We start from the raw sequence: 57,671 nt of genomic DNA, 5'->3' as shown, positions 1-57,671 counted from the left end.
ATGGAGAACTGGACCATTTCGAGGTATTGACTAGCTTATAGAAAGAGAATTAATTTAAAAAATAATTATCATGAACGAGAAAAATTTCGAATACTTAAAAGATCAAATTAAATTCACTGGTTTTGGTGAAGGAATGGAAAATGCATTAAAGGAAAAAATTGAAAAAGGAGAAACGGAGTTCACACTTAATCATAATGTGAAATATGGGAATGACACTGTGTCTGCCATATTGAATTTTAAGAAGTCTGATCAGAGTGAAATGTATTTTTTTAATTCCTTTAAAATTACTCTTGAGAAAGAACAGTCTAAGGAAGCATTGAGTCAAACTTTCTATATCAATAAAGACAATAATATTACCGCTAAGGAAGCTTACAATTTGATGGAAGGCCGTTCGGTAAATAAGGATCTTAAAAATAAAGATGGAGAACTTTACAACGCCTGGATTAAAATGAACTTTAAGGAGGAGGCTGATGACAAGGGTAATTTTAAGCTGAATCATTACCATCAAAATTATGGCTATGACCTTGAAGCGAGTCTAGGAAAACACCCAATTAAAGAACTGGAAAACGAAAAGTACAAGGGCGATCTGTTGAATTCGCTCAAAAAGGGAAACGTGCAGTCTGTTACCTTTGTTATTGATGGCATTGATAAGAAACAATATGTCGAAGCCAATCCCCATTTCAAAACAGTTAATGTTTACGATGCAGGGTTGCAAAGAATCAATAATCGAGAGAGTAAAGACCAAAAAAAAAGTGAATCTGAAAAAGAGTCCAACTCAAAAGGGGAAAAGCAAAAAAATGACATTGATTCGGAACCCTCCCAAGCAGGGGAGAAGACCAAAACCAAAAGAAAAAAACAGTCCAATTCAATATAACTAACTATGGATAATTTAAAACCCTTATCAGATTTTTTTTTAGCCATTGAAAAAGATTTCCGTATTGGTACGACCCATATTGCAATATATGCAGCCTTACTTCAATATAGGGCAGGTAAGGGTTTTATAAATCCCATAAAAGTATTTAAACACGAAGTTACTCCAATTGCTAGGATTTCCTCTGCACATACCTATTACAAATGTGTTCGTGAGTTGAGTGAATATGGATACATTAAGTATGAACCATCGTTAAGAAAAACTCAAGGCAGTAAGATTTATTTTGTTCATACTTAACTAAAATAGGGAGCTCAATTTTTGAAAATATTAATCTTATGAAACAATTTACATTTGAAGATCTTCCCGATATTATTGGAAAATTAGATGCCAAAATCGACAACATTGAGAAGCTGATTAGAGAAAGTCCCCAAAGTAATAGGAATATTGAGAATGATCTTTTAACTATTGAAGAGGCATCTAAACTATTAAAGCTAGCAGTTGCTACAATTTACACCAAAGTATGCAAGAACGAAATTCCTGTTAACAAACAAGGGAAAAGACTCTATTTTTGCAAAACAGAATTGTTAGACTGGGTTAAATCCGGCCGTATTAAAACGATTGTTGAGATACAGTATGATGCTGAGATTAAGCAATTGTCAAAGTAAATCAGTCATGATATAATTAAATTAAAGACATCACTAAAAAGTGATGTCTTTTTTTGTGTATTTATTTAAGACTTATTCTAGCAGTGGTTGCTCTTTTATTCTTGTCAATTATATGCGAATAAATTTGCGTCGTCTTTACGTTTTTATGTCCTAGCATTTTCGATACAGTGAATATATCAGTTCCGGCAGATAATTGTAAAGTTGCATAACTATGACGAAAACAGTGAAAAGTAAAATGTTTAATAATCCCAGCACGTGCTAGCCAGACAGGTAGGACTCTATACATGTCCCATTTTTTCAGACCATGAAAGACTTTTTCATGTGGTTCCCCTCTTTCTCCTAAGGTTTCAAAAGCTTCATCCGATATAGGCATTGTCTGCAGACCTTCAGTTTTCTTCTGTTTAAACCGTACATAATGTCCATCATTTTCAATATGTTCAATTTCAGACCATTCTAATTTCGCTATGTCGGAATATCTATTGCCTGTTAAAAGGGAAAATTTTGAGATTTTATAAATAATTTCATTAGAACAAGGTGTACTAAAAAGCTTTTTTGCCTGCTCAATGGTTAAAAAGTTACGTTGTGATTCTTGCTCTTTTATAGAATCAACACCAGCATTAATGTCAGTCCTCAATTTTCCTTCTTTATAAGCAGCTTTTAGAGTTGCTTTAACTTTATTGTGGTACGACAATGCTGTATTTCTTGACAAAGTATTGCCATTTTTCTTAAGGCTTTTAGCAGTCAATAAATAGTCTTTATAATCTTCGATAAATGTTATTGTGACATCCTTAAAGCAAATATCTTGTCCTTTTAAAAAGGCTTCGAAGTGAATAATGGAATAATTCCAAATTTGGAAACTAATGCCTTCTCTTTTATCTGCCAGTTTTTTAAAATATTTTAAAAATGAACCAAGGCCAATCCTTTGCAATTCCAGTTGTTCTTTTTCAAATGTAGAATATATTTGATCTTTGCTTAACTCATTTTGCCTGCGTATATAAATCATTTCCGCATTATTACGGTTTTGAACGTTTTCATTTTTTTGAAATTGATTTTTAGGTTTTTTATAAAGGTATATTTTCAAAAATTCACGTCTTGTGTATTGATTTGTTTTCTTATTCAATATAGGTGGATAAAAATCCAGATACAGGGATATTTTTCCCGTTGACAATGCTTTCTGTCTTAAGGTTACATTACTCTTTCTCATCTTCTCTTGCATTAAATATAATATCAATATCTTTTTTGGCTACATAGTTAAATTTACCTACAGAATATTTTGCTATTCCATGTCTTTGAATCATCATATACAAAGCTCCAGGAGATATTCCGAATTTTTGTTGTATCTGTGTAATTGTATAACATTTTTCTAGCCCTGGAAATTCCTGAACGGGACGAAGCATTGACTGCTCCAGCGGAAGAGAGAAAAAGTTATCCATATCGCATCTGCGGATTACTGTGCGCGATCCAAATTTGGCTATATCGAGCTCTCCTCTGGAAATAATCCTGTAGATTGTTCTTCTACTTATTCCGAACAAAAGGCTGGCCTGATTTATATTCAAGAAATCTTTTGTTTTTACCGCTTCAAGAAGTGGATGTTGGGCAATTTCAGTCTGTCTGTTACTTTCGTCAATTTTTGACTGTCTTGTCCTTGCTTTGTATGCTCTGCTACTGCATTTTAGCGAACAGTACTGTGTTTTTGTGGTGCGGGCTGTAAATTCATTTTTACAGAATTCACAAATGCGGGCAATCCTAATGTTTGTACTCATAGAAATGTGACTTTAAGTGTCCCACTGTGACTATGTGTGTCTACATGTGCCATAATTTGGCCAAAAAAAATATTTTTTGTACCTCAAAATGTTGAGGTACAATAGAGGTACAAATTTAAGCAAAACATTACATAATATCCAAGATAAAAAGGAAGTAAAAAACGAGTTAAAATATTGTTTATCAATACTTTAACTCGTTTGTTTGTTCTTGTTTTGTGATGTTTTGTTTTGCTATTTTCCGATGCAAAAATTTGCAAATATATTCCCCAACAACTCATCATTTGTAACCTGTCCAGTAATCATACCGAACTGGTACAAAGCTTCTTTAATATCAAGTGCCATAAGGTCACTGGAAAGATTTGTCTCAAGTCCGAATTTTACTTTCTGAATTTCGTCCAATGCTTTGAGTAGTGAATCGTAATGTCTGGTATTGGTGACGATGGTTTCGTTATTACGTAAAGCGCCTGTGTTTACAAAAGAAAGAAGTTGATTCTTGAGTTCATCAACGCCTAGTTTTTCTTTAGCAGAAATCAGTAAAATTTCAGGAATTTCGGCTTTGATATTTTTGCTTTCAACATCAGTTAGTTTATCCGCTTTATTACCGATAATAACTAATGGTTTCAACGGAAACTGATTCTTTATTTTTTCTAATTCTACTTTTAATTTTAGTCCAGAAACTTTGAACTCAGAGCTGTCAAAAAGGAAAACTACAACCTGAGCTTGCTCGATTTTTTCGAACGTTTTTTTAATCCCAATGCTTTCAACCACATCAGCAGTTTCGCGTATTCCAGCTGTATCGATGAATCTAAAACCAATACCGCCTATCACCAATTCGTCTTCGATCGTATCGCGGGTAGTTCCAGCAATTTCCGAAACAATGGCGCGTTCTTCGTTTAATAAAGCATTTAACAGAGTCGATTTTCCAACATTCGGTTCACCAACAATAGCCACAGGAATTCCGTTTTTGATTACGTTACCAACGGCAAACGAATCGATTAATCGTTTAAGGACAAATTCAATTCGGTTTAATAATTCGTGAAATTGGGTTCTGTCTGCAAATTCTACATCTTCTTCGGCAAAGTCCAATTCGAGTTCAATGAGCGAAGCAAAATTCAATAATTCCTCACGCAGTTTAGCAATTTCGTTAGAGAAACCACCACGCATTTGCTGCATTGCAATTTGGTGCGAAGCTTCATTGTCTGACGAAATCAAATCGGCTACGGCTTCGGCTTGTGATAAATCTAGTTTTCCGTTAAGGAAAGCTCTAAGGGTAAATTCACCAGCATCCGCCATTCGGCATCCTTTTCGCAATAATAACTGAATAATTTGCTGCTGAATATAGGTAGAACCGTGACATGAAATCTCAATAGTATTTTCGCCTGTATAAGAATTTGGGCCTTTAAAAATTGAAACTAAAACTTCATCAAGCGTTTTTGAATCATCAACAATATGACCCAAATGTAGTGTATGGGTTTTTTGCTTTGTTAAATCTTTGTTTTTTATGGATCGAAAAACCGAGTGTCCTATAGTAATGGCATCTTCGCCAGAAATTCGAATTACGGCAATGGCTCCTGCTCCAGAAGGAGTGGCTAGAGCAACTATAGAATCGTTTTGGATCATAACAAAAAATTTATGCAAAAGTAAGCAAATCTTACCACCCTACAAGTCTTCGAAATCAATGCATTTTATGTTATTTTTTTATTAAATAGGAATCAAATTGACAATTATCATACTTTGTTTTTATAAGTTTTGTAACTTTATATAGATTATTGATATTCAGTAAATTACTAAGTGTATGAAAAAAATATTGTTCCCGACAGATTTTTCAGAAGTTTCGAAAAATGCCTTTATTTACGCCTTAAAACTAGCCGATGCCATAAATGCCGAAATTATTACTTTGCATGTTTATGAATTAGATTCACCTGCTTTTTTGGATGTTTCGATCTACTTGCAGGATATTTATGAATATGAAGAGCTAAATGATTTCGAAAATTACAAAGACGAGGTTCCTCTTTTGCGAAATATAGCCGAAGAAAATAATCTGGGACATATAAAGATGAGAAACGTTCTTATACAAGGTTATTTAGTGAAGGAAGTGGTTAAACTTTCCGAAAAGGAAAATATTGACTTTATAGTTATGGGGACCAAAGGCATAACTCATTTGCGAGAAGTGTTTTTAGGGACAATTGCCACAAAAATAATGAATGAGTGCAATACCACAGTTTTGGCCATTCCAGAAAAATGCATTTATTCACCTATTGAAAAAATATTGTTTAATACAAGATTTCATATGGACGACATAGAACCATTAAAAAAAGTGGTGGCTTTGGCCAATGTGTTTCACTCACACGTAGATTGTTTGAACGTAAAGCCACTGCACACAGTCTATACAGACGATTTTGTAGTCGATTTCAAAAACGTTTTCAAAGAGCATAATGTTGCTTTTCATTCCGTTTTGGGTAATGATATTGAAGGCGCAATTTTAAATTTCATAGATCAAAATAAAATAGACATGATTGCCATTCATGAAAGACACAGAGGTTTTTTTGACAAACTTTTTCAGATAAGTCTTTCAAAAAAGTTGACATTTAATATAAGTATTCCAATTTTGTCCGTTCATTAAAATTATCAATTGTAAAATAATTTGGGCGTGCCCCAGTTGAGCAAAGGGGCTTATGTATAGAGCCGCTTATACGCCCCTTTGCTCAACTGGGTCGGGCTATTCGGGCTACTTCGGTAGCTTCCTGCTATCCCTCACGCAAACTGCAAAACGAGAGATAACTACTTAAAAGAAGAGACATGCAGTTAGTTTTGTAAGAGTATTGAATTAGTAAGCAGAATCGTTTATCAAAAAATTAAACCTTAATTCATATAGAAATGAAAAAGATTTTATTCCCCACCGATTTTTCTGAAGTCGCCAATAATGCTTTTATCCATGCATTAGAATTTGCAAAAATTGTAAATGGAGAACTGTTGCTACTGCATACTTTCGAATTGCCCATTGTTGACAATCAATTTATTCCTGATAACTATTATGATATTTTCGATTCTTTGCAATTGGCACAATTTGATATGTTCAAAGAAGAAATTCCTAAACTGAGGGAACTGGCCAAGAAAAAACACCTAGACCATATTAAGCTAAGTCACAAACTCATGGATGGTGATTTGATTTATGCGATAAAAAGAGTCATCAAGGAAGAAAAAATCGATTTTATTGTAATGGGGACTTCTGGTGCGACAGGTTGGGAATCTTTTTTTATAGGTTCTAATACTGGGGCAGTCGTTTCGGCTGTAGAGGTTCCCGTTCTAAGCGTTCCCGCTGAAGCCCAATTTGAAAAAATAAAAACCATTGGTTTCACAACCCGATTTAGGGAAAAAGACAAAGAGCCATTAAAACAAGTCATTAAAATTGCCAAAAAAACATTTGCTGTTGTAAAATGTTTATATGTAAAAACTAGTAAGTCAGATGTTTCAGAGGAAACAATTAATCAATGGAAAACAGAGTTTGAAAATGAACCCGTTAAATTTTCAGTTGTCAATAGTGATCTGGTCAAAGAAAACATCATGGATTTTGTATCCCATAAAAACATCGATATTTTGGCAATGATAACCCACAAACGAAACTTCTTTTCCGAGTTGTTCAGCCCAAGTCTGACCCAAAAATTATCAAATATTTCAATTGTGCCAGTATTAGCAATGCATGAGGAAGAGTAATTCAGAAGGCAGATTTCAGATTTCAGTACTTAGATTGTATTTTTATTGAAATTACCATTGCTATTGCTATTGAAATTGCATTGCCATTGAAATTGATATTCCCTACATTTGTATATCATTAAAACAAACGATGGAAATATACAAAGGCAATAGTCAAAATTATTCTGAGCAGTTAAAGGCAATCAATAAGAGATATAATAGTATTAGTTTTATAAGGCTTATAAGTGTTTTACTTTTTTTAGGAAGCTTATTTTATTACATAAAAACCAGTGAATCAGTCTTTGCCATTTCGGCAGTTGTATTGTTCGCTGGTTTTGTTATTTTAATGCGAATCCACTCGAAACTATCTTTTCAGAAAAAGATAAAAAAGGCTTTGATTGAAATCAACCAAAACGAAATAACCTATTTGGAGCGAAAATCAATTCCTTTTGAAAACGGATTGGAATTCAATGATTTTCATCATCCGTATGCTTATGATTTGGATATTTTTGGAGACCATTCATTATTTCAAAATCTGAATAGAACTGCCACATTTATTGGTAAAAAAACCTTAGCAAAACAGTTGTTAACACTTTTGCCAAATGAAGAAATACTAAAAAATCATCAAGCAGTTCAAGAACTAAAAGAAAAGTTAGATTGGCGTCAGGAGTTTTTGGCTGTTGCCAAAGTTGGACAGGATAATGAAACATTTTATAAAACCTTATTACAATGGAGTGTCTTTAACAGCAAGCCTTTGTCAAAAGCAGCTGTGCTTATTTCCTATTTGTTTCCAGCATTGCTTTTAAGTTCCTTTTTGGGGTATTTAATAACTTCAAGTATTATTTTCCTTTCTTATTTTTCATTTTTGTTTGTTTGTAATTTGACCATTTTAGGGAGTTTTGTAAAACGCATCAAAATGGAAATCGCTCAGGCTGATAATATCAATGTGATTATAAGTCAATACGGTTTATTGGTGCGAAAAATTGAAAATGAAAGCTTCCAATCTGAAAAATTAATCGCTTTACAGCAAAAACTAAACTTTCAAAATCAGAAAGCGAGTGTTCATCTTGAGAAGTTGGCCGAGTTATTTTCAAAGATGGACAGTATTGGAAATTTTGTAACATCTATATTGTTCAATGGTACTTTTCTTTTTAATCTTCACGTCTTGAAATCCATGATAGCATGGAAAAAAGAACATGCTGAAGTTTTAGAAGAATGGTTGGAAGTAATAGGAGAATTTGAAATGCTCAATAGCTTAGCAAATTTTGCCTATAATAACTCCGATTTTGTGTATCCAAAGTTGAATTCCAATTATGAGATTGATTTCTCCAATTTAAGTCATCCTTTATTAAATCCAGCAACTAGAGTAGGGAATGAGGTGAAGTTTCAGCCACAATCGTTTATGATTCTGACTGGTTCGAATATGTCTGGAAAAAGTACTTTCCTGCGTAGTTTGGGAATAAATATGGTACTTGCTGGAATGGGTTCTCCTGTTTGTGCGAGTCAGGCCAATGTGCATCCTTTGCCAGTTTTAGTATCTATGCGACTCTCAGATTCGTTATCCGATAGTGAATCGTATTTCTTTGCAGAAATCAAGCGTTTGAAGCAAATTATGGACGAGCTAGAAGGAAACCCTGCGTTTGTTCTTTTGGACGAAATCTTGCGAGGTACAAACTCGGATGATAAACGAAATGGAACTATCGAAGTAGTCAAAAAAGTAATTGCAAAAAAGGCAATCGGAGCCATCGCCACACACGATATTGAAGTTTGTTTAACTACGAATGAGTTCCCAGATATTCTTACCAATAAATGTTTTGAAGTCGAAATCAGCAATGACGAACTGCATTTTGATTACACCCTTCGCGACGGCATTTGCAAAAATAAAAGCGCCACTTTCTTGATGAAGAAAATGGGGGTGATTTAGAAGTTTCCGTAATTGGTTCTCGCAAAGACGCGAAGACGCAAAGAAAAGATTTTAAACTTTGCGTCTTCGCGTCTTTGCAAGAAAAAGGATTAATAAAGCAATCAGTCAGGTTTAGTTCAAAAAAAAGACCAAAACTCGGTTAAGAATTTTGGTCTTTTCAAATATAAAAATGGTTTTGGTTAGTTTAGTATTTTAAGGTAACTAGCTGTTTAACATTACTGGCATTACAAGCATTGTTACTGTTTCGCCTTCTTCTAGTCCATCTATTGGGGTTAAGATTCCAGCTCTATTAGGTAATGACATTTCAAGCATAATCATGTCTGATTGTAGATTGTTCAGCATTTCTGTCAAGAAACGGGAATTGAAACCGATTTGCATATCGTCTCCTTGGTAGTCACAAGTCAATCTTTCTTCAGCTTTGTTTGAATAGTCGATATCCTCTGCAGAAATGTTCAATTCAGCTCCGGCAACTTTCAAACGAATTTGGTGTGTAGTTTTGTTAGAGAAAATAGCAACACGACGCACAGAACTCAAGAATTGAGAACGATCCATTATTAATTTGTTTGGATTTTCTTTTGGGATAACCGCTTCGTAATTTGGGTACTTTCCGTCGATTAAACGACATAATAAAATGTAGTTGTCGAAAGAGAAAGTAGCATTCGAATCGTTGTATTCTATTTTTACTTCAGCATCTGAGGTGCTTAGGATACTTTTTAGAATAGTCAAAGGTTTTTTTGGCATAATGAACTCTGCAACTTGAGATGCTTTTACATCAGTGCGGGCGTATTTTACCAATTTGTGTGCATCTGTTGCCACAAAAATCAAACCTTCTGGAGAAAATTGGAAGAAAACTCCAGACATTACTGGACGTAAATCGTCGTTTCCTGCTGCGAAGATGGTTTTGCTGACAGCAGTAGCCAAAACATCTGCAGGAACCAAAGTTACTGATGGCTCTTCTAAGTTTACTGATTTTGGAAATTCTTCTCCTGGAGCATACGCCAAAGCATATTTTCCTGAATTGGAACTAATTTCTATAGTGCTGTTTTCTTCAACTGTAAAAGTTAAGGGTTGTTCTGGAAAGGTTTTAAGGATTTCCAATAATAATTTTGCAGGTACTGCAACACTTCCTTTACTTTTTGAGTCGATGGCCAATGTAGCAGACATAGTAGTCTCTAAATCAGAAGCCGAAACAGTTAATTCGTTATTATTTAATTCAAATAAGAAGTTATCCAAGATTGGTAAAGTATTGTTACTGTTGATAACGCTACCTAAAACTTGTAATTGTTTTAATAAGTACGAACTCGATACTATAAATTTCATCTGTATTGTTTTGTTTTTAATGGTGTGCTTTTTCTGAACTAAAATTTAGAATACACTTTACAAATATATTGTAAACTATTCTAGTATTGCAAATTTTTTATTAACATCTATTTGCTGTATTTTCTTTTTCTAAGGAATGTAAATCCGAGGCCAAACACAAGCAAAATTAAGATTGGAAGCCCGATAGTTATGAATTGAGTAAAGGTATAGTTTTCATACACTTTTTCTTTATCCAATAATGGTAAATCAAGATCTTTGCTTCGAATGTTAATAAGTCCGGTATCATCCAATAGATAATTGACACAATTCATCATAAAATCTTTGTTGTCGTATAAATTCCCAGATCGTTGGTCGTAGCCCAATTCTACAGGTTGTCCTGTCTTATCCAATTGATTTTTTATAATGTCACCATCAGAAATCACAATCATTTTGTTCTCTTTTCCACTGGCTTGAAATGATTTTTCTTCAAAAGGCAAAATGCGATTCTCAAACATGGAATGAAAAGCGCCTTCCAACAAAACGGCCATCGGAATATTTCCTTTATTGAGGTAATCAGCTGGGGAAGTTTGTTCGGAAACCATATTCAGGCTGATTTCTACGGGAGTTCCTATTTTTTTGGAATAAGGAGAAGACTGTAATAAAACCGTTTTCTTAATTCCGTTTTTCAAAGTGTCCATTGCATTGGCGAAATCAAATTTGACACCTCCCAGATTTTTTACAATTGGATGTTTGCTGATAGGATATACCTGAGGAGCAAATTTCCAGTTGAAATCCTGATATTGTGTTCCGCTTCCTTGTTCTCCACTGGCAAGTTTTATAGGACTTCCTTGTTCATCTTTGACCAAATCAGGATTGATGCGAACTCCATATTTGAAGAACATATCATTTAGATTTAAGTCTTTTGGAAATGCCAATGTCGATCCCGAAGGATTGTAAAGACTGTCCATTTCGGCATTGACTTGGTCGATTAACCAAAGGGTTTTTCCTCCGTGAATGATGAACTGATCCAAAACCAGTTTTTCTTCATCGGTAAAAGCTTCGGTTGGTTTGGCAATGACAGCCAAATCATAATTTTGCAATGACTTTAAAGCTCCCTCTGGATTTTTTGCAACTGAATCCAAGGTAAAAGGACCGATGAAATAACTTTCACGTACTTGCATCAGGAATTTTGCAATATGTCGTTCCTGAAGTTCTCCATTTCCTTTTATGATGGCAACTTTCTTTTGTTTGTCTTTGGAAATTTTATTGATTCCATCCGAAATCGAATATTCAAGATGTTGAACAGATCCAATTACTTTTTGAGTGGTATTTGTTCCCATGATGTTTTTCAACAGCGGAATATTGACTTCTTTATTATTGTAAACAGCAATTGCCCAAGGAAAAACCATTGATTGGGATTGTTTTCCTTTGTCGTCAACAGTTATATTTATTGGCGTTAAGCCTTTTCTATACAATTCTTTGATATTATCCATACTTTCGTCTTTGTTCTCCAAAGGATCTACAAATTCGATGATAATATTAGAATTATAGGCTTGAAATTCTTCTAACAATTGTTTGGATTCCAATTGCAGTCTTTTGAATTCCGCAGGCAATTCTCCTTGCAAATACACTTTTATAGATAAAGGATTCTTTACGTCTTTCAGAATCTTTAAGGTAGTAGGGGATAGGGTATAGCGATGGTCTTGAGTTAAATCAAAACGATGAAAAAAGAAATTACTAATGATGTTCAAAAGGAATACAACCGCAACAGTAATCAATAAAGATTTGGCGTTTTTTATATTGAATGCTTTCATTACGATTTAATAGATTTTAAATTAAAGACTGTGAAAGAAAGGAAAAGAACAGCAATACTAATAAAATAGATTACATCTCTAGTATCTATAACTCCTCGGCTCATACTCTTGTAATGATCTTGCATTCCGAAATAGGAAATAATAGAAGAAAAACTAGGTAAAATTGTAGCCAATCCTTCAAAACCAAAATAGAAAAAGAAACATAGAAAAACAGCAATGATAAATGATACAATCTGATTTTCTGAAACAGATGAAGTGAAGATTCCAATAGCAGAATAAGCTGCAATTAAGAACATCAATCCGAAATAAGATCCAAGAGTACTTCCTAAATCAAGATTTCCTTCGGGTGAGCCTAAATTCCAAACTACTTTCACATAAATGAAAGTTGGAATAATTGCCATTATGATTAATAGAAAAGCTCCTAAGAATTTTCCGTTTACAATTTCCCAAAGACTAATTGGTTTTGTAAGCAATAATTCAAGTGTTCCTTGTTTTTTTTCATCCGAAAAACTACGCATGGTTACTGCTGGAATCAAGAAAATTAAAATCCATGGAGCCAAGGTGAAAAATGGTGTTAAATCGGCAAAACCTGTATTTAGAATATTATAATCTCCTTCGAAAACCCAAAGGAATAATCCGTTTCCAATTAAGAAAAGGGCAATTACCAAATATCCGATTGGTGAACCAAAAAAGGATTTTATTTCGCGAAATACGATTGACTTCATTTATTTTTTGTTTAATCATTTATTTGCCACAAAGGCGCAAATATACTAAGTTTTTTAATCTGAAATTGCAGTCTGAAAACTGAAATCTACTTACTGTAAACTTACTAATTTATCGACGCTCCAGGCTTCTGGTTTTGCATTGAACAATTGTTTAGTAAATGTCCAAACAGTATTGAAAAGCTCTGAATTTCTATAGTTTTCTAAGTCATCTTCGGTTTCCCAATAACTATAAGTAAAGAAAATGCTTTTGTTGTTTTTATCCTGGTACAGTTCCAAAAAACGATTTCCGGAAGCATTTCGTATTTTATCTTTCATTAATTCGAAGTTTTCAAGAAAAGCAGGAATATTTTCCTCGTGAAAACTCAGTTTTACTATTCGTACAAACATGTTTATATTTTATTTAATGCAAAAAATATGATCTCAATTTTAAAAAACGACATTCTATTTTCTTATTCTAAAGCCTGTAATCCTAACTCTTAAACCTTATCGAAATCACATCCCTATAATTAAGTCCGAGTAATGTACTTGCAGAACCTACAGTTAATGGATTACTTCTAAAAATGGCAATTTCAAGAAAGCCAGCTTCATTGAAAATGGCTAATTTTTTTCCTTCATAATATTTTATGGGATATTTATCCGAACTGGCGATGGCAGAATAATAAGGTAAGATGTTTGTGATGGGATGGTTTCTGAACTCAATTTCATAATCTCGTCCTTTGGCACATTCCAAAAACTGTTTCTTAGAAATATTGGTCACCACATTCCCAAAATGATCAATGTAAACTACATTTCCTTTCAATTGATTTCCGTCATCGGAAAGAGTCACTTGTAAATCGGTTACTTGTTTCAAGCTTTTAATTTCTTTCCCAATTACGTTAAGAACTCCTCCTTTTGCAATATGACAAGCTACTTTGACAAAAACATCCAAATCTGTAGCGTCATTATGAAGCCGATCATGAATGGTTATTGCTACTATTTTTTGAGGAATTATCTTTTGCGAAAGCATACTTAAAATTCCATTATCAGCTGCAATAAAGAAATGATCATTCCATTGCATTGCAATATGTTGATTCTCTTTGTTGGATTCTAAATCGACTCCAATTATATGAACAGTTCCTTTTGGAAAGCTGTCATAGGAGGCCGAAATGATATAACTGGCTTCGACAGTATTGAAGTGATCTATGTAATGAGAAATGTCAATAATTGTAGCGTCAGAATACTCAGATAATATTTTCCCTTTCAAAGCACCAACAAAGTGGTCTTTCAAGCCATAATCGGTAGTAAGGGTAATTATTGACATAAAATTGTTTATAACTATTGGGTTTTGTAGCGTCTGAAACTTATTTTTTCTTAAATTTGAGAAATGCAAAGCTAAAGTATTTTATACTTTATTTGAACAGAATTTAATTAGAATTAAAAACAAAAATTTATGCCTAAGTTTATTGTTATTTTATTTCTTTTCTTTTGTAGCCTGCATTGTTTTAGCCAGAACGATTTGTCAAATACCACAACAGATAAATCGAATTTTTCAGGTAAATCAGGCGAAATTGAAAAAGAAAAAATTGAAGCTGTTATAGCTATGGATATAAATGGAACTGAGATTGAATTACTTTTTAAAGACAATCTTTGTGAAATTTTATGTATTAAAGCTTCCGATTTTTTGAATGAATCTATGTTAAAAAAATTAAAAGCTAACGTATAATTTAGAACTAGAACGACCCAGATTCTAGAAAGATGTTTTTTAGTGTTATTTACCGATTTAGAAATTAAAAACTGTAATATAAATATTGCAGCGTAAATATTGAAATTGATTTAACTCAATTAATTAACTTAAAAACTTCTTATTTTGAACGAAAGAATCATCGAGCTCATCGACATTGCTCCAAAAGATTTTTGGGGCACTCACGACTCACACCTAGAGTCAATTAAGAAATATTATCCAAAACTAAAAATTGTCGCAAGAGGCACTACTCTTAAAGCTTTTGGAGACAAAGATGTTTTAGATGAATTTGAAAAGCGGTTTCAGCGCCTGATGTTGCATTTCACTAGATACAATACTATCGATGATAATGTAATCGAACGAGTGATTCAAAGTGACGATCAGGACGACAGAAAAACTTTTGGTCATGACAAAATTCTAGTTCATGGCGTAGGTGGAAAAATCATTAAACCTATGACACCCAATCAACAGCTGTTGGTGGATACTATGGAAAAAAATGATATGGTTTTTGCCGTTGGACCAGCTGGTACCGGAAAAACCTACACGGGTGTTGCGATGGCTGTAAAAGCGTTAAAAGAAAAACAAGTCAAGCGTATTATTCTAACCCGACCTGCAGTTGAAGCTGGTGAAAATCTAGGTTTTCTTCCCGGTGATATGAAAGAAAAGTTAGATCCTTATATGCAACCTTTATACGATGCACTACGAGATATGTTGCCCAATGAAAAATTGGAAGATTATATCTTAAAAGGAATTATTCAAATCGCACCTTTGGCTTTTATGCGTGGACGAACTTTAGATCATGCATTTGTAATTTTGGATGAAGCACAAAATACAACGCATTCGCAAATGAAAATGTTTCTGACTCGTATGGGAAAAAGTGCCAAGTTTATGATTACTGGTGATCCTGGTCAAGTAGATTTACCTCGAAGAACAATTTCCGGACTTAAAGAAGCTATATTGGTTTTAAAAGATGTAGATGGAATTGGGATTATTTATCTTGATGATAAGGATATTGTACGTCATCGATTGGTGAAAAAAGTGATTGATGCTTACAAACAAATTGAAAACAATGATTATTAAGTTAGACTACTTTTTAGTTTAAAATTTAATGATGAAAAGTAATAATCAAATTAAAAGGAGAAACTCAATTACAGAGTTTCTCCTTTTTCTTTGTGAAATAAAGAAGATTCTTAGTTCTGTGTTTGATTTTTCAATTAAAGTTAGCATATCGATATAATTAAGTTAAAAGCGGTTTATATGTGGGTAACTTTTTGGGTATCTTATTGAAATGCAATAAATTTGGAAAGACTAAAAAATGAAAAAGAAACAAAAAATGTCGAAACAAAAAATTAAAGTAGTAATTAGTGATTTAGACGGAACATTACTAAACTCAGATCATACAATATCAGCCTATACCAAATCTGTTTTTCGAGAACTGCATGAGCAAAATTATTTGATTATTGTGGCAACAGGACGTCATCACATGGATGCTATGGCAATAGTTAGCAGTTTGGAACTCCCTATTTATCTAGTGACTTCAAATGGAGCAAGAATCCATTCACCAAAAAAAGAACTTTTGTATTCTTTTAACTTAGAAGGAGATGCAGTCAAATCGATTTTATCATTGGATATAGATCCAGAGATTACAACGGTTTTATTCAAGGAGACTGTTTGGCAAACCTCAAAAACGAATAAAAAACTAAATGCTTTCCAAAAAGATTTGGCATATCCTCCAGAGGTGGTTGATTTTGCAGCATTGGATGATTATAGCGCTATAAAAATATTTTTTACCCATGATGACCATCAGAAATTAGTGGATTTGAGAGATAAAATTCTTGAAGATCATTCGGATGTGTTTAGTCATGCTTTTAGTTTACCTATTTGTTTAGAGTTTATGGATAAATCGGTGGATAAAAGTGTTGCAATTGCTAAGATTCTTGAAAAAGAAGGTTACTCATTTGAAGAAGCCATTTCTTTTGGTGATGGTTTTAATGATGAGAAAATGTTGGACGCAACAGGAATTGGATTAATAATGGGTAATGCACCAGAAAATTTAAAAAGTAAATTACCTCATTTAGAAGTGATTTCAACCAATAATGAAGATGGAGTAGCCAAGTACTTAACTGAAATTTTGGAAGGATTAAGTGTTTCTTCTAAATAGGCTGAAAGCTTCAATCAGTTCATATACAAATGGGCTTTTGGCTTGTAAATAGAACTTTTGGTTTTGTTTGCGTTCTCTATTAATTAGTTTTAAATTTGCATCCATAAAAATAACAACAACACACTACTAATGAGCAATACAATTACCACAACCAATTTTAATTTTCCGAATCAAAAATCAGTGTATCGCGGAAAAGTAAGGGAAGTTTATAATATCAATGACGATTTACTTGTAATGATAGCTACTGATAGACTATCTGCATTTGATGTAGTTTTACCAAAAGGCATTCCATACAAAGGACAAATTTTGAATCAAATTGCTACAAAATTCATGGAATTGACTCAAGATATTGTACCAAATTGGTTAATTGCCACACCAGATCCTAGTGTTGCTGTTGGTCATTTGTGTGAGCCTTTCAAAGTCGAAATGGTGATTCGTGGATATGTTTCTGGACATGCAGCGCGTGAATATGCTCTTGGGAAAAGACAAATTTGCGGAGTGACAATGGCTGAAGGTTTGAAAGAAAATGACAAATTTCCAGAACCGATTATCACACCAACTACAAAAGCGGATAACGGAGAACACGATGCTGATATTTCTCGCGAAGATATTTTGGCTAAAGGAATTGTTACCGAAGAAGATTATTTGGTTTTAGAAAAATATACACGTGCTTTATTTCAAAGAGGAACTGAAATCGCTGCAAGTCGTGGTTTGATTTTGGTGGATACAAAATACGAATTTGGAAAAACTAAAGATGGTGTTATTGTATTGATTGATGAAATTCACACTCCAGATTCTTCTCGTTATTTCTATTCTGAAGGATACCAAGAAAGACAAGACAAAGGGGAAGAGCAAAAACAATTGTCTAAAGAATTCGTAAGACGTTGGTTGATCCAAAATGGTTTTCAAGGTTTAGAAGGTCAACAAATTCCAAATATGACTGATGAATATATTGAAACTGTTTCGGATAGATATATTGAATTGTATGAAAATATTCTTGGCGAGAAGTTTGTAAAAGCTGATATCTCGAATATTAATGAAAGAATTGAGAAAAACGTTTTGGCTTATTTGGCACAAAGATAATTAAAGTTAAATCGCTAAATAGCGATAAATATAGAACCATAATTCATTGATTTGAATTATGGTTTTTTTATGAATAAAAGTTTTGAGCAAAAAAAAACTCTTCGGGTGGAAGAGTTTGATATGCTTATTTTTTATTGATGTCTTCAAGAACAGCTTTGTTCTCGTAGTTAATCACTTTGATTATGATTTCTTGATTTTTTCTCGTTTTGCCTTCAATAATGTATAGTTTTCCTTTTTTGTAGGGAACATTACTTTGGTCAAAATCGACGTCTCCAAGTTTAAGTGTATTTTTAATATCAGTAGTGTCAATCCATTTTTGAGATAAGATAAGAGATGCTTTATCGGAATAGAAAAAAGGTTTACTACTTAAATCCTTCAAAACTCTGGCATTTGGGAAATAATTACAACGAGTATCTTTTCCGCTGAATATAGCTGCAACTACAAATAAACCCATTATCAAACCTACCAAATAGTAAGCAAAACGTTGTATGAAATTCATGTTTTAATTTTTGCGCAAAGGTATGGGAAAGTTTAGTTAAAAAACAATTAAATTAATATCGTTATCCGGTAAATCAAACCAATCGCCAATGGCTTTGTTGGTAAGTATTCCGTGATATAAATAAATACCGTTTTTTAGACCTGGGTTACAGCGTATAGCACTTTCGATACCGCCATCTTCAGCAATTTGTAATAAATAGGGAGTGATAATGTTACTTATGGAAAGCGAAGCTGTTTTGGAGTAACGAGAAGGAATATTGGGTACACAATAGTGCAAAACATTATTTTTTATAAAAGTTGGTTTTTCATGGGTTGTAACTTCAGATGTCTCGAAACATCCTCCAGTGTCAATACTGATGTCAACAATTACGGCACCTTTCTTCATGTGCTCGACCATGGTTTCGCTTACTACAACTGGGCATCGTTCTGCTCCTCTCATAGCACCAATAGCTACATCACAGCGTCTTAAAGCTTTGAGTAGCGCTTTTTGCTGAATGGTTGAAGTAAAAATACGTTGGTTTAAGTTGTTTTGTAAACGACGAAGTTTAGTTATTGAATTGTCAAAAACTTTCACGCTTGCTCCAAGTCCGATGGCGGTTCTGGCTGCAAATTCTCCAGCAGTTCCGGCTCCAAGAATCACTACCTCGGTTGGGGCAACTCCTGTAATGTTACCAAATAATAATCCTTTTCCGAATTCATTGGTAATCATTAATTCTGCTGCGATTAATATTGAAGCAGTTCCTGCAATTTCGCTCAATGATTTTACGGCAGGGTATGAGCCATCAGTATCTTTTAGGTATTCAAAAGCAAGTGCGGTTATTTTTTTTCGGGATAAAGCCTCGAAGTATGATTTTTTTCTTGTCTTTAATTGAATCGCAGATAAAACAATTGTTTTTGGATTCATCATCTCGATTTCGGCAACTGTTGGTGGCTCTACTTTTAAAAGCATTGGGCAGCCAAAAACTTTTTTGGTGTCTTGAGTAATTTCGGCACCGGCTTCACTATATTCTTTGTCTGTATAACTGGAACTTACACCAGCTCCAGCTTCAATCATTACTCTATGTCCTTGATAGGTAAGAGAATTCACGGCATCAGGTGTAAGGCAAATGCGTCTTTCTTGGTAACTGGTCTCTTTTGGAATTCCTATAAAAAGTTGGCTTTTATGTCTAGCTATTTCTAGTTTTTCTTCTTGAGGCAGTAATTGTTCTTTTGTGAATGGACTTAGAGACATTGATTTCATGTAATTAGTGGTACAATTTACAAAAAAGATTCAAAGTATTATGTTTTACTAGTACCAAATTCAAGGGGTATAGAACTCCTGTGTTTGTCTTGCAACTTATTTTGATTATCTTAAAACAGCAGAATTAAGATAATATTTTCTCCATTTTGATATCGGCTCTTTCATAAACACCTTCTTCGACAGGAATTTCAGTAAAACCAAAACTTTCATATAAATGTATCGCAGGAAGTAATTTTCTATTGGAATACAGAATCAATTTTTGAATTCCGTTCTCTTTTGCCTCATTCAAACAATGTTCCATCAGCTTTTTACCAATGCCTAATCCCTGATTTCCATCAGAAACAGCCATTTTTGTTAATTCAAATGTAGCATCATCTATTTTTAATAAAGAAACCGTCCCAACAATATTATTGTTGTATTGGGCATAAAAAATCATTCCGCCCTTGTCTATTATTTCGCCTTGAGGATCAGATAATACTTTTTCATCTTTAGGTTCGACCTTAAAATATTTATGAAGCCATTCTAAATTTAAGATTTTTATAGGCTCCTTTAATTCAATGGAAAAAGGGATGATTTCGACTTTATTGGTATCTAAACTCATTATTCAATTACTTTAATTCTAATAAACGCTCACCATTTGGCTGTAATTCGATTGTAATTACGGTGTGTTGTAGCGGAATCAAATTCTCAATTTTTTCAGACCATTCAATAAAACACCAATTTCCGGAGTATAAATAATCATCTACACCCATATCCAGCGCTTCCGTTTCTTTGTTTAATCTGTAAAAATCAAAATGATAAACTGTTTGATTATTGTCTGTTTGATATTCATTGACCAAAGAAAACGTAGGGCTGCTGGTTGCATCATTTACGCCCAATGTTTTACAAAGCTGTTTGATTAGTGTTGTTTTACCAACGCCCATATCTCCATTGAAAAGGATTACTTTATTGGGATTTTGATCTAAAATTTGTTGAGCAACCTCTGCAAGTTGTTCTATAGAAAATGTGATTGTCATTCTTTTATTCAGTTATGAATTATAATTTTAAATGCAGTTTTCAATTTTTATTTCAGCATAATAACTGCTAACTAATAACTGAAAACTGCCTTCTTTTTTTATTTCGGATTGAAAACCAGAAAAGGAATAATCATTTCTTCCAATGAGATTCCACCGTGCTGATAGGTGTTTTTGTAATAACTCACATAATGATTGTAGTTGTTTACATAAGCCAAAAACAAATCATTTTTTGCAAAAATATAAGAACTACTCATATTTATGGCAGGCAAACCGATATTTTTAGGTTCTTTTACCGCATAGACATCTTTATATTCGTAAGTTAAACTGCGTCCTGTTTTATAACGTAAATTCAAACTGGTGTTTTTATCACCTACTACTTTCGATGGATTTTTCACATTGATTGTACCGTGATCGGTAGTTAGAATTAATTTAAATCCTAATTTTTGTGCCTGTTGAATAATTTCCAACAATGGAGAGTTTTTAAACCAACTCAAAGTCAAGGAACGATAGGCTTTATCATCAGAAGCCAGTTCTTTTACCACATCCATTTCGGTTTTGGCGTGTGAAAGCATATCAACAAAGTTGTAAACCACAGTTACAAGATCATTGTCTTTTAGTGATTTAAAGCTTTCGGCGAGTTTTTTTCCTCCGGCCAAATTGGTGATTTTGAAATAATCTTCTTTTAAGTCCAGTCGTAGGCGTTTAATTTGAGCAGTTAAAAATTCGGCTTCATATAAGTTTTTACCTCCTTCTTCCGGGTCATTTTTCCAATATTGCGGAAATTGTTTTTCCATTTCAAGTGGCGTCAATCCAGAGAATATGGCGTTTCTGGCATATTGTGTAGCCGTAGGAAGTATAGAGAAATAAGGAACTTCTTTTTCGAGTTTGTAGTAATTGCCCACAACACTTTCAAATGCTTTCCACTGATCGTAACGTAAATTATCGATTACAATAAAAAGAACTGGTTTGTCTTTTTTTAGAATTTCTGGTACGACTAATTCTTTGAATAAATTATGGGATTGAATCGGTTTGTCAGCTTTTGGTGCAAACCAATCTTCATAATTGCGCTCAATGTATTTTCCAAATTGTGAATTGGCTTCAATCTTTTGGGATTCAAGAATTTCAATCATTCCTTGATCATCGATGTTTTCTAGCTCAAGTTCCCAAAAAATAAGTTTTTTGTATAATTCCACCCAGTCTTCATAGGAGTTCACCATTGCCATTTCCATAGTGATTTTTCGAAACTCTTTTTGGTAATCCAAAGTCGTTTTTTGAGAAATCAATCGGGAATGGTCTAAGTTTTTCTTTAAACTCAACAAAATCTGATTTGGATTTACGGGTTTGATAAGATAATCGGCGATTTTGGAACCAATGGCTTCTTCCATTATATATTCCTCTTCACTTTTGGTAATCATTATCATCGGAATGGAAGATTTTTTCTCTTTCATCTCAGATAATGTCTCCAAACCGCTCATTCCGGGCATATTTTCGTCAAGAAAAACAATATCAAAATTGTTTTCGTCAAAAATATCTATGGCATCACGACCATTATTGCAAGTGGTAACGCTGTAATTTTTTTTCTCCAGAAATAATATATGTGGTTTCAGCAAATCGATTTCATCATCGACCCAAAGTATTTTTATGTTCTCCATTTCAATTTATTTTAGTGCAATTTAGTTTTATAGAACTTAAATAATATTAAAAATAGTATAAAATTGATTAAAAATAAATGGAATAAAATTGTTGGTGCAAGAATTTAATGCGCATTCTATGTTTAAACACTATTTTTGCAGGAATAAAAATAGAACTATGTTATTTCTTATTCTGTCTGTTATTTGTAGTGTGACCGTGGGAGTGATTTTCAAAATTGCTCGCAAATATCAAGTATCTGCCACGCAAATTGTGGCTTATAATTATGTATTCGCTTTAGCGTTGTGTTATTTGTTCTTTAGTCTTGATTTAAAGGTTTTGGACGCTTCTTCGCCTTGGGGAGTCTTCATTTCACTGGGTATTTTGTTGCCCGTCGTATTTCTTTTTCTGGCGAATTCCATAAAACATATGGGTATTGTAAAAACGGATGTCGCGCAACGATTATCACTGATTATTTCCATTTTGGGAGCTTGGTTGTTTTTTGGAGAGCAATTCAGTGGACTTAAATTGACTGCTCTTTTGTTTGGATTTCCGGCAATCATCCTTATTTTGGATAAACCCACCGAAAACAAAGAGAATAAATGGATTTATCCAACACTTGTATTGCTTGGTTTTGGAGTCATAGACCTTCTTTTTAAACAAATTGCGCTGACTTCTACACTTCCTTTTACCACTTCTTTATTTGTTCTTTTTTCTATAGCACTTGTTATAATGATACTTTTTATTGCCTATGAAATACTTTTTAGAAAGGCTAAAATGGATTTCAAGAGTATCATTTTTGGAGGTTTGGTTGGGATTTTTAATTTTGGGAATATTCTGTTTTATCTAAAGGCGCATCAGGCATTTGCCCAAAATCCTTCAACTGTTTTTGCAGGTATGAATATGGGAGTTATTATGATTGGCAGTCTTGTGGGGATTTTTATTTTTAAGGAAAAAGTAACCAAATTGAATATAACAGGTCTTTTACTGGCTTTGATTGCCGTTATTTTTATAGTGATTTCCCAGTTGAAATAATCTAAGTTAAGGAACGTAACTAAGTGATTTCATTACTGACTTTTTTTGTTCAATGTAAAGCTAAAATCTTTATTTCCAACCATCGGTTTCTTGTCCTTATCAATAAAAAACAAAACATTGTCATCAACTGCGAATAATAAAATGGGTTCAGCAAGGTTGCTAACTATGATTTTATAAATAATAGCATTGGGATTGGTTTTCGTTCCCTTAATAATTTCCCACTTTCCTGAAATGTCACGAGGTTGATTATTCACAATATTGCGAATAGAGCAAGTTGTAGGTTTGTAAGTCACAGCATCTCTGTTAAGAATCAGTCGCCATTTAATCTTAAAACAAGATGGTGTTACCTTCATTTCGGGATGTTCATTGCCGATTTCCTGGCAAGGCGTTCTTCCGTCATAAACAAGTTGTAAAGATTTGTAATCTGTAATAGTTGAAGTTATTGAGATTTCCTCATTAGGGATAGGTTCTTTTCTGTTTAAAGTGTAGCTCCATCCTCCATTTCCAACCATCATTTGATGTTGAGATGTCAGCAGGTGAAAAATATTTTCATTTAGTTTCGCAATTAGGATTTTTATAGAAAGGTCAGCACTTTTTAAATGATAAACTTCTTTATAATTACTACTTTCCGAAACTGAAAAAGTTCCTTTAATAGTCGTCTTTTTTTCATCTCCCTTGAAGCCTAATGCATTGGGTTGGGATTCTCCATAGTTAATATCCAATATAAAAGAATTGTTTTCATTTAATATTAGGTTCCATCGTATAAAATCAATTTTTGCTTCGGAAGGAATTGCCAGCATAGTCTTGACAAGTTCGTCTCCAGGAGTACTGCCAATTAATACAATTTCAGGTTTTGTATTTGTTGCGGAACAAAAAGCATAAAGACAAATGCAAAACAATAATAGTGTATTTCGAAAAAGCTTAATTAATGTTGCCATGCCTTTTCTGTAATTAAGTTTGTTTGTGAAAATATTAAAGAGGAGCGGAGCTTATCAAATTCGCGTTATATGATTTAAAATCAAAGCAGTAATTTTAATTGCCATCTGTGAGCTGATATCTTTATTTTAATAAAAGTTTATTAATTCGAGAACGGATAGCTCCATTTGTTCTTCCAAAAATTTCACTCAAATCTTTAACTGTTTTGCCTTGACGAAATAGCAAAATTAATTTTTCGTCAGCCTCGGACGACCAAGGCTCGTACGCTTGTGTGTGAGTTTTTTTTATGATGTTTATTTTAGAATAATCAGATTTTTTAAGGCTCCGACTTTTTGACTTACTATTAAAAAGAAAACTAAAAATTCCAAGCTTTATTTTGCCAAAAGATGTAGCATTGCGATTGAAGATTGGTACTGAAAAGCCTGTTCCTCCACTCCATAAGCTAAGGCGTGTACCGCCATCCCCAAAAGTAAAGGGACCTATACGAAATCTCATTCTCATTATTTTAACTTTTTGTTTTAACTTAACACGAACTGATGATTTGAGTGATTATTAATAAATCTTTTTAGATAACTTTCATTTTCATAAGACACTTTATCTTGACAATCCGATAGCGCGGATTTGCAATCCGTGCCCGCTTCAATTGTCTAGTCCAACTTGTTTTTTATCATTTTTTTTTTACCATCACTTTGTCGATGTATTTTTGGGCACGGATTGCAAATCCGCGCTATCTGGGGCTTATCAAATCCGCACTCTCTTCAACCGTCAAGTCTAACTTGTTTTTTTTAATTCATGTTTTGCTGCTCTCACTTTGTCGATTTACTTTGTGGGCACAGATTGCAAATCCGTGATATCGTGGTCGTTCGGCATTTTGTTATAAATCACTTTTCGCTTTCACTTTAATTATGTTACTATTTATTTTGTCAAAATATGATAAACGAACGAAACAATGTCTTACGCTTTCATGTTCAATTGACAATTGAATTTCTCCTTTATCTGTCTTCCAAATTGAATAGTATTTACAATTGTCAAATTTAACTTTATACATTTTATCATTATCGTCACGTGGTTGTGAATAAGAAGGGACATCAAATTTTTCAATAGCATCAGAAGGTTTTCCATATTTTTCGGTTAGCATTTCTTTCAAATCGAAGTAATTTCCTGAGAGGGTTGACCATGTTTCTTTGTTGGGAAATAAAACTCCTATTTTGTATACCAAATCTTTCTGTTTTAATATAGAGACACCAACAATACAGTCTTTATAACCTGCAAAATCACCATTTAATAATGCTGTGCCATTTTCAGTTTCTATATGGCTAAAACCTTCTTCTTTCATTTTGGAAACATATTCGTCAAGTGTTCCATCAATAGGGACACCTTTAAATACTAGGTGATCTGATACTTGAGAATAAGTAAAACTATTGCTGGTCAAAAAAACTATAAGCGATAAAATAATTTTTGTCTTCATATTCCAAAGTTTTAAAAGTTTCTGCTTTTAGGTGTGGTGCTGCATGCTGACACACAACTCGTATATACTCGCTATAAAGTAGCTATTATAAATCTAAAAAAAAAAATACTTGATTATCAGGGGTTTACTTCTTTTTGTTCTTCCTTCAAAGATAAAAAATAATACTCACAATCCTGCAAAGGGTGAATTTTGGTTATTTCAACTGTTTTATGCTCAGTTCAGTAAAATAGGGTGTCCGAAGATAAAATAATGCCCTGATACGTGCTTCGGAGTGCCTGATACGATCTTCGGAGTGCTTCAAGCTGTCTTCGGAACGCATCAAATGATCTACTGACTGCATCAAATGGTCTTCGGACTCAATCAAACGAGCTTCTGACAGCTTCTTGCGAGCTTCTGACAGCCATTTTTAGTTTTTCCCTTTTTTGAATGATGATAAAAAAGCAAAATATCTGCCTTTAGCCCCGATAGCAGTGAAAATCCTCCCGTTTTTTTCGGGAGATTGCAACGGATAGCGGGACCAATGCCTCCTGAAAAGCCAAATGTTTCTGCTCCAAGTTTATAAAAGGACTCGATTGCAAAAACGGTAGAATTGAAATTGTAATTTTTTTCATTCCGCATTTTTATTATATATTTGACGAATGTTATCAAGCTCATTTGCGTCAGATTGCAAAGGATAACAGCCTAATAAAATAAATATTAAGTGAATATGAAATTACTAGAAGGAAAAGTAGCCATTATTACTGGCGCAAGTCGTGGAATTGGAAAAGGAATAGCCGAAGTTTTTGCGAAAAACGGCGCAAATGTTGCCTTTACTTATAGCTCATCAGTAGAATCTGCAAATGCTTTGGAAAATGAATTGAATGCTTTGGGAATTAAAGCCAAAGGATATAAATCTAATGCTGCTGATTTTAATGAAGCACAAATTTTTGTTGATGCAGTTTTGGCTGATTTTGGAACTGTTGATATTTTGATTAACAACGCTGGAATCACTAAAGATAATTTATTAATGAGAATGTCTGAGGCTGATTTTGATCAAGTTATCGATGTTAACTTGAAGTCAGTTTTTAATATGACTAAAGCGATTCAAAAGACATTTTTGAAACAACGCTCTGGTTCTATTATCAATATCAGTTCTGTAGTTGGTGTTTCTGGTAACGCAGGTCAAACGAATTATGCAGCTTCGAAAGCAGGTGCAATTGGGTTTACTAAATCGGTAGCTTTGGAATTGGGTTCACGTAATATTCGTTGTAACGCGATTGCTCCGGGATTTATTGAAACTGAAATGACTGCAAAATTGAGCGAGGATGTTGTGAAAGGATGGAGAGAAGGTATTCCTTTGAAACGTGGAGGCTCTGCAGAAGATGTTGCAAATGCTTGTTTGTTTTTGGCCTCTGATTTGAGTGGTTATATTACAGGTCAAGTTTTGAATGTTTGCGGTGGAATGCTAACTTAGTAATTTAATGATTGAAAAATTTAAAGATTAAAAAATTATATTCGACAGTTAATTTTTCAATTATTAAATATTCAAATCTTTTAATCTTTTAATCAAAATTATGACAGCAAGCACAATTCTATTACTTCTACTTTTATTAATAATAGCGGGTTGCTTGTCATTTTTTCAATATTTATACAAAGTCAAAAACAAATCGAATGTGTATTTGTTTTTGACTTTTTTGCGTTTTCTGAGTATTTTTTCGATTTTGTTGCTTTTGATAAATCCTATTATCACAACCAATAAACTGGAAATTATCAAAACGCCATTACCTATAGTGGTTGATAATTCAAGCTCTATTTCTTTTTTGAATGCCAAAGAGAAAGCAATGGAATTAGCCCAAAAATTAACTTCAAATAGTGCCATTCAAGAAAAATTTGAAGTGCAATCCTATCTTTTTGATACTGATTTTCGACAATCGGATAGTTTGACTTTTAAAGGAAACCAAACCAATTTGGATTTGGTGGCCAAAAACTTGAAGAGTATCTATAAAAATGCTTTTTATCCAACCGTAATCATAACTGATGGGAATCAAACTTCGGGTAATGATTACGTTTATAGTTTTGATGAAAACAATAAGGTTTATCCTTTGGTTTTGGGTGACACGACCAAAGTTTTTGATTTGAAAATCAATCAGTTGAACGTTAATAGATATGCATTCTTGAAGAATAAATTTCCGGTTGAAGTTTTTTTGCAATATGCTGGGGATAAAAATGTGACAGCCAATTTTAGTATTACACAAGGTAATGAAGTGTTGCATAAGGAAAGCGTTTCGTTCTCTCCATCAAAGAAAACGGCTATTGTAAATGTGCTTTTACCAGCGAACAAAGTGGGACTGCAAGTTTATAAAGCTAAAATTGAATCGAAAGAAAGCGAAAAAAATACTTTCAATAACATCAAGAATTTTGCGGTTGAAGTTATAGACCAAAAAACGACCGTGGCTATCATTTCTACTTTAAATCATCCTGATATCGGTGTTTTAAAAAGAGCCATTGAATCCAATTTGCAACATAAAGTGGTATTATTGAAACCGAATGACGTAAAGTCTTTAGAGGATTACAATGTTCTTATTTTGTATCAGCCAACTACGGCTTTTAAATCTGTTTTTGAAGCGAATAAAAAAACCAATTTAAATACGTTTATCATAACAGGAACTGCAACCGATTTTACATTTTTGAACCAAGAGCAAAACAATTTTGTTTTTAAAATGAGTAGTCAGGAAGAAGATTATTTGGCAGATTTTGATTCTCAGTTTAATCTTTTTGCAGTGGATAATTTAGGTTTTGAAAATTTTCCCCCTTTGCAGAATAATTATGGTTCAATTACAACGAATGGAGAAGTAAATGTTTTGCTTTCGGCAAGAATCAGAAATATAGATACCAAAGCACCTTTATTATCTTTTACGGAGAATCAAGGAAAAAGAGCGGCTTATTTGTTTGGGGAAAACAGTTGGAAATGGAGTCTACAAAGCCATATCGACAATCAATCTTTTGAAAAATATGATGTTTTTATCAATAAGATTATTCAATATCTGGCTTCCAATAATGCCAAAAAATCATTGGTTGTCAATCACGAAAGCTTTTACAACTCAGGTGAAGCTATCGAAATCACGGCTCAATATTTCAACAAGAACTATGATTTTGATGAAAAGGCACGTTTGACTATTGACGTGACCAATATCAAAACGAAGCAAACCAAGAATTATGACCTTTTGAAAGGAAACAATACCTACAAAGTGAATCTAGACGGGCTTTTGGCGGGAAGTTATAATTTCTCGGTAAAAGAACTGAATTCGAAAACATCATATTCTGGTCATTTTGAAATCCTGGATTTTGATATTGAAAAGCAGTTTGTAAATCCAGATGTTCAAAAATTGAAACAATTGGCAGCACAAACAAAAGGAAAGGATTTTTACCCAAATGAAATCGATGTGCTGATAAAAACACTTTTGGATAACGAGGAATACAAAGCTGTTCAAAAAGATGTTGTGACTAAATCTCCTTTGATTGACTGGAAATGGTTACTAGTTTTGATTGCTGTTTTCCTTTCAACTGAATGGTTTGTTCGAAAGTATAACGGGATGTTGTAATTATTAATTTTGACAAAAATACGATTATGGATTTTAGACTAAAAGTATTTTACACTGTCGCTACGCGATTGAGCTTTACCAAAGCAGCTGCCGAATTATTCATTACACAACCCGCCATTTCCAAGCATATTCAGGAATTGGAAGAAGAATACAAAATCAAACTTTTTGAAAGAAACGGTCCGAAAATAGCACTCACCAACGCTGGCGAAGTGTTATTGAAACATACCAAAAGTATCTTTGAGATTTACAGGGAAATCGACTTTGATATGAGTACGTTTATCAATGAACGTAAAGGCTTGTTGCGATTGGGAGCAAGTACTACGATTTCTCAATATATTATTCCACCACTATTGGCTCGTTTTCATCAAAAATTGGAATCTGTTAAAGTGAATTTGCTAAACGGCAATACAGAGCAAATCGAAAATGCCTTATTAAACAAAGAAATTGAAATTGGAATTGTCGAAGGGCAATCCAAAAATCAATCCATAAAATACACTCAATTTATTAGAGATGAGTTGGTTTTGGTTTGTAATTCCAATAACCCATTGGTTAAAAGAAAAGAAATCGATCCAGCCGATCTTAAATCGTTGAGATTCCTTGTGCGAGAACAAGGTTCTGGAACACTTGAAGTTATTGAATATGCTTTAAAACCTTTCCATATCAAAATAGATCAATTGCAAATTGAAATGCAACTAGGAAGTACTGAAAGTATAAAATCCTATTTGATGAATTCGAATTGTGTTGCTTTTATGTCGATTCATGCTGTTGATAAGGAGCTGAAAAATAAAGAACTACAGATAATTGATGTGGATAATTTGACGATTGAGCGTTATTTCTACATCATTACTTTACAAGGAAAATCAGATTCTCTATCTGAATTGTTTATTAAAAACATTTCGAGCTATTATAACCTAAAGTTATAGTGGATTATTATTTGCGATTGGTAACACTGTAGATTTATCGTGACCTTTGTAGTGTTATAAATGAACAATACAAATGAAAACGGCTATAGTTAATATCCAACAAATACTGAGAATGAATGTTGTTGTGCAGCAGGTTATTTTCGTTTTAATACTTCTTCTTTGTTTATTCCCTATTATTTCTCCACCAGTTGCTTTAGTATTAGGTTTGGTTATAGCGAATGTATCTGGGCATCCATTTTTACATTTAAATCATAAAGCGACCAATATATTATTGCAGGTTTCGGTAGTTGGACTGGGATTTGGTATGAATGTTCATAGCGCAGTTACAGCAGGAAAGGAAGGTCTTCTTTTTACTATTGGTTCTATTGTTGCCACTATTACTTTGGGTACTTTATTGGGAAAATGGTTTAAAGTTCAAAAGAAAACATCACATCTTATTTCTTGCGGAACTGCCATTTGTGGAGGAAGTGCCATTGCTGCAATCGCTCCAGTGATTCAATCTGATGAAAAGCAGACTTCGGTGGCGTTGGGAGTTATATTCATTCTTAATTCAATTGCTTTGTTTGCATTTCCATTGGTGGGACATTGGTTGAATATGTCTCAAAACGATTTTGGCTTGTGGTGTGCCATTGCAATTCACGATACGAGTTCTGTAGTTGGAGCTGCCAATAAATATGGAGCAGAAGCCTTGCAAGTAGCCACAACGGTAAAATTAGCCAGAGCTTTGTGGATTATTCCTGTTGCTTTGATTACAGCAGTGGTTTTTAAAAATAAAAATAGCAAAGTGAAGATTCCTTATTTTATTGGATTGTTTATTTTGGCTATGGTTTGCAATACTTATTTTTCTCCAATTGCGAGTGTGGCTCCACATTTTGTTTCAATCGCAAAGATTGGACTTACTGTTACCATGTTTTTGATAGGGGCAGGACTTAATAGTACTGTTTTGAAATCTGTTGGAATGTTTCCTTTGTTGCAGGGCATATTGCTTTGGGTAAGTATTGCTGTTGGGACTTTATTGGCTATTCTATATTTCTAAAAATGTTTTTTTTCTTGCGTTTAATGGCAATTAAGTGCAATCGAATATAATCATAATATAGAGCAATCAATAGTAAAACAGCGGCAATCAATAATGTTCGAAGTGCTAAATATCCATATATGAATCCGCCGATGAAGCAACCAAGAAAGAAGAATGAAATAATGGAAAGTCTCAAGTAAATACTGATTCTTAATGTTTTTCTTTCCTCTGGTTTTCTATAAAAAAACAATTGTGACAATTCAATTCCCAAATCGGTAAAAAGTCCAGTTAAGTGTGTCGTTCTGACTGTTGATTGTGAAATTTTAGTTACCAGAGCGTTCTGGATTCCCATTGCAAAAAGAAGTCCAAAGGCAATCCATTTTCCGTCCAATAAATAAAAATCAGGTTGTGTGTCCAAAAGCCCCAAAGAAACCAAAATAAGAAGTTCGATTGTTATGGAGGGTAAATGGGAAAGATTTTTTTTCTTTTTGGAAACCAATTCAGCCAAAAAATTAGATGTGAAAGCTCCTGCCAAAAAGAACAAGGTATAGATTAAAAATACTGCGGCTGATCGGTAGTCGTTTTTTGTCCCCTCTTCGGCAAAATAGGCAAAATGTCCAGTGACATTGGTTGTCAGTGTTTTGACAGACAAAACTCCCGTTACATTTACGATTCCAGCCACAAATGACAATAATGTGGCGAGACGCAAATTGTGTTTAGATGTTCTGCTTCTGCCTTGATGTCTAAACATTTTAATTTATTTTTGTTGGATTAACATAAATTTAAAGCTGATTTGCTTAAATTATCTTTAAAAAAAATACTTTTGTAATTCAATTAAATAAATATAATGAAAAATTTCAAATTAAAACAGACAGTACTTACGTTTTCAGCGATTGGTGTCGCTTTTGTTGCTTTGTCTTGGGGGGTTTTTGGACATGAGCATATTAATAATGCAGCAGTTATGGCTTTGCCAAAACCAGTGCAGACTTTTTTTTACAATCATATTGATTTTATAACCCAGGAATCATCGGTTCCGGATTTGCGTAAATATACTTTACGTGATAAAGCAGAAAATCCACGCCATTATATTGACATGGAGAATTTTGGAGCTGTAGAAACTATCCCGCTTCCATTTGATGAAGCAAAGAAAAAGTACGATGAGAAATTTTTATTCGATAATGGTATTTTGCCTTGGTATATTCAGGAAGTAATGACGAAGTTGACAAAGGCAATGAAAGACAAAAGGAAAAATGAAATTTTGTTTTTGGCTGGTGATTTGGCACATTACATAGGCGATGCAAATATGCCTTTGCATACTTCAGCAAATCATGACGGACAGCTAACGAACCAGAAAGGTATTCATTCTATGTGGGAATCTCGTATTCCGACAATGTTTGGTAGTAAATATAATTACTATACCGGTGAAGCCAAGTATATTGAAAATGTTGAAAAAGCGACTTGGGATATGATAAAAGATTCGCACAGTCAAGTAGAGCCTCTTTTGTTGGTTGACAGAAATCTGCGCGCAACCTTTACCGAGGAGACTATGTATGAACATGATGCAAATGGAAAAGTTGCCAAAGGGAAATTCGGGGATTTGTTATATTCTAAAGAATATGTGACACAATTTCACACCGCTTTAAATGGAATGGTAGAAAGCCAGATGAGAAAAGCAATTGTTGCAACTTCCAATTTTTGGTACACAGCATGGGTAAATGCAGGGAAACCAAATTTGGATAAGTTAGATTCTAATGAATTGACGAACCGTAATAAAAAGAATTTGAAAAATGATTTGAAACTTTGGAAAAACGGAAAACTTTTTGGTTTGGAAAATGAGAATGAGTTTGATTAGGCTCTAGCCAAAAGAAAATAAAAAAGCCTGTAAGTCTTAGATTTACAGGCTTTTTTAGCATTTTGTGATATTATTACAAATCGGTGTTGGTCACGCTTTTATTTGAAATTTTGAAATTTAGACTTTCATATTTCTTTTCCTTCAATATTTCAGAAGCCGTTTGATAATACGATATGGTTTCTTTTATCAGATCTTTTCTTTCTTTGTTTAAAGGAACTTGATTGTAATAGATTTGAAAATCGGTTGCTGTTTTTTGATCCGGTTTTAATGTCAATTGAAATTGTTTTACGGTTTGTTTTGGCGAAAGTATAGTCAACACATTGTCTTTTATCAATCCCAAATCCTGATAGGTAGCAATCAATGCTCTTGGTTTATAATCGAGTTTCATAACATCCTGACCGTAGAATTTACTTTGGTAGTTAAAATTTAATAAACCGAAAAGCGTTGGCATAACATCTATTTGGGACATTACTTTGTTATATTTTTGGGGTTTAATAAAACCTGGACTATAAATCATGGCAGGGATTCTGTATTTGTCAACAGGAAGTTCAGTCTTTCCAGCACTAGAAGCACAGTGATCTGCAAGAATTACAAACACGGTATTTTTGTACCAAGGTTGTTTGCTTGCCATTGCAAAGAATTTTCTCAAGGCATAATCCGTATATTTTACACCACCATCACGAGATTTTATATCGCCTGGAATGTCGATTTTGTCGTTTGGATAAGTGAAAGGACGGTGATTGCTCACGGTCATCCAATGATTAAAGAATGGTTTGCCTGTTTTTGCTTCTTCATTCATCACTTTTATGGCTTTATTGGCCATATCTTCGTCGCAAACTCCCCATACGTTTGCGAACGTAATTTCTTCGGGTGTAAATGATTTTTTATCGACAATATCATAACCATTTCCAGAAAAGAAGTCTCCCATATTATCAAAATAGGCATCTCCTCCGTAAAGAAATTTCACGTTGTATCCTTTTTGTTTAAAAAGAGCACCAGTAGAGAATTTATTTTTATTATCCTCTCTTTTTACCACACTTTCTCCGGCAGTGGGTGGTAAGCATAAAGTTACAGCTTCAAGGCCACGAACGGTTCTGTTACCAACTGCGTATAAATTGGTAAACAACATGCTTTTTTGAGCCAGACTGTCTAGGAATGGAGTTATATTTTTCTCGTTTCCGTATACTTTCATGAAATCGGCACTGAAACTTTCAATGGTGATTAAAACAACATTTTTTGTGTTTTCAGTTGTATTGCTTTGGATTTCTCTTGCGGTTGATATTCCTGATATAAAAGGTATTTGCTCATCCAACAAAGTAAATGCTTCATTTTCTGGCAAGGTTTTATAAAATTTAAAATAATCCAATTCACTGTTCATAAAGGCCAAATAGAAACGGTATATTCCGTTGGACTGAAGTTCATTAGTAAACACGTTTTGGGAGTTTTCTTTTTTTGCCAAATATGGAACGGCCAATAAGGAAACACCAAATAAGGCTAGATATATTGCTGATAATTTTAGTTTCTCATTAAAAGTTGGAATTTCATCAATGTAGTTTCTTGTTCTTTTGACAATAAAATAGGTTACCGTTCCGGCTACAAGAAACAACGTCGAAAACAAAGGGATCACTGGGTAAGATTCCATGATATTTCCAATAACTTCATTAGTGTAAACCAAATAATTTACGGCTATGAAATTGTATTTCACTCCAAATTCATTCCAAAAAAAGTATTCGCTGACCCCGTTTTGAAGGATAAGCACAACATATAAAAATATTATGAAAGTGAATAGCCAAAATCTGATTTGGCTTCTATATTTTGGCAAGAACAAAAGAAGTCCAAATAATAGCGTTTTGAGGCCAACGAAAATCATCCCAATTTTGGGAAGTGCTCCGTCATATTCATTCAGTATCGTTTTTCCTGACGCAATATAGAGTAATAATGCCGCCAAGAATCCAAATATAATGTAGCCATAGGGCTTGTAGTATTTTGAATTGGATATAAAAATGAGGTATAGCCATAGGAAACCAGCCGCTATCATAAAAACAAAAGAATCTGAAATCAATCCCATTGAAAAAATTTTCAAGCTATCAATGAATGAAAATGAGGTTTGTGTAATGGGATGTAATGCTAAAACTATTCTTAAAACGAAACTTACAAGAATATAAAAAATTGCAAGATTGTAAAAAGGAGAAAACTTTTTTAGAAAATTCATGTGGTATTTTTTTTTTTGAGAAACTTCAAAAAGCATTTCAAAATTACATTTAAGTATTTATGTAATATTGTTTTGAATCTTAAGTTTGACTTAAGACACATTAATTCATATGATTTAGCAAAACTATTTAAGTTACTTTTGTGTTGATATATAAGTGTTTTTAGAAATAGAAAGATGTATTGTGACTAATGGTTGACAGTGGTCAATCTAAAACAATATGTTGGAGCTTTGAGAGGGATTACACTAAAAAAAAAAAATAAATAGCGTCTTATGAAAAATTTAATTTCCTTTTTATTTTTATTAATAACTTTTTTTGGATATTCCCAAAATTGGAACACCAATTTTGAAGACGCAAAGGCTAAAGCCGAAAAAGAAAATAAAAAAATTTTATTAGTCTTTTCAGGATCAGATTGGTGTGGACCTTGTATGAAATTAGATAAAACGGTTTGGAAATCCTCAGAATTTCAAGAGGAAGCCGACGAAAACTGGGTTATTTACAAAGCTGATTTTCCTAAGAAAAAAGCCAATCAGCTCTCGCCAGAATTGACAGAGAGTAATAATAAATTGGCAGAAAAATACAATAAGAATGGCAGTTTTCCATTGGTCTTACTTTTGGATAAAAAAGGAAAAGTAATTGGAATAACAGGTTTCAAAAATGTATCAGCACCAGAGTATATTAAACTCATTCATTCGTTAGAAAAATAATGAAAAAAGCATTAACCATAACTTATCTATTTCTTGCATTCTCATCCTTTGCACAGATAATCCATAAACGAAAATTGTCAATGTTGGGGAGTCCATTTGAGATGATGGTTGTTGCCAAAGATACTATAGAAGGCAATGCTTACATTGATATGGCGGTGGGTGAGGTCAAAAGAATTGAAAATGAAATATCAGATTGGATTCCGACAACGCCGATTTCGGAAGTCAGTAGAAACGCCGGGATAAAACCTGTAAAAGTACCTGTTGAAGTATTTGAATTGGTGGAAAGGGCAAAGAAAGTTTCGGAAATTACCTCAGGTGCATTTGATATTTCCTATGCTTCGATGGATAAAATCTGGAAGTTCGATGGTTCTATGAAAGAAATGCCAACACCTGAAGCTATTAAGAAATCGGTAGAAAAAATTGGTTACAAAAATATTATTTTAGACAAAAAAGAACATACCATTTTCTTGAAAATACAGGGAATGAAATTGGGTCTTGGCGGAATAGGACAAGGATATATTGCCGATAAAATACATGCTTTGTTACTGTCAAAGGGCTGTAATTCAGGATTGGTAAATGTGTCTGGTGATATTTTTGCATGGGGCAGACAGCCTGACGGGAAACAGTGGACTGTTGGAATAGTAAATCCATTGAATAAAAATAAAGTTTTTACCACCTTTCCTTTAGAAAACAGTGCAGTTGAAACTTCGGGTAGTTATGAGAAGTTTGTCATTTTTGACGGAAAAAGATATTCACATATTATAGATCCCAGAACAGGTTATCCGGCTATGGGAGTTGCAAGTGTTTCGGTGTTTGCGAAACAAACGGAAATCGCAGATGCTCTGGCAACGGGAATTTTTGTGATGGGGGTTGATGTAGGTTTGGATTTAGTCAATCAGCTCAAAGGCATTGAATGCATCATTGTTGATGACAAAGGCAAAATATTTGCTTCCAAAGGTATAGATGTGAAAAAATACAGTAAATAAAAAAGTATGAAAAAAGTTGTATTAATATTGATCGCCATTCTTTTGCAATCCTGTAATACGGTTAAAGAGTACGAAAAAGTGAATATCAATGACCCCGAAATGAAATTGGGATCCAAAACCGCAGAACGGTATGAAACCACTTTCCAAGTGTATAGAGAGGCAGCTGCCGGAGCTAATGGTGGTAAATCGGGTGGAGGCTGCGGTTGTAATTGATTTTTTTTGAGTTGCTAAGATACTGAGATGCTAAGCATCTAAGATTTGAGCATCGAATTAAAAAGATAAAAGTAAAGGTTTAAGTTTAGAAATAAAAGGCATAAAAAATAACTTAGAATCTCAGTAACTCAGAATCTTAGTTGCTTTATTACCAAATAAAATATCCAAAATGAAAATTACAAAAACCATATTTCTTTTTATCTTCTTAGTAAGTATGATTTCTTACGGACAAGAGAAAGATTCAACGGTTGTATTCAAAAAAAGAGTTTTAGAAAGTACCGAAGTCGATTTCTTGCTAAGTTATTATGATCAGGACGGAACTCATTCTGCTGTTTCGGGAGGAATTGGTTCGGAAAAACTGAATGATTTAGCAACCAATATTGTAGTTGCAATGCCATTGAATGATGATGATGTTTTGACGGTAGATTTGGGATTGTCAGCTTACTCATCAGCTTCGTCTAGTAATATTAATCCATTCGAGTCTATAAATAATCCAACGCCTTGGCAGGCTTCATCAGGAGCTTCTGGTAATGATCAATTATTATCGGGAGTGGCAACTTATGCACATAGTAGCGACAATCGAAATTTTATCTGGAATGCCGATGTTTCTTTCTCAAACGAATACGATTATACATCAGTTGGTTTTGGAGGTGGAGTTACCAAGCTTTTTAATGAAAAGAATGCGGAAGTAAGTGTAAAAGCCAATGTATATCTTGACAAATGGCAACCAATTTATCCAAAAGAGTTTGAAGAAAATGCTTTGAATGGAGTAACTATTTATGACCAAAATGGAGTTGTTTCAAATGGATATTTGCCATCAAAATTCTCGCCTGTAACATCTGTGGACAGAAATTCATATTCGGCTTCATTCGCTTTTTCCCAAGTATTGACAAAGAACTTCCAACTTTCTTTGTTTTTTGATGTATTACAACAGCAAGGACTGTTGTCGTCGCCTTATCACAGAACTTATTTTGCTGATAAATCCCATTATTACGTTGGCCAACCCCAATATATAAATGAATATACAAGTCCTAGTAATGTTGGCGTTTATGAGTTGGCTGATGATATTGAAAGGCTTCCTGACAACCGATTTAAGTTACCTATTGGCGCTCGTTTCAATTATTATATCAATGAACACTTTATTATCAGAACATATTATAGATATTATACAGATGATTGGGATATAAATGCCCATACGTTCAACATAGAAGTTCCCATAAAAATTTCGGATAAATTCACAGCTTACCCAATGTATCGTTATTATACGCAAACCCAGGCCAAATATTTTTCGCCATATCAAACCCATTTGTCAACAGAGCAATTCTATACTTCGGATTTTGATTTATCGACTTTCTCGGCCAATCAATACGGTTTTGGGGTTTCTTATACTGATCTATTCGCAAAAGCCCATCTGTTTTCTTTTGGATTAAAAAATATTGACTTCAGGTTCAATCATTATACTAGAAGTGATGGTTTGTCAGCAAATATTGGTACTATTGGTTTTAAATTTGTGTTTCAATAAAATATGAAAATTCTAATTGTAGAAGACGAAATAGGAATTGCCAATTTTCTAAAACAAGGCTTGGAAGAGGAAGGCTATGAAGTTGTGGTCGCTCATGATGGAAAGGCGGGACTCGAAATAGCTCAAAATCAAAAAGTAGATATTATTTTATTGGATTGGATTATGCCACAAATGTTAGGCATTGATGTGTGCAGGGAAATCCGAAAAATAGATTCGAAAACACCTATTTTATTTTTAACGGCCAAAGATACCGTTCAGGAAACCATTGAAGGTTTGAAGTCCGGTGCCAATGATTATATTAAAAAACCGTTTAGCTTTGATGAATTGGTGGAACGCATCAAAATTCATTTCAGAAATGAAAATCAAAATGATTTGCTTTCGCTTGGACAAATAAAAATAATACTTTCAAAACATCAAGTTGTGATAAATAATCAAGAGGTTTCGCTTACGCAAAGAGAGTATGAATTACTTGTTTATTTGATAAAAAACAAAGGCAAAGTGTGTACTCGAAACCAAATAATTAATGATGTTTGGGACATACATTTTGACTATGATACGGGTGTAATTGATGTTTTTATGAACGCCATTAGAAAAAAACTCAATTTAAATAAAGAAGAAGATCTTATAAAAACCATTCGGGGTGTTGGGTATATTGCAAACGACATAAATTAGATTAATGCTTTTATTATCCTATAAAAACAGAATTGCTTTCAATTACATTCTCAGTACGGCACTATTAATTTCCGTAGTGTTTTGTACTATTTATGTAATCACGTCTTACAGTATCAACAGACACATAAATGATGATATTTTAGAAGAATCAAGTGAATACATAGAGGAGGTTAAAATTGATAATAATAATACCTACCTGATTCAAGTAAATCAATGGAGGGAAAGGGACAATAATAGAGTACATGTTAACCCTGTTTTTGTCCAGTTTTTGGATAATGACCATAAATTAATAGATAAGTCTCCCAATCTTATGGGATTCGAGCTTAAATTGTATAAAAATGATAAAGACAATCAATTTGTTGATAGTTATTTGAATGAAAGTCCTATTAGACAGATTCAAGTTCCGCTTATTGATAAAGATAAAAAAATAGGATATCTTTTAGTAGCGATGTCTTTAGATGAGGCAACAGTGATTTTGACTAATCTCAGAAATACTCTTTTTATAGCTTTTCCATTAATTTTAGTGCTCTTGTTTTTTATTGCTAGATTTATTGCTGGACGCAGTATAAAGCCAGTAACCCTAATTACAGAAACCTCCAGTAGAATAACAAAAGACAATCTAAAGGACAGAATAATTTTGCCTCAAAATAAGGATGAATTATTTGTGCTTTCTAAAACAATTAATGATTTACTGGATCGAATTGAAAATGCAGTCGAAAGAGAAAAACAATTCACATCCGATGCTTCTCACGAATTGAGGACGCCGTTGACGGTTTTAAAGGGTACACTTGAAGTTTTGATACGCAAGCCACGAAATCAGGAAGAATATGAAGAGAAAATTAATTTCAGTATTTCAGAAGTCAATCGTTTGAATAATTTGGTTGATCAATTGCTTTTATTGGCTCGATTCGAAAATCAAAAGCAAAGTTTACGAATAGAAAAAATTTATTTGAATGCTATAATTCTAGATGTTCTTTCTTTGTATTTAAATAAGATAAATAATAAAAAAATAGAGGTCTCTTATGATTTTTCTGAAGATTATTTTGTTGAATCCGATAACTATTTGGTTTCCACAATTATCAGTAATGTAATTTCAAATGCCATAAAATACTCTTATGAAAATGGCAAAATATCGATAAATATTTCCAAAAACGATTCGAAAACCATTTGTTCCATATCCGATGATGGCATGGGAATTTCCCCAACTGATTTAGATAAAATTGTGAATCCGTTTTTTAGGTCAAATCCAACTTTTCATCCTGAAATTAAAGGGTCTGGTTTAGGACTTTCTATTGTGGAGCGAATAACACAATTATTAAATATTGAATTCAAAATTGAAAGTGAAGTAAATAAAGGAACTACAGTCTTTTTTATATTTTAAAGTGTTGATTAATCTTAGAAAAATAAATTAAGCTAATTTTAATGATTCGCCTTTTTGAATAGTAAGCTATTGTGCTACCTTTATTTAGGATTTAAACCATTAAATTTAATTTAGTTATGAACGATGCACATTTACACATGGTAGTTAACCATTTTCCAATTATTGGTATAGTTTTTGGATTTGGTATTTTGATAGTTGGGTTGATCTTGAAAAATAAAACACTGATAAATACTTCTTTTGTATTATTTATTGTCGCAGCAGTTTTTGGTGCGATCAGTATGGCAACAGGAGAAGGAGCAGAGGAATTGGTTGAAGATATGCCAAATATTGGAAAACAAATTATTCATGAACATGAGGAATTGGCCGAAAAATTAGCTGTATTGCTTTATGTTTTAGCAGGATTATCCCTTGCAGGTTTGTATTTGAACTTTAAAAATAATGCAAAGACAAAGCTAGTTTCCTTTTTGATATTGGGTATTGCAACTGCCGGATTGTTTCTAGTACAAAAAGTAGGTACTTCTGGAGGAGAAATCCGTCATACCGAAATTAGGGCAAATGCCAATACAATGGTCAATGGTTCTGTAAAACAATCAGAAGAACACGAAGATTAGGTTTCAGATTTATAATGTTAACAAAAAAGCGATCATTTTGATCGCTTTTTTGTTTTTGGAATAAATTGTAAAGTTAACGATTAATCAATTTCGCTTTTTCCTTAATAATATCACTTATTTTTCTATTCTCAATTTTGCTTTCCAGCCAAGAAATAATGTCAAGATAAAGGAAAGCTCTTTTTTCATAAGTGTTTTTTTCCAATTCTATAAAGCGTTCTCTCATTTTTATGAACTCTTTTTTGATGTCGCTAGGATACAAATTGCTTAAATTCTTTAGAAAACGAATCATCTCTTTTTGTACCTCATGTAAATCATTCATTTTGATTAAAAACTTATAGGTGTTTTTAAGTTGATTTTCCAAATAATAATCCCTTCCTAATTCATAATGCGCAATCAAGCATAAAATCCTTGCAAAGCACATCAAGTCTTCCCTCATGGTAAGGTTTTTATTATTGATAATTTTCTCCAGATAAATGATACACTCCTGATACTTTTCATTTCCAAAATAAATACTAGCAATTTTGTAGTAGAACATCATTTCGTGATGCTCATCTAAATGTTCGCTGTGAACTTTTATTTTATTTAAAACCTCTGGAATTAAGTATTCGCTTTCCGCAAAAGTACCTTCTAGGATATGATAGTTCAATTTATTATTATACAAATAAAGAAATGACAGTGAAGCAATATTGTCGTTTACTGGAAAACGAGGATCATTGATCGTTTCTTCCAATAATTCCAAATACTTTTTGAAATTAGATTTGTATTTAAGCATAAATAATGACTCCAATAAGTAATGATTTCCTTTTAGAAAGAAAACAGGATTTAGGAAAATCATATTTCTATTATCATAAAATAAAGTCACCCATTTATAGGCGTATTTATAACAGGAAAGAAAGTCTTGTACTAAGAAACTTCTCCATAAATTGGCGTTATAAAACCAATATTTTTCTCTAAACTCAAATTTAGATTGATCTAAACGAGCGATATGTTTATTAAAATAATCGTCTATGTATTTGTATTCTTCATCACTTTTCACGTAGCCCGTTTTGAGCATAATGCCATATAATTGAAGTGATAAATTCGATAATTTACTAGAAATGGTATTGCGATAGTTTAATTCTTTGGCTTGAATAACCAATTCATCGGCTCGACCTTGAATACTTCTGGTAATGTATTGTGATTCGATTAATTTTTCAAATTCAACAATCTCAAAAGCCATGTATTTTTCATCATTTTCTATGGCTTGTTGTTTGGTTTTATCCAATATTTTCAAACTTTGCTTGTAAAGCCCTTTATTATATAGGATTGCAGCAAAATCAATTTGTTCTCTTAGTTGGTAACGAATGTTTTGACTTGGAATATTCAGGCGAATACTCACTAAAATTTGTTTGTACAAATAGGACTTTAGGTTTGATAATTGTGCTTTTTTGATCAAACCGTTCTTTAATATCAGTTTTTCGTCATATACTTCTGACTTATCCAAAATGTTAAATAATTCGATAAACTTAGTATTAGAACTCGTTTCAAGCCGACTTGCAAATATTTTAAATTGTCTTTTTTCAGATTTGGAAAGGGATTTTATTAATACAAATAAAAAATCTTTTTGATGGTTAGCCATTGTATTATAAAAGTATTTAACTAATTGATTTATAGGTTATTATGTTGTTATTTTTTACTTTATAAGTAGTATATTTATTCAAAAACAGGTTTAGTTCTAAGTAAATGAAAAGTATTTTTGTTTTAAGATGTGAAATTACATTAAATAAATTAAAATGAATAGAGAGAAAGTCCAAATTTTTGATACCACCTTAAGAGACGGTGAACAAGTCCCAGGATGCAAATTAGACACCAACCAAAAACTCGTTATAGCTAATCGCCTTGATGAAATGGGGGTTGATATAATTGAAGCTGGTTTTCCTGTTTCTAGTCCAGGTGATTTTTTATCTGTTTCTGAAATATGTAAAATTGTTAAAAATGCAACGGTTTGTGGTCTTACTAGAGCTGTAGAAAATGACATTGATGTTGCTGCAGCAGCTTTGAAACACGCTGTAAGACCTAGAATACATACAGGGATCGGAACTTCTGATTCTCATATTATTCACAAATTGCAAACTACACGTGAGGATGTAATTGCAAGAGCAAAACATGCTGTTGCACATGCTAAATCTTATGTTGAAGATGTAGAGTTTTATGCTGAAGATGCTGGTAGAACCGAAAATGCATTCTTGGCAAGAGTTTGCGAAGAAGTAATCAAATCTGGAGCTACAGTTCTTAATATACCTGATACTACTGGATATTGTTTGCCAGAAGAATATGGTGCAAAAATAAAATATCTTAAAGAAAATGTCAAAGGTATTGAGAATGTTATTCTTTCTTGTCATTGTCATAATGATTTAGGAATGGCAACTGCCAATTCAATTGCAGGAGCTGTAAATGGAGCTCGTCAAATAGAATGTACAATCAATGGAATAGGGGAGAGAGCAGGAAATACAGCTCTTGAGGAAGTGGTTATGATTTTTAAACAACATCCTTATTTGAATTTATATACCGATATTGACAGCAAACAATTGAACGAAATGAGTCGATTGGTTTCAGAAAGTATGGGAATGATAGTACAGCCAAATAAAGCAATTGTTGGTGCTAATGCTTTTGCGCATAGTTCTGGAATTCACCAGGATGGTGTGATCAAAAACAGAGCAACTTATGAAATCATGGATCCTTTGGATGTTGGCGTCAATGAGTCGTCTATTATTCTAACAGCAAGAAGTGGTAGAGCAGCTTTGGCTTACAGAGCTAAAAAAGTAGGCTACGAACTTACAAAAGTACAATTGGATATCGTTTATGTTGAGTTTTTAAAATTTGCCGATATCAAAAAAGAAGTTTTGGATGAAGATATTCATCAGATTATTGAGGCAAGTAAAATAACTGTCTATTAATTTTTTACTGGAGATAATTACTTTTAAAAATAAATAAAATGAACTTAAAAATAGCAGTACTTTCAGGTGATGGTATAGGTCCAGAGGTTATTTTGCAAGCAAAAAAAGCATTGTACGCAATTAGTGTTGCCTATAATCATGAGTTTATTTTTGAGGATGCATTAATAGGGGCTACTGCCATCGAAAAAACAAGAAATCCATTGCCGGAACAAACGCTGAATCTTTGTTTGAACACAGATGCAGTGCTGTTTGGAGCTATTGGTAATCCAAAATATGATAACAACCCAGAATCAAAAGTTCGTCCGGAACAAGGATTGTTAAAACTTAGAAAAGAATTAGGGCTTTATGCTAATATTAGACCTATAAAACCTTTCAAAAATCTTTTGGATGCTTCTCCTATAAAAAAAGAAGTTATCGAAAATGTAGATTTTGTGATTTTTAGAGAATTGACAGGAGGTTCTTATTATGGTGAGAAAGTAATTAATGATGAAGGAACTTTCGCATCAGATATATGCGAGTATTCTGAAAACGAAATTAATCGTATTACGCATCGAGCATTCAAAGCAGCGCAAGGAAGAAGAAAAAAAGTAACATTGGTGGACAAAGCCAATGTATTGGAGACTTCTAGATTGTGGAGAAAAGTTGTTAAAAATATTGCGCTTCAATATCCTGATGTAAAATTGGAATGTCAATATATTGATAATGTTGCCATGCAAATAATCACCGATCCAAAGCAATATGACGTAATCTTAACAGAAAATTTATTTGGCGATATTTTGTCAGATGAAGCATGTGCAATTATGGGATCTATTGGTTTGATGGCTTCGGCATCTGTTGGAAATAATAAAGCACTTTTTGAGCCTATTCATGGTTCTTATCCACAAGCAAAAGGTAAAAATATAGCAAATCCTATTGCCTCTATTTTATCTGCAGCTATGTTGTTGGAACACTTTGGATTAGATAAAGAAGCCAAAAAAGTATATGAAGCTGTTGAAAAAGCTATTGAATATAAAGTGGTTACAATTGATTTGAATCCAGGCTCAAGATTTGGGACTAATGATGTTGGAGATTTTATTTCAAATGTCATATTAAGTAAAGATGATTTGTATTTCAAAAACGATAATGTTCAAATTGGACAATCAACTATCGTTTAGTTAGTAAAAATCATAAAATGCTGCAGTATATCACTAAAAACTGTTAGTTTGTTGATAAAATGTTTTTTTATTGGATTTGTTTTTAATACTTTTGCAGAGTTAAAAATTAAGAAAATGAAACGCATTACCAACGTCCTTTTAGTTCTAAGTGTCATTGTGATTATCACATATGAAAAGGGATTGGTATAAATATAAGTGAAAAACATATTTAAAACCTCCCATAATTTTGGGAGGTTTTTTTTTTAGATAAAATTTAAAATACACAAATTAATAATAGAATGGAATTAAATAAATACAGCAAGATAATCACGCAAGACGAAACACAACCAGCTTCTCAAGCTATGTTCTATGGAATTGGTTTGACGGAAGAGGATCTTAAAAAAGCACAGGTAGGAATTGTGAGCATGGGTTACGACGGAAATCCTTGTAACATGCACTTAAACGACTTGGCTAAAGATATTAAAACTGGCGTCTGGAAAGAAGATTTAGTTGGATTGATTTTTAATACTATTGGTGTAAGTGATGGGATTTCAAATGGTAATGATGGAATGCGTTTTTCTTTGGTTTCTCGTGATGTGATTGCAGATTCTATTGAAACAGTTATGGGAGCACAATGGTATGATGGTCTGATTGCAGTTCCAGGTTGTGATAAAAATATGCCAGGAGCTTTAATGGCTATGGGTAGAGTGAATCGCCCTTCTATTATGGTTTATGGAGGATCTATTCACCCAGGAAAATGGAAAGGTGAAGATTTGAATATTGTTTCTGCTTTTGAAGCTTTAGGTAAAAAAATTAAGAACACGATTACGCCAGAAGATTTTAAAGGAGTAATTCAAAATGCTTGTCCAGGAGCAGGTGCTTGTGGTGGAATGTACACTGCAAATACTATGTCATCTGCAATTGAAGCATTAGGAATGAGTTTACCTTACAGTTCTTCTAATCCTGCTTTGAGCGCTGAAAAGAAACAAGAATGTGTTGATGCTGGTAAAGCAATCAAAATATTATTAGAAAAAGATATTAAGCCTAGAGATATCATGACCCGTAAAGCTTTTGAAAATGCGATTACGATGGTAGCTGTTTTGGGTGGTTCTACAAATGCAGTAATGCACTTAATTGCAATGGCTCACTCTGTAGGGATTGAATTGACATTAAAAGATTTTCAAGATATCAGTGATAAAACACCATTATTAGCCGACTTGAAACCAAGCGGTAAATACTTAATGGAAGATTTACATAATGTAGGTGGTGTTCCCGCGGTAATGAAATATTTATTAAAAGAAGGTTTGTTGCACGGTGATTGTTTGACAGTAACAGGAAAAACTATTGCAGAGAACTTAGCTTCAGTACCTGATTTACATGATGGGCAAGAAGTTATTTTTGAAATACAAAAAGCATTAAAGGCTACTGGAAATATTCAAATTCTATACGGAAACTTAGCAACAGAAGGATGTGTCGCAAAAATCAGCGGTAAAGAAGGAGAGTTTTTTGAAGGTACAGCAGTAGTTTTTGAAGGTGAAAAAGATGTAATTAGAGGAATACAAGCAGGTGAAGTGAAACCTGGAAACGTAGTGATTATTCGTTACTGTGGTCCAAAAGGTGGTCCTGGTATGTCTGAAATGTTAAAACCAACATCTGCTATTATGGGGGCTGGTTTAGGAAATTCGGTTGCTTTGATTACTGATGGACGTTTCTCTGGTGGTTCTCACGGTTTTGTCGTCGGACACGTTACTCCAGAAGCGTATGAGGGTGGTGGAATTGCATTAATAGAAAATGGAGACGTTATTACAATCGATGCAGTAAATAATACCATTAATATGAAAATTTCTGACGAAGAAATGGCTAAACGTAAAGCCAATTGGAAACGACCAGAATCACCAATTAAACAAGGAGTTTTGCTTAAATATATGCGTTCGGTCTCCAGTGCCTCTCATGGATGCGTTACCGACAAATAATTTAATAAAAACTAACAAGTCTCTAAGTCTATAATTATAAAGATTTATAGGTAAAAAATATAAATAAAATGAAAATATCAGGAGCAGAAGCCGTTATAAGATGCTTATTAGCCGAAGGAGTTGACCTAGTTTATGGTTATCCTGGAGGAGCGATAATGCCTGTATATGACGAACTATATAAATTTCAAGATCAATTGCATCACGTTTTGGTTCGTCATGAACAAGGTGCAACACATGCAGCGCAAGGATTTGCAAGAGCTACAGGAAAAGTTGGAGTTGCAATCGCTACTTCTGGACCAGGAGCTACAAATCTAGTTACAGGAATAGCCGATGCTCAAATAGATTCTACCCCAATGGTATGCATCACAGGGCAAGTTGGTAAACATTTATTAGGATCGGATGCTTTTCAGGAGACTGATATCATTGGAATATCTACTCCGGTAACAAAATGGAATTATCAAATTACCGAAGCACATGAAATTCCAGAAATTATAGCAAAAGCGTTCTTTATAGCAAGATCAGGGCGTCCAGGGCCAGTATTGATAGACATTACAAAAAATGCTCAATTTGACGAACTGGATTTTAGTTATGAAAAATGTACTAGCATTAGAAGCTACACACCAAGGCCTACTTTAAATCTTGAAAAAGTTAAAGAAGCTGCCGATTTAATAAACAATGCCAAAAAACCATATATCATTTTTGGTCAAGGAATTATCTTAAGTGAAGCCGAAGAACAATTAAAAGCATTGATTGAAAAAACAGGTATTCCTGCAGCTTGGACAATTTTGGGTCTTTCAGCTTTACCGACAGACCATCCTTTGAATGTAGGTATGTTAGGGATGCATGGTAATTACGGTCCAAACATCTTAACTAATGAGTGCGATGTATTGATTGCATTGGGAATGCGTTTTGATGATCGTGTGACAGGTAATTTAGCTACTTATGCCAAACAAGCCAAAGTAATTCACTTTGAGATTGATCCTGCTGAAGTGGATAAAAATGTAAAAACGACAGTAGCAGTATTGGCAGATGTGAAAGAAGCATTGAACGCTTTGATTCCTCTTGTTGAAAATAATTCACATGAAGCATGGCATAATGAGTTCAAAGAAAAATATAAAATTGAATTGGAATCAGTTATCAATGAAGAGTTAAACCCATCTAAGAATCACGGTATTTCTATGGGCGAAACTATAGAAATGATCAATAAACATTCAAATGGTGATGCCATTATGGTTTCGGATGTGGGGCAACACCAAATGTTTACGTGTCGTTATTCTAAATTCAATAAATCTAAAAGTAACATTACTTCAGGAGGTTTAGGAACAATGGGATTTGCTTTGCCTGCGGCGATTGGTGCAAAAATGGGAATGCCAGAAAGAGAAGTGGTTGCAATTATTGGTGATGGAGGTTTTCAAATGACGATTCAAGAATTGGGAACTATTTTTCAAACTAAGGTTCCTGTAAAAATTGTGGTATTGAACAATGAATTTTTAGGAATGGTGCGTCAATGGCAAGAACTATTTTTTGATAATAGATATGCTTCTACCAAAATGATAAACCCAAACTTTATTGCAATCGCCGAGGGATATTATATCAAATCAAAAAAAGTAACCAAACGAGAAGATTTAGATGCTGCCGTTGCCGAAATGATGGCTTCAAAAGATTCTTATTTCTTGGAAGTAATGGTTGAGAAAGAAAATAACGTATTTCCGATGATCCCAACAGGAGCTTCAGTTTCTGACATAAGATTAAATTAAAACGTTATTGTGTTAATCCTTTAAATTAATTAAAAGGTTAACCATTTAAACATAAAATAGTATGGAAAATAAAATGTTCACCATTTCTGTTTATTCAGAAAATAATGTTGGCTTACTAAATAGAATATCGGGTATATTCTTGAAACGTCACATCAATATATTGAGTCTAAATGTTTCCGAATCTGAAATTGAAAATGTTTCAAGATTTGTAATTGTTGTAAATACCACTGAAAAATGGGTGCAAAACATTGTAGGCCAGATAGAAAAACAAATTGAAGTTATCAAAGCATTTTATCACATTGATGAGGAGACTATCTTTTTGGAAAGTGCAATCTTCAAAATAGAATCTAGCTTGCTTTTTGATGAAAGACAAATTCAGAATATCATAAAAGACAGTAAATCTGAAATAGTTACGGTATCAAGAGAGTTTTTTGTGATTTCAAAATCGGGTAAACGATCAGAAATTGAAGAATTATACGCAAAGCTGAAACCTTACGGAATTATGCAATTTGTACGTTCAGGCAGAATATCGATTTCAAAAGAAAAAATGGAAATATCAACATTATTAGAAGCATTAAAATAAACCCAATCTGTAATAGTAGTAGCAATTTTTACAGATTACAATTTTCAATTATTAAATTTTACATTCATTAAATATTAAAAAAAATGGCAAATTATTTCAATTCATTACCACTTAGATTACAATTAGAACAATTAGGAGTTTGCGAATTCATGGATCAATCAGAATTTGCAAATGGAATAGAAGCATTAGCAGGAAAAAAAGTAGTTATTGTAGGTTGTGGAGCTCAAGGTTTAAATCAAGGTTTAAACATGAGAGATTCAGGTTTAGATATTTCTTATGCATTACGTGCTGACGCTATCGCTGAAAAAAGAGCTTCTTTTAAAAATGCTTCTGATAATGGATTCAAAGTGGGAACTTATGAAGAATTAATTCCAACAGCTGATTTGGTATGTAACCTTACACCAGATAAACAACACACTGCTGTAGTTACAGCAATCATGCCATTGATGAAACAAGGAGCTACTTTGGCTTATTCTCATGGTTTCAATATCGTTGAAGAAGGAATGCAAATCCGTAAAGACTTAACTGTTATTATGTGTGCTCCTAAATGTCCAGGATCTGAAGTACGTGAAGAATATAAAAGAGGTTTTGGTGTACCAACTCTTATTGCAGTTCACCCAGAAAATGACCCAAATGGAGAAGGATTAGATCAAGCGAAAGCATATGCAGTTGCAACTGGAGGTAACAAAGCGGGAGTTTTACGTTCTTCTTTCGTAGCCGAAGTAAAATCAGATTTAATGGGTGAGCAAACTATCCTTTGTGGATTATTGCAAACTGGTTCTATTTTGTGTTTTGACAAAATGGTTGAAAAAGGAATCGATTCAGCTTATGCTTCAAAATTGATTCAATACGGATGGGAAACTATCACAGAAGCTTTAAAACATGGTGGTATCACAAATATGATGGATCGTCTTTCAAACCCTGCAAAAATTGAAGCTTATGAATTGGCAGATGAATTAAAAGACATTATGCGTCCGTTGTTCCAAAAACACCAAGATGATATTATTTCTGGTGAATTCTCAAGAACTATGATGATTGATTGGGCTAATGATGATGTGAATCTATTGAAATGGAGAGCTGCTACAGGAGAAACTAACTTCGAAAAAACAGCTCCACAAGAAGCTCCAATCGCTGAACAGGAATATTTTGATAATGGAGTATTAATGATTGCAATGGTAAAAGCTGGAGTTGAATTGGCTTTTGAAACAATGACTGAAGCTGGAATTATTGAAGAGTCAGCTTACTATGAGTCATTACATGAATTGCCTTTGATTGCTAACACAATTGCAAGAAAGAAATTGTTTGAAATGAATCGTGTTATTTCGGATACTGCAGAATACGGTTGTTATTTGTTTGACCATGCTTGCAAACCATTATTGACTGAATTCATGAAAACAGTTGAAACCAATATTATTGGTAAACCGTTTTCTACTACTAATGGTGTAGATAATGCAGTACTTATTGCTGTTAATAAAAGTATTCGTCAACATCCAATTGAAGAAGTAGGAGCATGGTTGAGAGAATCTATGACAGCAATGAAAAAAATTGGATAAATAAAAATGAAGATTAGGATTGCCACACATGAGGGTGTGCTGGGATTTGCATAATATCAAATAGGTTTAAATATTTTGAATTAGTAAGCACTTATTAGACAATTGATGATATTTTATGCATTATTACATTCACTTAACTTAGAATAAACAGTAAGTTAAGTGAAGTAATTCCTAGTTGTTTTATAAAGTGATTCTTTTGATCTAAAGTGAAAAATATAATAGTTTGTTAAATATTGTTAATAAAAGGGCATTTTAGTTTTCTATTATGTCCTTTTCTTGTTTTAAATACGTAGATAAAACCAAAACGTTATTAAAAATTCATAAAATTTTGAAGAAGTGGTGGTTTTTATTATGTTTTTAAAACATTTTGTAAATTAATAGTTTTGAAAACCGAAGAGATTTAATACTTTTATAAAAAATTAAAAAAGATGAGTTATTTTAAAATTGACAGTTTAGAACAATACTTTAAACATTATAATAAATCAATACGTGAGCCTAGAAAATTCTGGGGTAAAATTGCTGAAGAAAATTTCACTTGGTATCAATACTGGGACAAAGTTGTCGATTTTAATATGGCTGATGCCGAAGTAAAATGGTTCGTTGACGCAAAAGTTAATATTACAAAGAACTGTATCGACAGACATTTAGCAAAAAAAGGTGAAAAAACAGCTATTATTTTTGAACCTAACGATCCTTCTGAAGAAGCATTACACATAAGTTATAACGAATTATATGAACGCGTTTCAAAAATGGCGAATGTCTTGAAAGAACAAGGCATTAGCAAAGGAGATCGTGTTTGTATTTATTTGCCAATGATACCTGAATTGGCTGTAGCTGTTTTGGCTTGTGCTAGAATTGGGGCTATACATTCTGTTGTTTTTGCTGGATTTTCAGCATCAGCGGTAGCTTCAAGAATAAATGATTGTGAATGTAAAATGGTTATTACTTCAGATGGAGGATACCGCGGAAATAAAACCATCGATTTAAAAGGGATAATTGATGACGCTTTAGAAAGTTGCCCGTCAGTTACTTCAGTTTTGGTTGCCAAAAGAACAAATGCAGATGTCAAAATGAAACAAGGGCGTGATCAATGGTTACAACCGCTTCTTGATAATGCATTAAACAATAGTGTTGCCGAAATTATGGATGCCGAAGATCCTTTGTTTATATTATACACTTCAGGATCTACAGGAAAACCGAAAGGGATGGTTCATACAACTGCTGGTTATATGGTTTATACAGCTTATACTTTTAAGAATGTATTCAATTACGAAGAGAATGATATCTTTTGGTGTACTGCCGATATCGGTTGGATTACAGGTCACTCTTATATCTTATACGGCCCGTTATTAAATGGAGCAACTACTGTAATTTTTGAAGGAATTCCTTCGTATCCTGATTTTAGCCGTTTTTGGGAAACAATCGAAAAACATAAAGTTACTCAATTTTATACTGCACCAACAGCCATTCGTGCTTTGGCCAAAGAGAATTTATCTTATGTTCAAAAATTTCCTTTAAAATCATTGAAAGTTATTGGTTCAGTAGGAGAACCTATTAACGAAGAAGCTTGGCACTGGTATAATGACCACGTAGGAGGGAAGCGTTGCCCAGTAGTTGATACTTGGTGGCAAACTGAAACAGGCGGAATCATGATTGCTCCATTGGCATTCATTACTCCAACAAAACCTACGTATGCTACATTGCCATTACCAGGAATTCAGCCAGTTTTAATGGATGATAAGCGCAATGAAATTGAAGGAAATCAAGTGGATGGTAGTTTATGTATCAAATTTCCATGGCCAGGTATTGCAAGAACTATCTGGGGAGATCACCAAAGATATAAGGACACTTATTTTTCTGCGTTTCCAGGTAAGTATTTTACAGGAGATGGTGCTTTACGTGACGAAGTAGGGTATTATAGAATCACAGGACGTGTAGATGATGTAGTGATTGTTTCTGGGCATAATTTAGGAACAGCACCTATTGAAGATGCCATTAATGAACATCCAGCTGTCGCTGAGTCCGCAATTGTTGGTTTCCCACATGATATAAAAGGAAATGCATTATATGGTTATGTTATCTTGAAAGAATCTGGAGAGTATAGAGATAGAGACAATTTGATTAAAGAGATTAATCAACATGTGTCTGATCACATTGGACCAATTGCTAAATTAGACAAAATTCAATTTGTAACTGGTTTACCAAAAACTAGATCTGGAAAAATTATGCGACGTATTTTACGTAAGATTGCCGAAGGTGATTATTCTAATTTTGGAGATATTACTACGTTATTAAATCCAGAAATTGTTGATGAAATTGTACAAGGGAAAATAGTATAAAGCTATTTAAACTTTAAGTTCTATAGAAACTGCTTCAAATTTTGGAGCAGTTTTTTTTTGTTTATTATATTTAAGTAAAGTATAATATCTCCTAGTTCGAGTAAAAAGTGTGATATGTTACGTCATTATGAACTAATGTTAAATTTTTATTAATTGAAGTAACATTATTATAAAAACAAAGTCTATTGAATATGAGCTTGTTATAAAATTTATTTTTATTATACTTAAGTTTAATAGTACAGATAAATTTTGCCCAACAAAAACATCTAATAAGTTAATAAAAAGTTAAAATTAAGTACTATGTGATGCACAATACCTTTTTTAAGACATATATTTGTATAGGATATTATTATATGAATCAAGTTTAATAAACCAAAAAAAAATCAATCATCAATCAAAAATCAATTATCATGAAAAAATCAATTGTTTATTTAGGAGTAGCTTTAGTAGCTTTTGCAAATGTTTCTTTAGCATCAAATGCAAATTCATTTTCAGAAATGAAGAACAAAACTGAATTCAGTGAAGCAATGTCACCTTTGAGTGTCGCTATTAGCAAAGGCGATATAGAGTCTGTAAAAAAGTTTATTGAATATGGAGCCGATGTAAATGAGAAATCAAATGGTATGAGCCCATTAATGATTGCAGCTCGCTACAACAAAACCGAAATAATTAAATTTTTGCTTTCAAAAGGAGCTCGTCTTGATGAAAAGGACGAAAATGGATTTACAGCTTTAAAATATGCTGAATTATCACATGCGAATGAAGCTGTAGAACTTTTGAAAAATATTTAGGAAAAAATAAAGGGACATTACCAAAAATGATGTCCCTTTAAAAAAACAAACAAACAAACAAACAAACAAATCAATCAAATCAAAAAAATCATGAAAAATTTAGTTTTAATTTTAGGAATTACATTAGTGTCATTAACTAATGTTTGTAATGCAACAAATACTGTTGGCAGACCAGTTAGTCCATTCAGCGAATATGTTTTAGCTAAAGACAATGAAGGGGTTTCAACCGAGAAAGGTAAAATCGTTAAACCTTCTTTAAGTAGAGATGCAGAAATTTTCAATCCAGAAACAGTTATTGCTTATAATCGTAAAAGCATTAAAGAAGTTATAGCCGAAGGAGATAAAATCATTGAGAATGTAACTTTAGATGATTTGGAATTTATTTCTTATGAAGAATCAATGAAAGAAATTATTGCTCAATCTGATTTAATTATAGAGAGTACTATTTCAAATGAAATTTATCCTCTTTATGGAGAAAGAACATTAGAAGACGAAATAGCAGAACTTGAAATGATTATTGAAAGTACTAAATGCAATGAAACAAGACCATTGAATTTTAAAAAGATAAATAGCAACACTTTGTTGATTAACACATTCAATTCTAAAGGATTTATTGGAATGAATTAAGCAAATATGTAATATGATAAGCAAAGCTTAGTAGAGTAGGGAACTATAAAAAAAAGCACCATTATAAAGAGTATAATGATGCTTTTTTGTTTTTATTTAAAATAAGAGAATGTTTCGTTATTCTCAATTTTTAATAATGTTTCATAAATTAATTTGATTACGTTTTCGACATCCTCACGGTGAACCATTTCCACTGTAGTATGCATGTATCGCAACGGAAGCGAAATCAAAGCAGAGGCTACACCGCCATTACTATAAGCAAATGCATCAGTGTCAGTGCCCGTAACTCTTGAAGAGGCCAAACGCTGAAATGGTATGTTTTTCTCTACTGCTGTATCTAGAATTAATTCTCTCAAATTATTTTGGACAGCTGGAGCATAAGTAACTACCGGTCCTTTTCCTATTTTAGTATCGCCCTCAATTTTCTTGTCAATCATTGGAGTTGTTGAGTCATGACAAACATCTGTTACAATTGCAACATTTGGTTTGATGGTTTGGGTAATCATTTCGGCACCTCTTAAGCCCACTTCCTCTTGAACGGCATTAGTGATGTATAGACCAAAAGGTAATTTAATGTTGTTTTCATGCAATAAACGGGCAACTTCGGCAATCATAAATCCTCCCATACGATTATCTATGGCACGACAAACGAATTTATTTTCGTTCATAATCATAAATTCGTCAGGATAGGTAATTACACAGCCTACATGAACCCCCATTTTCTCTACCTGTTCTTTGGTTTCACAACCCAAATCGATAAAAATATTACTGATTTTAGGATTCTCTTCTTTATCTCTGTTTCGAGTATGAATAGCTGGCCATCCAAAAACTCCTTTTACAATTCCATTTTTAGTGTGAATATTAACGCGTTTTGATGGAGCAATTTGGTGGTCAGAACCTCCATTACGAATTACATATACCATTCCATCATCTGTTATATAATTAACATACCAAGCAATTTCATCAGCATGACCTTCTATCACAACTTTGTATGGTGCTTCTGGATTAATAACTCCTACGGCAGTTCCGTAAGTATCGGTAATAAAAGTATCAACGTATGGTTTTAAATAATCCATCCATATTTTTTGACCTTCACTTTCAAAGCCAGTTGGAGATGCGTTATTTAAATATTTCTCTAAAAATGTTAACGAAGAGGCGTTCAATATTGATTCAGTACTCATATAAATTATTTTTTCGCTAAATTAGAAATTTGTCTTTATAGTTCTATATTTAATGTATAATTTTGTGTTAAAAATATTTCTTCATGAAGCTTTATAGAATCTTAGTTTTTTCTTTTTTTGTATCAATGTCAAGTTATGCGCAAGACACCAAAAATGACAATACTCAAATGGGGTATGTCCTAACAGAGGCAGATAGCATATTTGGGGATACCATAGTACTTCCTGAATTGGTGATTGAAACACATAAGATGAGTGATGAAGATAGAAAACAATTTTTGTTGTTACAAAAAAGAGTCTATGCTACTTATCCTTATGCTAGAATTGCAGCTGAAAGACTAACCTCATTGAATAAAGGTATGGGGAAGTTTACTAATAACAGGGATAAAAAGAGATATTTTAAAATAGTTGAGGATTATTTAAGTAATGAGTTTGAAGCTAGATTAAAAAAACTATCCAAAAAACAAGGTCAAATATTAGTCAAATTAATCGATAGACAAACAGGAACAACAACCTACGAATTAATAAAGAGTCTTAAAAGCGGTTGGAAAGCTTTTGTGTCAAATACAACGGCGAGTATGTTTAGTATTGACCTGAAACTAAAGTACCAGCCATTTGATGTAAATGAGGACTATTTAATAGAAACAATATTGGTTAGAGGTTTTGAATCGGGTCGTCTCCGAAAACAAGAGGCTGCAAAACCTATAGATTATGATAAGTTGGAAGAATCATGGAGTAATAAAGCAAAATAAATAAACTTTTGCATTCAGTATAAAAGAGGTAATTAATATAGTAGTTGCCTCTTTTTTTGTTTCCAAGTTAATCTCAATACTCAGGAGCTATTTCCCGCTATCTGCTGCAATCTTGTGGTCCGAACCCCGGACCACAAGGATTTCCGCTACACACGAGCGACAGCGAACTGGCGAAGCAATCGGGGCTAGGGCCTGGGTTTTTCATAAGAAAGAAAGTCAAAGATTCATACGTTATATATAGGAGTAGAAATTACAGAAGGAAATTCGCTCCTTATATATAGGAGAAGTGGTTTAGAAAGTAAAAAGCCCTAGAAATCCATTCTTATCACATTTTTTAATGCCTCGACATCTCCAAAACAAACCAAAAGGGAACAGGATCGATTAAATTATCAGAAACGGCCTATTGAAATTTCGAAATCGATAAAAAAGGTTATCTGTAAATTTCAATATATCAATACATTAAAAATTAATTGTAAAATTAAAGTAAAATAAATGAAAAAAGCCATTGTTTAAACGAATAAACGTGCTACTTTTGCACCCGCAACAACGCACAAGTTCTTTCACATACTGACAAGCAAACGAATTGAAACTGAAAATTTATTTTCAAAAAATATTCAAAAAAGCTTGTGAGAAAAGAAAAAGCTTTGTACTTTTGCACCCGCTAATCGAAAGACTAGCGTGTAAGAATAAAGAAGAACACGTTCCTAGACATATTGAATTGACAGCCGTTCTGTAGAAATACAGAACAAATAAAATAAGAGTAATAGAATCGGAAGATTTGAAATAACCACTAGACCTTCAGTCAAAAATTAATAGAGCTATTTATAGTTCAAACA

General features: G+C 33.2%; 54 protein-coding genes (1 of these 54 running past the window's edge). 34 read left to right on the top strand and 20 right to left on the bottom strand.

Features of this window, described 5'->3' with window-relative positions; all coding sequences use genetic code 11:
• The 4 genes in view from traN to J2W95_RS11205 are tightly spaced (at most 38 nt apart) and all read left to right on the top strand, a layout consistent with a single transcriptional unit that may run on beyond the window.
• Positions 1-41: the 3' end of a conjugative transposon protein TraN gene (gene traN / locus J2W95_RS11220; RefSeq protein WP_310006980.1), read on the top strand. Its footprint begins 808 nt before the window's first position; only the last 41 of its 849 coding nucleotides appear in the window; its start codon lies beyond the left edge, outside the window; it ends in the stop codon at positions 39-41.
• A 29-nt stretch (positions 42-70) separates the two neighbouring features.
• Complete coding sequence (locus J2W95_RS11215; RefSeq protein WP_310006978.1) at positions 71-874, top strand: hypothetical protein; 804 nt, start codon at positions 71-73, stop codon at positions 872-874.
• Between the two features lie 6 nt (positions 875-880).
• Positions 881-1,168 (top strand): hypothetical protein, encoded by a 288-nt coding sequence (locus tag J2W95_RS11210; protein WP_310006976.1) that lies wholly within the window; start codon positions 881-883, stop codon positions 1,166-1,168.
• A gap of 38 nt (positions 1,169-1,206) precedes the next feature.
• Entirely contained in the window at positions 1,207-1,536 is a 330-nt protein-coding gene (locus tag J2W95_RS11205; RefSeq protein WP_310006974.1) for a helix-turn-helix domain-containing protein, read from the top strand.
• A 61-nt stretch (positions 1,537-1,597) separates the two neighbouring features.
• Here the strand turns inward: J2W95_RS11205 and J2W95_RS11200 are convergent, their stop codons facing one another.
• From J2W95_RS11200 to mnmE, 3 genes are all read right to left on the bottom strand, one after another.
• A complete protein-coding gene (locus J2W95_RS11200; protein WP_310006972.1) occupies positions 1,598-2,740 on the bottom strand; it encodes a tyrosine-type recombinase/integrase in 1,143 nt (380 codons plus the stop codon).
• The gene (locus J2W95_RS11195; protein WP_310006970.1) at positions 2,727-3,299 is read right to left on the bottom strand and encodes a helix-turn-helix domain-containing protein; all 573 of its coding nucleotides are present in this window, start codon (positions 3,297-3,299) and stop codon (positions 2,727-2,729) included. The genes J2W95_RS11200 and J2W95_RS11195 overlap by 14 nt, the downstream gene beginning before the upstream one ends.
• 231 nt (positions 3,300-3,530) lie before the next feature.
• Complete coding sequence (gene mnmE, locus J2W95_RS11190; RefSeq protein WP_310006966.1) at positions 3,531-4,919, bottom strand: tRNA uridine-5-carboxymethylaminomethyl(34) synthesis GTPase MnmE; 1,389 nt, start codon at positions 4,917-4,919, stop codon at positions 3,531-3,533.
• Between the two features lie 175 nt (positions 4,920-5,094).
• Here mnmE and J2W95_RS11185 point away from each other — a divergent pair, with 175 nt between their 5' ends.
• The 3 genes from J2W95_RS11185 (at position 5,095) to J2W95_RS11175 (ending at position 8,916) form a co-directional block, all read left to right on the top strand.
• On the top strand, positions 5,095-5,922 hold the full coding sequence (locus J2W95_RS11185) for a universal stress protein (RefSeq protein WP_310006964.1): 828 nt from the start codon (positions 5,095-5,097) through the stop codon (positions 5,920-5,922).
• Positions 5,923-6,176: 254 nt separating this feature from the next.
• The gene (locus tag J2W95_RS11180) at positions 6,177-7,013 is read left to right on the top strand and encodes a universal stress protein (RefSeq protein WP_310006962.1); all 837 of its coding nucleotides are present in this window, start codon (positions 6,177-6,179) and stop codon (positions 7,011-7,013) included.
• 130 nt (positions 7,014-7,143) lie between these two features.
• Positions 7,144-8,916 carry a MutS-related protein gene (locus J2W95_RS11175; RefSeq protein ID WP_310006960.1) on the top strand — a complete coding sequence of 591 codons (1,773 nt, stop codon included), beginning with the start codon at positions 7,144-7,146 and terminating at the stop codon, positions 8,914-8,916.
• 201 nt (positions 8,917-9,117) lie between these two features.
• On the opposite strand, the gene dnaN is transcribed toward J2W95_RS11175, so the two are convergent.
• The 5 genes from dnaN to J2W95_RS11150 all read right to left on the bottom strand — a co-directional run bounded on the left by dnaN (position 9,118) and on the right by J2W95_RS11150 (position 14,054).
• Complete coding sequence (dnaN, locus tag J2W95_RS11170) at positions 9,118-10,236, bottom strand: DNA polymerase III subunit beta (RefSeq protein WP_310006958.1); 1,119 nt, start codon at positions 10,234-10,236, stop codon at positions 9,118-9,120.
• 107 nt (positions 10,237-10,343) lie between these two features.
• Entirely contained in the window at positions 10,344-12,029 is a 1,686-nt protein-coding gene (gldG, locus tag J2W95_RS11165) for a gliding motility-associated ABC transporter substrate-binding protein GldG (protein WP_310006956.1), read from the bottom strand.
• On the bottom strand, positions 12,029-12,754 hold the full coding sequence (gldF, locus tag J2W95_RS11160) for a gliding motility-associated ABC transporter permease subunit GldF (RefSeq protein ID WP_310006954.1): 726 nt from the start codon (positions 12,752-12,754) through the stop codon (positions 12,029-12,031). The genes gldG and gldF overlap by 1 nt, the downstream gene beginning before the upstream one ends.
• A gap of 90 nt (positions 12,755-12,844) precedes the next feature.
• Positions 12,845-13,141, bottom strand: coding sequence for a putative quinol monooxygenase (locus tag J2W95_RS11155; RefSeq protein ID WP_310006951.1), 297 nt, complete (start codon positions 13,139-13,141; stop codon positions 12,845-12,847).
• 82 nt (positions 13,142-13,223) lie between these two features.
• On the bottom strand, positions 13,224-14,054 hold the full coding sequence (locus tag J2W95_RS11150; protein WP_310006949.1) for an SAM hydrolase/SAM-dependent halogenase family protein: 831 nt from the start codon (positions 14,052-14,054) through the stop codon (positions 13,224-13,226).
• Between the two features lie 129 nt (positions 14,055-14,183).
• Between J2W95_RS11150 and J2W95_RS11145 the strand changes: the two genes are divergently transcribed.
• From J2W95_RS11145 to J2W95_RS11130, 4 genes are all read left to right on the top strand, one after another.
• A complete protein-coding gene (locus J2W95_RS11145; protein WP_310006947.1) occupies positions 14,184-14,456 on the top strand; it encodes a hypothetical protein in 273 nt (90 codons plus the stop codon).
• Positions 14,457-14,600: 144 nt separating this feature from the next.
• On the top strand, positions 14,601-15,554 hold the full coding sequence (locus J2W95_RS11140) for a PhoH family protein (RefSeq protein WP_310006945.1): 954 nt from the start codon (positions 14,601-14,603) through the stop codon (positions 15,552-15,554).
• A 235-nt stretch (positions 15,555-15,789) separates the two neighbouring features.
• The gene (locus J2W95_RS11135) at positions 15,790-16,635 is read left to right on the top strand and encodes a Cof-type HAD-IIB family hydrolase (protein WP_310006943.1); all 846 of its coding nucleotides are present in this window, start codon (positions 15,790-15,792) and stop codon (positions 16,633-16,635) included.
• Between the two features lie 129 nt (positions 16,636-16,764).
• Complete coding sequence (locus J2W95_RS11130; RefSeq protein ID WP_310006941.1) at positions 16,765-17,718, top strand: phosphoribosylaminoimidazolesuccinocarboxamide synthase; 954 nt, start codon at positions 16,765-16,767, stop codon at positions 17,716-17,718.
• Between the two features lie 124 nt (positions 17,719-17,842).
• Here J2W95_RS11130 and J2W95_RS11125 read toward each other — a convergent pair whose 3' ends face one another.
• The 5 genes from J2W95_RS11125 to porX form a co-directional block, all read right to left on the bottom strand.
• Complete coding sequence (locus tag J2W95_RS11125) at positions 17,843-18,217, bottom strand: DUF4258 domain-containing protein (RefSeq protein ID WP_310006939.1); 375 nt, start codon at positions 18,215-18,217, stop codon at positions 17,843-17,845.
• 36 nt (positions 18,218-18,253) lie between these two features.
• Positions 18,254-19,447 carry an alanine dehydrogenase gene (locus J2W95_RS11120; RefSeq protein ID WP_310006938.1) on the bottom strand — a complete coding sequence of 398 codons (1,194 nt, stop codon included), beginning with the start codon at positions 19,445-19,447 and terminating at the stop codon, positions 18,254-18,256.
• A gap of 133 nt (positions 19,448-19,580) precedes the next feature.
• On the bottom strand, positions 19,581-20,057 hold the full coding sequence (locus J2W95_RS11115) for a GNAT family N-acetyltransferase (protein ID WP_310006936.1): 477 nt from the start codon (positions 20,055-20,057) through the stop codon (positions 19,581-19,583).
• Between the two features lie 7 nt (positions 20,058-20,064).
• Complete coding sequence (gene tsaE / locus J2W95_RS11110) at positions 20,065-20,472, bottom strand: tRNA (adenosine(37)-N6)-threonylcarbamoyltransferase complex ATPase subunit type 1 TsaE (protein WP_310006934.1); 408 nt, start codon at positions 20,470-20,472, stop codon at positions 20,065-20,067.
• 98 nt (positions 20,473-20,570) lie between these two features.
• Positions 20,571-22,124, bottom strand: a complete 1,554-nt coding sequence (gene porX / locus J2W95_RS11105) for a T9SS response regulator signal transducer PorX (RefSeq protein ID WP_310006932.1) — start codon at positions 22,122-22,124, stop codon at positions 20,571-20,573.
• Positions 22,125-22,281: 157 nt separating this feature from the next.
• Between porX and J2W95_RS11100 the strand changes: the two genes are divergently transcribed.
• Positions 22,282-23,136, top strand: a complete 855-nt coding sequence (locus J2W95_RS11100) for an EamA family transporter (RefSeq protein ID WP_310006930.1) — start codon at positions 22,282-22,284, stop codon at positions 23,134-23,136.
• Positions 23,137-23,168: 32 nt separating this feature from the next.
• Here J2W95_RS11100 and J2W95_RS11095 read toward each other — a convergent pair whose 3' ends face one another.
• From J2W95_RS11095 to J2W95_RS11085, 3 genes are all read right to left on the bottom strand, one after another.
• A complete protein-coding gene (locus J2W95_RS11095) occupies positions 23,169-24,074 on the bottom strand; it encodes a hypothetical protein (RefSeq protein ID WP_310006928.1) in 906 nt (301 codons plus the stop codon).
• Between the two features lie 121 nt (positions 24,075-24,195).
• Complete coding sequence (locus J2W95_RS11090; protein WP_310006926.1) at positions 24,196-24,567, bottom strand: hypothetical protein; 372 nt, start codon at positions 24,565-24,567, stop codon at positions 24,196-24,198.
• Between the two features lie 379 nt (positions 24,568-24,946).
• Positions 24,947-25,540, bottom strand: a complete 594-nt coding sequence (locus J2W95_RS11085; RefSeq protein ID WP_310006924.1) for a hypothetical protein — start codon at positions 25,538-25,540, stop codon at positions 24,947-24,949.
• A 706-nt stretch (positions 25,541-26,246) separates the two neighbouring features.
• Here J2W95_RS11085 and fabG point away from each other — a divergent pair.
• The 4 genes from fabG (at position 26,247) to J2W95_RS11065 (ending at position 31,080) form a co-directional block, all read left to right on the top strand.
• On the top strand, positions 26,247-26,993 hold the full coding sequence (gene fabG / locus J2W95_RS11080) for a 3-oxoacyl-[acyl-carrier-protein] reductase (RefSeq protein WP_310006923.1): 747 nt from the start codon (positions 26,247-26,249) through the stop codon (positions 26,991-26,993).
• Positions 26,994-27,093: 100 nt separating this feature from the next.
• Complete coding sequence (locus J2W95_RS11075) at positions 27,094-29,121, top strand: hypothetical protein (RefSeq protein WP_310006921.1); 2,028 nt, start codon at positions 27,094-27,096, stop codon at positions 29,119-29,121.
• Positions 29,122-29,147: 26 nt separating this feature from the next.
• Complete coding sequence (locus J2W95_RS11070) at positions 29,148-30,044, top strand: LysR family transcriptional regulator (RefSeq protein WP_310006919.1); 897 nt, start codon at positions 29,148-29,150, stop codon at positions 30,042-30,044.
• Between the two features lie 73 nt (positions 30,045-30,117).
• Entirely contained in the window at positions 30,118-31,080 is a 963-nt protein-coding gene (locus J2W95_RS11065) for a YeiH family protein (protein WP_310006917.1), read from the top strand.
• Here J2W95_RS11065 and J2W95_RS11060 read toward each other — a convergent pair.
• Positions 31,064-31,810 carry a YoaK family protein gene (locus tag J2W95_RS11060; RefSeq protein WP_310006915.1) on the bottom strand — a complete coding sequence of 249 codons (747 nt, stop codon included), beginning with the start codon at positions 31,808-31,810 and terminating at the stop codon, positions 31,064-31,066. The two genes, J2W95_RS11065 and J2W95_RS11060, sit on opposite strands and share 17 nt — an antisense overlap.
• Positions 31,811-31,906: 96 nt before the next feature.
• Here J2W95_RS11060 and J2W95_RS11055 point away from each other — a divergent pair, with 96 nt between their 5' ends.
• Complete coding sequence (locus tag J2W95_RS11055) at positions 31,907-32,911, top strand: zinc dependent phospholipase C family protein (RefSeq protein ID WP_310006913.1); 1,005 nt, start codon at positions 31,907-31,909, stop codon at positions 32,909-32,911.
• A 73-nt stretch (positions 32,912-32,984) separates the two neighbouring features.
• Here the strand turns inward: J2W95_RS11055 and J2W95_RS11050 are convergent, their stop codons facing one another.
• A complete protein-coding gene (locus J2W95_RS11050) occupies positions 32,985-35,123 on the bottom strand; it encodes an LTA synthase family protein (RefSeq protein WP_310006911.1) in 2,139 nt (712 codons plus the stop codon).
• Between the two features lie 270 nt (positions 35,124-35,393).
• Here J2W95_RS11050 and J2W95_RS11045 point away from each other — a divergent pair, with 270 nt between their 5' ends.
• The 7 genes from J2W95_RS11045 (at position 35,394) to J2W95_RS11015 (ending at position 41,213) form a co-directional block, all read left to right on the top strand.
• Entirely contained in the window at positions 35,394-35,828 is a 435-nt protein-coding gene (locus tag J2W95_RS11045) for a thioredoxin family protein (RefSeq protein ID WP_310006909.1), read from the top strand.
• Complete coding sequence (locus J2W95_RS11040) at positions 35,828-36,814, top strand: FAD:protein FMN transferase (RefSeq protein WP_310006907.1); 987 nt, start codon at positions 35,828-35,830, stop codon at positions 36,812-36,814. Before J2W95_RS11045 ends, J2W95_RS11040 begins: the two co-directional genes overlap by 1 nt.
• A gap of 6 nt (positions 36,815-36,820) precedes the next feature.
• The gene (locus J2W95_RS11035) at positions 36,821-37,027 is read left to right on the top strand and encodes a DUF4266 domain-containing protein (protein WP_310006905.1); all 207 of its coding nucleotides are present in this window, start codon (positions 36,821-36,823) and stop codon (positions 37,025-37,027) included.
• 169 nt (positions 37,028-37,196) lie between these two features.
• Positions 37,197-38,549, top strand: coding sequence for a DUF3570 domain-containing protein (locus J2W95_RS11030; RefSeq protein ID WP_310006903.1), 1,353 nt, complete (start codon positions 37,197-37,199; stop codon positions 38,547-38,549).
• Between the two features lie 3 nt (positions 38,550-38,552).
• Positions 38,553-39,221 carry a response regulator transcription factor gene (locus J2W95_RS11025; protein ID WP_310006901.1) on the top strand — a complete coding sequence of 223 codons (669 nt, stop codon included), beginning with the start codon at positions 38,553-38,555 and terminating at the stop codon, positions 39,219-39,221.
• A gap of 4 nt (positions 39,222-39,225) precedes the next feature.
• Entirely contained in the window at positions 39,226-40,602 is a 1,377-nt protein-coding gene (locus J2W95_RS11020; protein WP_310006900.1) for a sensor histidine kinase, read from the top strand.
• 116 nt (positions 40,603-40,718) lie between these two features.
• Complete coding sequence (locus J2W95_RS11015) at positions 40,719-41,213, top strand: DUF2231 domain-containing protein (RefSeq protein ID WP_310006898.1); 495 nt, start codon at positions 40,719-40,721, stop codon at positions 41,211-41,213.
• Positions 41,214-41,286: 73 nt separating this feature from the next.
• Here J2W95_RS11015 and J2W95_RS11010 read toward each other — a convergent pair whose 3' ends face one another.
• Complete coding sequence (locus tag J2W95_RS11010; protein WP_310006897.1) at positions 41,287-42,831, bottom strand: hypothetical protein; 1,545 nt, start codon at positions 42,829-42,831, stop codon at positions 41,287-41,289.
• Positions 42,832-42,985: 154 nt separating this feature from the next.
• Between J2W95_RS11010 and J2W95_RS11005 the strand changes: the two genes are divergently transcribed.
• From J2W95_RS11005 to J2W95_RS10965, 9 genes are all read left to right on the top strand, one after another.
• Entirely contained in the window at positions 42,986-44,149 is a 1,164-nt protein-coding gene (locus J2W95_RS11005; protein WP_310006895.1) for a 2-isopropylmalate synthase, read from the top strand.
• A gap of 38 nt (positions 44,150-44,187) precedes the next feature.
• Positions 44,188-45,303 (top strand): 3-isopropylmalate dehydrogenase, encoded by a 1,116-nt coding sequence (gene leuB / locus J2W95_RS11000; protein ID WP_310006893.1) that lies wholly within the window; start codon positions 44,188-44,190, stop codon positions 45,301-45,303.
• Between the two features lie 278 nt (positions 45,304-45,581).
• The gene (ilvD, locus tag J2W95_RS10995) at positions 45,582-47,255 is read left to right on the top strand and encodes a dihydroxy-acid dehydratase (protein ID WP_310006891.1); all 1,674 of its coding nucleotides are present in this window, start codon (positions 45,582-45,584) and stop codon (positions 47,253-47,255) included.
• Between the two features lie 68 nt (positions 47,256-47,323).
• Positions 47,324-49,012 carry a biosynthetic-type acetolactate synthase large subunit gene (gene ilvB / locus J2W95_RS10990; RefSeq protein WP_310006889.1) on the top strand — a complete coding sequence of 563 codons (1,689 nt, stop codon included), beginning with the start codon at positions 47,324-47,326 and terminating at the stop codon, positions 49,010-49,012.
• Positions 49,013-49,073: 61 nt separating this feature from the next.
• Entirely contained in the window at positions 49,074-49,595 is a 522-nt protein-coding gene (ilvN, locus tag J2W95_RS10985) for an acetolactate synthase small subunit (protein WP_310006888.1), read from the top strand.
• Positions 49,596-49,678: 83 nt separating this feature from the next.
• A complete protein-coding gene (gene ilvC, locus J2W95_RS10980; RefSeq protein WP_310006886.1) occupies positions 49,679-51,148 on the top strand; it encodes a ketol-acid reductoisomerase in 1,470 nt (489 codons plus the stop codon).
• 428 nt (positions 51,149-51,576) lie between these two features.
• Entirely contained in the window at positions 51,577-53,487 is a 1,911-nt protein-coding gene (acs, locus tag J2W95_RS10975) for an acetate--CoA ligase (RefSeq protein WP_310006884.1), read from the top strand.
• A 410-nt stretch (positions 53,488-53,897) separates the two neighbouring features.
• Positions 53,898-54,278 (top strand): ankyrin repeat domain-containing protein, encoded by a 381-nt coding sequence (locus tag J2W95_RS10970; protein WP_310006882.1) that lies wholly within the window; start codon positions 53,898-53,900, stop codon positions 54,276-54,278.
• Between the two features lie 90 nt (positions 54,279-54,368).
• Complete coding sequence (locus tag J2W95_RS10965; RefSeq protein WP_310006880.1) at positions 54,369-54,905, top strand: hypothetical protein; 537 nt, start codon at positions 54,369-54,371, stop codon at positions 54,903-54,905.
• 92 nt (positions 54,906-54,997) lie between these two features.
• Here the strand turns inward: J2W95_RS10965 and J2W95_RS10960 are convergent, their stop codons facing one another.
• Positions 54,998-56,086, bottom strand: a complete 1,089-nt coding sequence (locus tag J2W95_RS10960; protein ID WP_310006878.1) for a M42 family metallopeptidase — start codon at positions 56,084-56,086, stop codon at positions 54,998-55,000.
• Positions 56,087-56,169: 83 nt separating this feature from the next.
• Here J2W95_RS10960 and J2W95_RS10955 point away from each other — a divergent pair, with 83 nt between their 5' ends.
• The gene (locus J2W95_RS10955; protein ID WP_310006876.1) at positions 56,170-56,835 is read left to right on the top strand and encodes a DUF4294 domain-containing protein; all 666 of its coding nucleotides are present in this window, start codon (positions 56,170-56,172) and stop codon (positions 56,833-56,835) included.
• Positions 56,836-57,671 lie beyond the last annotated feature (836 nt).

The sequence above is a fragment of the Flavobacterium granuli genome, from assembly GCF_031456055.1.
In the GTDB taxonomy this organism is placed as follows: domain Bacteria; phylum Bacteroidota; class Bacteroidia; order Flavobacteriales; family Flavobacteriaceae; genus Flavobacterium; species Flavobacterium granuli_A.
The sequence above is the reverse complement of the archived record's forward strand: the minus strand, read 5'-3'. Positions and strand labels throughout refer to the sequence as shown.

Coding starts and splice junctions, on each gene's coding strand:
- J2W95_RS11215 (WP_310006978.1), top strand. CDS start 71: ATGAACGAGAAAAATTTCGAATACTTAAAAGATCAAATTAAATTCACT.
- J2W95_RS11210 (WP_310006976.1), top strand. CDS start 881: ATGGATAATTTAAAACCCTTATCAGATTTTTTTTTAGCCATTGAAAAA.
- J2W95_RS11205 (WP_310006974.1), top strand. CDS start 1,207: ATGAAACAATTTACATTTGAAGATCTTCCCGATATTATTGGAAAATTA.
- J2W95_RS11200 (WP_310006972.1), bottom strand. CDS start 2,740: ATGAGAAAGAGTAATGTAACCTTAAGACAGAAAGCATTGTCAACGGGA.
- J2W95_RS11195 (WP_310006970.1), bottom strand. CDS start 3,299: ATGAGTACAAACATTAGGATTGCCCGCATTTGTGAATTCTGTAAAAAT.
- mnmE (WP_310006966.1), bottom strand. CDS start 4,919: ATGATCCAAAACGATTCTATAGTTGCTCTAGCCACTCCTTCTGGAGCA.
- J2W95_RS11185 (WP_310006964.1), top strand. CDS start 5,095: ATGAAAAAAATATTGTTCCCGACAGATTTTTCAGAAGTTTCGAAAAAT.
- J2W95_RS11180 (WP_310006962.1), top strand. CDS start 6,177: ATGAAAAAGATTTTATTCCCCACCGATTTTTCTGAAGTCGCCAATAAT.
- J2W95_RS11175 (WP_310006960.1), top strand. CDS start 7,144: ATGGAAATATACAAAGGCAATAGTCAAAATTATTCTGAGCAGTTAAAG.
- dnaN (WP_310006958.1), bottom strand. CDS start 10,236: ATGAAATTTATAGTATCGAGTTCGTACTTATTAAAACAATTACAAGTT.
- gldG (WP_310006956.1), bottom strand. CDS start 12,029: ATGAAAGCATTCAATATAAAAAACGCCAAATCTTTATTGATTACTGTT.
- gldF (WP_310006954.1), bottom strand. CDS start 12,754: ATGAAGTCAATCGTATTTCGCGAAATAAAATCCTTTTTTGGTTCACCA.
- J2W95_RS11155 (WP_310006951.1), bottom strand. CDS start 13,141: ATGTTTGTACGAATAGTAAAACTGAGTTTTCACGAGGAAAATATTCCT.
- J2W95_RS11150 (WP_310006949.1), bottom strand. CDS start 14,054: ATGTCAATAATTACCCTTACTACCGATTATGGCTTGAAAGACCACTTT.
- J2W95_RS11145 (WP_310006947.1), top strand. CDS start 14,184: ATGCCTAAGTTTATTGTTATTTTATTTCTTTTCTTTTGTAGCCTGCAT.
- J2W95_RS11135 (WP_310006943.1), top strand. CDS start 15,790: ATGAAAAAGAAACAAAAAATGTCGAAACAAAAAATTAAAGTAGTAATT.
- J2W95_RS11130 (WP_310006941.1), top strand. CDS start 16,765: ATGAGCAATACAATTACCACAACCAATTTTAATTTTCCGAATCAAAAA.
- J2W95_RS11125 (WP_310006939.1), bottom strand. CDS start 18,217: ATGAATTTCATACAACGTTTTGCTTACTATTTGGTAGGTTTGATAATG.
- J2W95_RS11120 (WP_310006938.1), bottom strand. CDS start 19,447: ATGTCTCTAAGTCCATTCACAAAAGAACAATTACTGCCTCAAGAAGAA.
- J2W95_RS11115 (WP_310006936.1), bottom strand. CDS start 20,057: ATGAGTTTAGATACCAATAAAGTCGAAATCATCCCTTTTTCCATTGAA.
- tsaE (WP_310006934.1), bottom strand. CDS start 20,472: ATGACAATCACATTTTCTATAGAACAACTTGCAGAGGTTGCTCAACAA.
- porX (WP_310006932.1), bottom strand. CDS start 22,124: ATGGAGAACATAAAAATACTTTGGGTCGATGATGAAATCGATTTGCTG.
- J2W95_RS11100 (WP_310006930.1), top strand. CDS start 22,282: ATGTTATTTCTTATTCTGTCTGTTATTTGTAGTGTGACCGTGGGAGTG.
- J2W95_RS11095 (WP_310006928.1), bottom strand. CDS start 24,074: ATGGCAACATTAATTAAGCTTTTTCGAAATACACTATTATTGTTTTGC.
- J2W95_RS11090 (WP_310006926.1), bottom strand. CDS start 24,567: ATGAGATTTCGTATAGGTCCCTTTACTTTTGGGGATGGCGGTACACGC.
- J2W95_RS11085 (WP_310006924.1), bottom strand. CDS start 25,540: ATGAAGACAAAAATTATTTTATCGCTTATAGTTTTTTTGACCAGCAAT.
- fabG (WP_310006923.1), top strand. CDS start 26,247: ATGAAATTACTAGAAGGAAAAGTAGCCATTATTACTGGCGCAAGTCGT.
- J2W95_RS11075 (WP_310006921.1), top strand. CDS start 27,094: ATGACAGCAAGCACAATTCTATTACTTCTACTTTTATTAATAATAGCG.
- J2W95_RS11070 (WP_310006919.1), top strand. CDS start 29,148: ATGGATTTTAGACTAAAAGTATTTTACACTGTCGCTACGCGATTGAGC.
- J2W95_RS11065 (WP_310006917.1), top strand. CDS start 30,118: ATGAAAACGGCTATAGTTAATATCCAACAAATACTGAGAATGAATGTT.
- J2W95_RS11060 (WP_310006915.1), bottom strand. CDS start 31,810: ATGTTTAGACATCAAGGCAGAAGCAGAACATCTAAACACAATTTGCGT.
- J2W95_RS11055 (WP_310006913.1), top strand. CDS start 31,907: ATGAAAAATTTCAAATTAAAACAGACAGTACTTACGTTTTCAGCGATT.
- J2W95_RS11050 (WP_310006911.1), bottom strand. CDS start 35,123: ATGAATTTTCTAAAAAAGTTTTCTCCTTTTTACAATCTTGCAATTTTT.
- J2W95_RS11045 (WP_310006909.1), top strand. CDS start 35,394: ATGAAAAATTTAATTTCCTTTTTATTTTTATTAATAACTTTTTTTGGA.
- J2W95_RS11040 (WP_310006907.1), top strand. CDS start 35,828: ATGAAAAAAGCATTAACCATAACTTATCTATTTCTTGCATTCTCATCC.
- J2W95_RS11035 (WP_310006905.1), top strand. CDS start 36,821: ATGAAAAAAGTTGTATTAATATTGATCGCCATTCTTTTGCAATCCTGT.
- J2W95_RS11030 (WP_310006903.1), top strand. CDS start 37,197: ATGAAAATTACAAAAACCATATTTCTTTTTATCTTCTTAGTAAGTATG.
- J2W95_RS11025 (WP_310006901.1), top strand. CDS start 38,553: ATGAAAATTCTAATTGTAGAAGACGAAATAGGAATTGCCAATTTTCTA.
- J2W95_RS11020 (WP_310006900.1), top strand. CDS start 39,226: ATGCTTTTATTATCCTATAAAAACAGAATTGCTTTCAATTACATTCTC.
- J2W95_RS11015 (WP_310006898.1), top strand. CDS start 40,719: ATGAACGATGCACATTTACACATGGTAGTTAACCATTTTCCAATTATT.
- J2W95_RS11010 (WP_310006897.1), bottom strand. CDS start 42,831: ATGGCTAACCATCAAAAAGATTTTTTATTTGTATTAATAAAATCCCTT.
- J2W95_RS11005 (WP_310006895.1), top strand. CDS start 42,986: ATGAATAGAGAGAAAGTCCAAATTTTTGATACCACCTTAAGAGACGGT.
- leuB (WP_310006893.1), top strand. CDS start 44,188: ATGAACTTAAAAATAGCAGTACTTTCAGGTGATGGTATAGGTCCAGAG.
- ilvD (WP_310006891.1), top strand. CDS start 45,582: ATGGAATTAAATAAATACAGCAAGATAATCACGCAAGACGAAACACAA.
- ilvB (WP_310006889.1), top strand. CDS start 47,324: ATGAAAATATCAGGAGCAGAAGCCGTTATAAGATGCTTATTAGCCGAA.
- ilvN (WP_310006888.1), top strand. CDS start 49,074: ATGGAAAATAAAATGTTCACCATTTCTGTTTATTCAGAAAATAATGTT.
- ilvC (WP_310006886.1), top strand. CDS start 49,679: ATGGCAAATTATTTCAATTCATTACCACTTAGATTACAATTAGAACAA.
- acs (WP_310006884.1), top strand. CDS start 51,577: ATGAGTTATTTTAAAATTGACAGTTTAGAACAATACTTTAAACATTAT.
- J2W95_RS10970 (WP_310006882.1), top strand. CDS start 53,898: ATGAAAAAATCAATTGTTTATTTAGGAGTAGCTTTAGTAGCTTTTGCA.
- J2W95_RS10965 (WP_310006880.1), top strand. CDS start 54,369: ATGAAAAATTTAGTTTTAATTTTAGGAATTACATTAGTGTCATTAACT.
- J2W95_RS10960 (WP_310006878.1), bottom strand. CDS start 56,086: ATGAGTACTGAATCAATATTGAACGCCTCTTCGTTAACATTTTTAGAG.
- J2W95_RS10955 (WP_310006876.1), top strand. CDS start 56,170: ATGAAGCTTTATAGAATCTTAGTTTTTTCTTTTTTTGTATCAATGTCA.